The sequence below is a fragment of the Streptomyces sp. NPDC025721 genome (genome assembly GCF_055558595.1).
Genome location: NZ_JBVHMF010000014.1, coordinates 57,672 through 115,342, shown reverse-complemented (window position 1 = coordinate 115,342; position 57,671 = coordinate 57,672). Strand labels below are relative to the sequence as shown.

At 71.0% G+C, this 57,671-nt stretch carries 43 protein-coding genes and 1 pseudogene (1 of these 44 only partly in view); 30 read left to right on the top strand and 14 right to left on the bottom strand.

The window, feature by feature from the left end:
- Positions 1 to 111: 111 nt before the first annotated feature.
- From ACZ4EF_RS20920 to ACZ4EF_RS20900, 5 genes are all read left to right on the top strand, one after another.
- Positions 112 to 1,278: an ROK family transcriptional regulator gene (locus ACZ4EF_RS20920; protein ID WP_355343557.1), complete on the top strand. Its 1,167-nt coding sequence runs from the start codon at positions 112 to 114 to the stop codon at positions 1,276 to 1,278.
- Positions 1,275 to 2,885 carry a sugar ABC transporter ATP-binding protein gene (locus tag ACZ4EF_RS20915; protein WP_467505944.1) on the top strand — a complete coding sequence of 537 codons (1,611 nt, stop codon included), beginning with the start codon at positions 1,275 to 1,277 and terminating at the stop codon, positions 2,883 to 2,885. Before ACZ4EF_RS20920 ends, ACZ4EF_RS20915 begins: the two co-directional genes overlap by 4 nt.
- A complete protein-coding gene (locus ACZ4EF_RS20910) occupies positions 2,882 to 3,901 on the top strand; it encodes an ABC transporter permease (RefSeq protein ID WP_467505942.1) in 1,020 nt (339 codons plus the stop codon). Before ACZ4EF_RS20915 ends, ACZ4EF_RS20910 begins: the two co-directional genes overlap by 4 nt.
- A 96-nt stretch (positions 3,902 to 3,997) precedes the next feature.
- Positions 3,998 to 5,059 carry a substrate-binding domain-containing protein gene (locus ACZ4EF_RS20905; RefSeq protein WP_467505941.1) on the top strand — a complete coding sequence of 354 codons (1,062 nt, stop codon included), beginning with the start codon at positions 3,998 to 4,000 and terminating at the stop codon, positions 5,057 to 5,059.
- Positions 5,060 to 5,127: 68 nt separating this feature from the next.
- Positions 5,128 to 6,336, top strand: a complete 1,209-nt coding sequence (locus ACZ4EF_RS20900; protein ID WP_467505939.1) for a Gfo/Idh/MocA family protein — start codon at positions 5,128 to 5,130, stop codon at positions 6,334 to 6,336.
- A gap of 42 nt (positions 6,337 to 6,378) precedes the next feature.
- Here ACZ4EF_RS20900 and ACZ4EF_RS20895 read toward each other — a convergent pair whose 3' ends face one another.
- A complete protein-coding gene (locus ACZ4EF_RS20895; RefSeq protein WP_467505937.1) occupies positions 6,379 to 8,607 on the bottom strand; it encodes an amylo-alpha-1,6-glucosidase in 2,229 nt (742 codons plus the stop codon).
- 165 nt (positions 8,608 to 8,772) lie between these two features.
- Between ACZ4EF_RS20895 and ACZ4EF_RS20890 the strand changes: the two genes are divergently transcribed.
- The 5 genes from ACZ4EF_RS20890 (at position 8,773) to ACZ4EF_RS20870 (ending at position 14,852) form a co-directional block, all read left to right on the top strand.
- The gene (locus tag ACZ4EF_RS20890) at positions 8,773 to 9,858 is read left to right on the top strand and encodes a LacI family DNA-binding transcriptional regulator (protein ID WP_401720835.1); all 1,086 of its coding nucleotides are present in this window, start codon (positions 8,773 to 8,775) and stop codon (positions 9,856 to 9,858) included.
- 222 nt (positions 9,859 to 10,080) lie between these two features.
- Complete coding sequence (locus ACZ4EF_RS20885; protein WP_355343536.1) at positions 10,081 to 11,322, top strand: sugar ABC transporter substrate-binding protein; 1,242 nt, start codon at positions 10,081 to 10,083, stop codon at positions 11,320 to 11,322.
- 49 nt (positions 11,323 to 11,371) lie between these two features.
- Complete coding sequence (locus tag ACZ4EF_RS20880) at positions 11,372 to 12,589, top strand: carbohydrate ABC transporter permease (RefSeq protein WP_391164310.1); 1,218 nt, start codon at positions 11,372 to 11,374, stop codon at positions 12,587 to 12,589.
- A complete protein-coding gene (locus ACZ4EF_RS20875) occupies positions 12,586 to 13,503 on the top strand; it encodes a carbohydrate ABC transporter permease (protein WP_355343530.1) in 918 nt (305 codons plus the stop codon). Before ACZ4EF_RS20880 ends, ACZ4EF_RS20875 begins: the two co-directional genes overlap by 4 nt.
- 188 nt (positions 13,504 to 13,691) lie before the next feature.
- Entirely contained in the window at positions 13,692 to 14,852 is a 1,161-nt protein-coding gene (locus ACZ4EF_RS20870; protein WP_467505934.1) for an isocitrate lyase/PEP mutase family protein, read from the top strand.
- Here the strand turns inward: ACZ4EF_RS20870 and ACZ4EF_RS20865 are convergent.
- From ACZ4EF_RS20865 to ACZ4EF_RS20855, 3 genes are all read right to left on the bottom strand, one after another.
- A complete protein-coding gene (locus tag ACZ4EF_RS20865) occupies positions 14,832 to 15,632 on the bottom strand; it encodes an SAM-dependent methyltransferase (RefSeq protein WP_401720841.1) in 801 nt (266 codons plus the stop codon). The two genes, ACZ4EF_RS20870 and ACZ4EF_RS20865, sit on opposite strands and share 21 nt — an antisense overlap.
- 23 nt (positions 15,633 to 15,655) lie before the next feature.
- Positions 15,656 to 16,066 carry a pyrophosphohydrolase domain-containing protein gene (locus ACZ4EF_RS20860; RefSeq protein ID WP_402712712.1) on the bottom strand — a complete coding sequence of 137 codons (411 nt, stop codon included), beginning with the start codon at positions 16,064 to 16,066 and terminating at the stop codon, positions 15,656 to 15,658.
- A 118-nt stretch (positions 16,067 to 16,184) separates the two neighbouring features.
- On the bottom strand, positions 16,185 to 16,763 hold the full coding sequence (locus ACZ4EF_RS20855; RefSeq protein ID WP_467505931.1) for a CGNR zinc finger domain-containing protein: 579 nt from the start codon (positions 16,761 to 16,763) through the stop codon (positions 16,185 to 16,187).
- A 56-nt stretch (positions 16,764 to 16,819) separates the two neighbouring features.
- Between ACZ4EF_RS20855 and ACZ4EF_RS20850 the strand changes: the two genes are divergently transcribed.
- From ACZ4EF_RS20850 to ACZ4EF_RS20820, 7 genes are all read left to right on the top strand, one after another.
- The gene (locus ACZ4EF_RS20850) at positions 16,820 to 18,019 is read left to right on the top strand and encodes an MFS transporter (protein ID WP_467505929.1); all 1,200 of its coding nucleotides are present in this window, start codon (positions 16,820 to 16,822) and stop codon (positions 18,017 to 18,019) included.
- Between the two features lie 43 nt (positions 18,020 to 18,062).
- Positions 18,063 to 19,247 (top strand): NAD(P)/FAD-dependent oxidoreductase, encoded by a 1,185-nt coding sequence (locus ACZ4EF_RS20845; RefSeq protein ID WP_467505927.1) that lies wholly within the window; start codon positions 18,063 to 18,065, stop codon positions 19,245 to 19,247.
- Positions 19,244 to 19,504: a (2Fe-2S)-binding protein gene (locus ACZ4EF_RS20840; RefSeq protein WP_391051762.1), complete on the top strand. Its 261-nt coding sequence runs from the start codon at positions 19,244 to 19,246 to the stop codon at positions 19,502 to 19,504. The genes ACZ4EF_RS20845 and ACZ4EF_RS20840 overlap by 4 nt, the downstream gene beginning before the upstream one ends.
- A complete protein-coding gene (locus tag ACZ4EF_RS20835; RefSeq protein WP_467505925.1) occupies positions 19,491 to 21,032 on the top strand; it encodes an FAD-dependent oxidoreductase in 1,542 nt (513 codons plus the stop codon). The genes ACZ4EF_RS20840 and ACZ4EF_RS20835 overlap by 14 nt, the downstream gene beginning before the upstream one ends.
- A 10-nt stretch (positions 21,033 to 21,042) precedes the next feature.
- Positions 21,043 to 21,972: a dihydrodipicolinate synthase family protein gene (locus ACZ4EF_RS20830; RefSeq protein WP_355343503.1), complete on the top strand. Its 930-nt coding sequence runs from the start codon at positions 21,043 to 21,045 to the stop codon at positions 21,970 to 21,972.
- A 75-nt stretch (positions 21,973 to 22,047) separates the two neighbouring features.
- Entirely contained in the window at positions 22,048 to 23,496 is a 1,449-nt protein-coding gene (locus tag ACZ4EF_RS20825; protein ID WP_467505923.1) for an aldehyde dehydrogenase (NADP(+)), read from the top strand.
- Between the two features lie 329 nt (positions 23,497 to 23,825).
- Positions 23,826 to 24,503, top strand: coding sequence for a GntR family transcriptional regulator (locus ACZ4EF_RS20820; protein WP_355343494.1), 678 nt, complete (start codon positions 23,826 to 23,828; stop codon positions 24,501 to 24,503).
- 11 nt (positions 24,504 to 24,514) lie between these two features.
- Here ACZ4EF_RS20820 and ACZ4EF_RS20815 read toward each other — a convergent pair whose 3' ends face one another.
- The 3 genes from ACZ4EF_RS20815 to ACZ4EF_RS20805 form a co-directional block, all read right to left on the bottom strand.
- Positions 24,515 to 25,051 carry a TetR/AcrR family transcriptional regulator gene (locus ACZ4EF_RS20815; RefSeq protein WP_391164301.1) on the bottom strand — a complete coding sequence of 179 codons (537 nt, stop codon included), beginning with the start codon at positions 25,049 to 25,051 and terminating at the stop codon, positions 24,515 to 24,517.
- A complete protein-coding gene (locus ACZ4EF_RS20810) occupies positions 25,048 to 25,371 on the bottom strand; it encodes a DMT family transporter (RefSeq protein ID WP_188282846.1) in 324 nt (107 codons plus the stop codon). Before ACZ4EF_RS20810 ends, ACZ4EF_RS20815 begins: the two co-directional genes overlap by 4 nt.
- 181 nt (positions 25,372 to 25,552) lie before the next feature.
- Entirely contained in the window at positions 25,553 to 25,957 is a 405-nt protein-coding gene (locus ACZ4EF_RS20805; protein ID WP_467505920.1) for a MerR family transcriptional regulator, read from the bottom strand.
- A gap of 431 nt (positions 25,958 to 26,388) precedes the next feature.
- Between ACZ4EF_RS20805 and ACZ4EF_RS20800 the strand changes: the two genes are divergently transcribed.
- Positions 26,389 to 27,891 (top strand): SulP family inorganic anion transporter, encoded by a 1,503-nt coding sequence (locus ACZ4EF_RS20800; RefSeq protein WP_467505918.1) that lies wholly within the window; start codon positions 26,389 to 26,391, stop codon positions 27,889 to 27,891.
- A gap of 48 nt (positions 27,892 to 27,939) precedes the next feature.
- Here the strand turns inward: ACZ4EF_RS20800 and ACZ4EF_RS20795 are convergent, their stop codons facing one another.
- On the bottom strand, positions 27,940 to 28,773 hold the full coding sequence (locus tag ACZ4EF_RS20795) for a tat (twin-arginine translocation) pathway signal sequence (protein WP_391164299.1): 834 nt from the start codon (positions 28,771 to 28,773) through the stop codon (positions 27,940 to 27,942).
- A gap of 487 nt (positions 28,774 to 29,260) precedes the next feature.
- Between ACZ4EF_RS20795 and ACZ4EF_RS20790 the strand changes: the two genes are divergently transcribed.
- From ACZ4EF_RS20790 to ACZ4EF_RS20755, 8 genes are all read left to right on the top strand, one after another.
- Positions 29,261 to 30,493 carry an ROK family protein gene (locus ACZ4EF_RS20790; RefSeq protein WP_355343478.1) on the top strand — a complete coding sequence of 411 codons (1,233 nt, stop codon included), beginning with the start codon at positions 29,261 to 29,263 and terminating at the stop codon, positions 30,491 to 30,493.
- A 5-nt stretch (positions 30,494 to 30,498) separates the two neighbouring features.
- Positions 30,499 to 31,785 carry an extracellular solute-binding protein gene (locus ACZ4EF_RS20785; RefSeq protein WP_401857851.1) on the top strand — a complete coding sequence of 429 codons (1,287 nt, stop codon included), beginning with the start codon at positions 30,499 to 30,501 and terminating at the stop codon, positions 31,783 to 31,785.
- 16 nt (positions 31,786 to 31,801) lie between these two features.
- Positions 31,802 to 32,782 carry a carbohydrate ABC transporter permease gene (locus ACZ4EF_RS20780; RefSeq protein WP_355343472.1) on the top strand — a complete coding sequence of 327 codons (981 nt, stop codon included), beginning with the start codon at positions 31,802 to 31,804 and terminating at the stop codon, positions 32,780 to 32,782.
- Positions 32,779 to 33,621 carry a carbohydrate ABC transporter permease gene (locus ACZ4EF_RS20775; RefSeq protein WP_467505914.1) on the top strand — a complete coding sequence of 281 codons (843 nt, stop codon included), beginning with the start codon at positions 32,779 to 32,781 and terminating at the stop codon, positions 33,619 to 33,621. Before ACZ4EF_RS20780 ends, ACZ4EF_RS20775 begins: the two co-directional genes overlap by 4 nt.
- A 65-nt stretch (positions 33,622 to 33,686) precedes the next feature.
- Complete coding sequence (locus ACZ4EF_RS20770) at positions 33,687 to 35,156, top strand: glycoside hydrolase family 3 protein (protein ID WP_401314174.1); 1,470 nt, start codon at positions 33,687 to 33,689, stop codon at positions 35,154 to 35,156.
- Positions 35,153 to 36,325 (top strand): N-acetylglucosamine-6-phosphate deacetylase, encoded by a 1,173-nt coding sequence (gene nagA, locus ACZ4EF_RS20765; RefSeq protein ID WP_467505912.1) that lies wholly within the window; start codon positions 35,153 to 35,155, stop codon positions 36,323 to 36,325. Before ACZ4EF_RS20770 ends, nagA begins: the two co-directional genes overlap by 4 nt.
- A gap of 116 nt (positions 36,326 to 36,441) precedes the next feature.
- Entirely contained in the window at positions 36,442 to 36,810 is a 369-nt protein-coding gene (locus tag ACZ4EF_RS20760) for a VOC family protein (protein ID WP_467505910.1), read from the top strand.
- 909 nt (positions 36,811 to 37,719) lie between these two features.
- Positions 37,720 to 38,253, top strand: a complete 534-nt coding sequence (locus tag ACZ4EF_RS20755; protein WP_467505908.1) for a P-loop nucleotide/nucleoside kinase family protein — start codon at positions 37,720 to 37,722, stop codon at positions 38,251 to 38,253.
- 148 nt (positions 38,254 to 38,401) lie between these two features.
- Here ACZ4EF_RS20755 and ACZ4EF_RS20750 read toward each other — a convergent pair.
- Positions 38,402 to 39,292, bottom strand: a pseudogene (locus ACZ4EF_RS20750) (transposase); the annotation flags it as partial.
- 98 nt (positions 39,293 to 39,390) lie between these two features.
- Entirely contained in the window at positions 39,391 to 39,891 is a 501-nt protein-coding gene (locus ACZ4EF_RS20745; protein WP_467505906.1) for a hypothetical protein, read from the bottom strand.
- A gap of 240 nt (positions 39,892 to 40,131) precedes the next feature.
- Here ACZ4EF_RS20745 and ACZ4EF_RS20740 point away from each other — a divergent pair, with 240 nt between their 5' ends.
- The gene (locus ACZ4EF_RS20740) at positions 40,132 to 40,713 is read left to right on the top strand and encodes a dihydrofolate reductase family protein (protein ID WP_467350683.1); all 582 of its coding nucleotides are present in this window, start codon (positions 40,132 to 40,134) and stop codon (positions 40,711 to 40,713) included.
- A gap of 1,093 nt (positions 40,714 to 41,806) precedes the next feature.
- Here ACZ4EF_RS20740 and ACZ4EF_RS20735 read toward each other — a convergent pair.
- Positions 41,807 to 42,064, bottom strand: a complete 258-nt coding sequence (locus tag ACZ4EF_RS20735) for a hypothetical protein (protein ID WP_467505904.1) — start codon at positions 42,062 to 42,064, stop codon at positions 41,807 to 41,809.
- A gap of 9 nt (positions 42,065 to 42,073) precedes the next feature.
- On the opposite strand from ACZ4EF_RS20735, the gene ACZ4EF_RS20730 reads away from it, so the two are divergent.
- Both ACZ4EF_RS20730 and ACZ4EF_RS20725 read left to right on the top strand, forming a co-directional pair.
- Positions 42,074 to 42,316, top strand: coding sequence for a hypothetical protein (locus tag ACZ4EF_RS20730; RefSeq protein WP_355343450.1), 243 nt, complete (start codon positions 42,074 to 42,076; stop codon positions 42,314 to 42,316).
- 1,050 nt (positions 42,317 to 43,366) lie between these two features.
- Positions 43,367 to 44,407 carry an SGNH/GDSL hydrolase family protein gene (locus ACZ4EF_RS20725; RefSeq protein WP_467505902.1) on the top strand — a complete coding sequence of 347 codons (1,041 nt, stop codon included), beginning with the start codon at positions 43,367 to 43,369 and terminating at the stop codon, positions 44,405 to 44,407.
- A 920-nt stretch (positions 44,408 to 45,327) separates the two neighbouring features.
- On the opposite strand, the gene ACZ4EF_RS20720 is transcribed toward ACZ4EF_RS20725, so the two are convergent.
- A complete protein-coding gene (locus tag ACZ4EF_RS20720; protein ID WP_467505900.1) occupies positions 45,328 to 47,019 on the bottom strand; it encodes an FG-GAP repeat domain-containing protein in 1,692 nt (563 codons plus the stop codon).
- Positions 47,020 to 47,153: 134 nt separating this feature from the next.
- Complete coding sequence (locus ACZ4EF_RS20715) at positions 47,154 to 50,084, bottom strand: VCBS repeat-containing protein (protein ID WP_467505898.1); 2,931 nt, start codon at positions 50,082 to 50,084, stop codon at positions 47,154 to 47,156.
- Positions 50,085 to 50,681: 597 nt separating this feature from the next.
- Between ACZ4EF_RS20715 and ACZ4EF_RS20710 the strand changes: the two genes are divergently transcribed.
- Positions 50,682 to 56,903 (top strand): RHS repeat-associated core domain-containing protein, encoded by a 6,222-nt coding sequence (locus ACZ4EF_RS20710; RefSeq protein WP_467505896.1) that lies wholly within the window; start codon positions 50,682 to 50,684, stop codon positions 56,901 to 56,903.
- Positions 56,904 to 57,231: 328 nt separating this feature from the next.
- On the opposite strand, the gene ACZ4EF_RS20705 is transcribed toward ACZ4EF_RS20710, so the two are convergent.
- Positions 57,232 to 57,671, bottom strand: partial view of an RHS repeat domain-containing protein gene (locus ACZ4EF_RS20705; RefSeq protein ID WP_467505894.1) — the end only. It continues 1,960 nt past the right edge of the window; only the last 440 of its 2,400 coding nucleotides appear in the window; the start codon falls outside the window, past its right edge; its stop codon occupies positions 57,232 to 57,234.

The window sequence follows — 57,671 nt, the reverse complement described above, 5'->3', positions numbered from 1 at the left end:
GTCATCCCTATAACAACTTTTAGCAATCTCTGTGAAAGCTCTAGACCGACCCTTGGTGCGGTCCTAACGTTCCGTCGCAACTTCTGATGCCGTCAGAGGAAGTGGGGGCCTGTGAGCATCCAGTACCGCGTACTGAGCCGACTGCGTGACCTCGGGCCGCTGTCCCGGGCGCAGCTCTCCGACGAGCTGGAGATGCCGCGCCCACGGCTGGTGGCCGAACTCGACCGGATGATCGCGAGCGGCACGATCCTGGAGGCGGGACCCGCGGCCTCGCGCGGCGGTCGCCGCTCCACCCTCGTCCAACTCGACCCGGAACTGCGCTTCGCCGCGGTCGACCTGGGCGCGAGCTCCATCGACATCGAGATCACCGACGGCCGCCTGGCGGCGGTCGCCTCGTACTCCGAGAGCGCCGACATCCGCCAGGGACCCGGACCCGTGCTCGACCGGGTCAGCGAACTCCTGCGCAAACTGGGCGCGCAGAGCCGCAGCGCCCGGCTCGACACCATCGGCATCGGCCTGCCGGGACCGGTCAGCTTCCGGGACGGCGTCTCCGTCTCCCCGCCGATCATGCCCGGCTGGGACCGCTTCCCGGTGCGTTCCACTCTGACCAGCGAGCACGGCTGCCCGGTCGTCGTCGACAACGACGTGAATCTGATGGCGCTCGGCGAACACCACAGCGGCGTCGCCCGCTCCGTCGACAACCTCCTGTTCGTGAAGATCGGCAGCGGCATCGGCTGCGGTGTCCAGGTGCACGGCCAGATCTACCGGGGCTCGGAAGGCTCGGCGGGCGACATCGGACACATCCAGGTCGAGGCGGCGGGCCTGCCCTGCTCCTGCGGCAACACCGGCTGTCTCGAAGCGCACTTCGGCGGTGTCGCCCTCGCCAGGGACGCCACCGCCGCCGCCCGCGCCGGACGCTCCGAGGCGCTGGCCGAACGGCTCGCCGCCCACGGAGCGGTGACCGCCGCGGACGTCGCCCAGTGCGCGGCGGGCGGCGACCTCGTCTGCCTCAACCTCGTCCGGGACGGCGGCCACCGCGTCGGACAGGTCCTCACCCACCTCGTCAGCCTCATGAACCCGTCGATGATCGTCATCGGCGGCGGCCTGGCCGGACTCGGCCACCTCCTGCTCGCCGAGATCCGCAGCGTGGTCTACAAACGTTCGCCGCCGCTGGCCACCGGCAATCTGGCGATCGTCCTGTCGGAACTCGGCCCGCGGGCCGGGGTCGTCGGCGCCGCGCTGCTGGCCAGCGAACTCCACTACGGGAGACAGCTATGACCGCCAACCCTCCCAGCCCACCCGCCCGTTCCCCCGCGTCCACGGGCCGCCACCTCGTCCGGGAGCCGATCCTCCGCCTGGACCGGGTCGTCAAGACCTTCCCCGGCGTCCGGGCCCTGGACGGCGTCGAGTTGGCGGTCCGGCCGGGGGAGGTGCACTGCCTGCTGGGCCAGAACGGCGCGGGCAAGTCCACCTTGATCAAAGTGCTCTCCGGAGTGCACCGGCCCGACTCCGGCCGTATCGAGTGGCGGTGCAGACCGGTCACCTTCGCCGACCCCCAGGCGGCCATGCGCGCCGGGATCGCCACCATCTACCAGGAACTCGACCTCGTCCCGCACATGACCGTCGCGGAGAACGTGCTGCTCGGCCACGAACCGCGCACCGCGGGATTCGTCCGCAGGCCCGGCATGCGCGAGCAGGCCCGCGCCGTCCTCGGCCGCCTCGGCCACGCCGAGATCCCCGTCAACCGCACCATCGACAAACTGCCCGCCGCCGCACGGCAGATCGTCAGCATGGGCCGCGCCCTGTCCCGCGAGGCCAGGCTGCTGGTCATGGACGAACCGAGCGCGGTCCTCGCCCACGACGAGGTCGCCAACCTCTTCCGGATCATCCGCGAACTGCGCGGCCAGGGCATCGCCGTCATCTACATCTCGCACCGGCTCGACGAGATCCGCGAGATCTGCGACCGCGTCACCGTGCTCAAGGACGGCCGCACCACGGCCGCCGACCTGCCCGCCTCGACCCCCACCAAGGAACTCGTCGGCCTGATGACCGGCCGCTCCCTGGAGTACGTCTTCCCGCGCCGCCCCACTTTCTCCAAGCGGTCGGCCGCCGAGCGCGCCGACCGCCAGGAGCCGGAGACCGAACTGCTGCGGGTGGAACACCTCAGTCGCCAGGGCGAGTTCAGCGACGTCTCGCTCACCGTCGCGCCCGGCGAGATCGTCGGCATCGCGGGACTCGTCGGCTCCGGCCGCTCGGAACTGCTGGAGACGGTCTTCGGCGCGCGCCGCCCGGACCACGGCCATGTCCTCGTACGGGGGCGGCGGTTGCGGCCCGGCAGCGTCCCCGCCGCCGTGCGCGCCGGGCTCGGCCTGGCGCCGGAGGAGCGCAAGAGCCAGGCGCTGCTGCTGGACGAGGCGGTCCAACGCAACATCGGCCTGGCCTCGTTGACCCGGCACACCACCGCGGGGTTCGTACGCGGCGGCGCCGAACGCACCGCCGCGCGCGGCATCGCCGATCGGCTCGACCTGCGCCCGCGCGACGTCGGACGCAAGGCCGGCACCCTGTCCGGCGGCAACCAGCAGAAGGTCGTCGTCGGCCGCTGGCTGCTCGGCGGCACCAGCCTGCTGCTGCTCGACGAACCCACCCGAGGCGTCGACGTCGGAGCCCGCGCCGAGCTGTACCGGGTGATCAGGGACCTGGCCGACGAAGGCGTGGGGGTGCTGCTGGTCTCCAGCGAGGTCCCCGAGGTGCTGGGGCTGGCCGACCGGGTCCTGGTGATGCGCGAGGGCCGGATCGTACGGGAGGCCCCGGCGCGCGAGCTGGACGAACACCTGGTCCTCGACCTGGTCATGGCGGGGGCACTGCTGGAAGGGACGGACCAGTGACGACCGACCTCACCTCGCCGCCGCCGGCGGCGAAGACCGAACCGACGAGTTGGTGGAGACGGGACGCGGCCGAGCCCGTACGGCGCAATCTCGGACTCACCGCGGTCCTGGCCGCGCTCGTGGTGATCGGCCTGATCAGCGCCAACGACCGCTTCCTGACCAGCGGCAACATCCTCAATGTGCTCACCCAGGCGTCGGCGATCGGCGTGATCGCCATCGGGATGACCTTCGTCATCATCGGCGGCGGCATCGACCTGTCCGTCGGGGCGCTCACCGCGCTGGCCGCCGTGTGGTGCACGACGGTCGCCACCCAGGACTTCGGCGTGCCCGGCATGGTCTTCACCGCCGTGATCGTCGGCGCCGTCGCCGGTACGGTCAACGGCCTGCTGATCGCGTACGGCCGCCTCGTCCCCTTCATCGCCACTCTCGCCATGATGGTCAGCGCCCGCGGTCTGGCCGCCAAGATCTCCGACAAGAAGACCCAGGAGGTCGACGTCGGGGCCGTCAACCGCTTCGCGGAGAACAAGTTTCTCGGCATCCCGCTGCTGGTCTGGCTGTTCGCGGCCGTTGCCGCCGTCGGCTGGGTGCTGCTCAACCGCACCGCCTTCGGCCGCCGCACCGTCGCCGTCGGCGGCAACGCGGAGGCGGCCCGCCTGGCGGGCATCAACGTCCGCCGCCAGACGGTCTATCTGTACGCGCTGTCCGGCGTGTGCTGCGGCATCGCCGCGATCATGGTCGTCGCCCAGGCCAACGCGGGCTCCTCGGGCCAGGGCGACCTGTACGAACTCGACGCCATCGCCGCCGTCATCATCGGCGGGACCGTACTGACCGGCGGCCGGGGCACCGTCGTCGGCTCGCTGCTCGGCGTGGTGGTCTTCACCACCATCACCAATCTGTTCATCCTCAACAATCTGCCGGCCGAAGTGCAGAACATCGTCAAGGGCGCCATCATCGCGGGCGCCGTCCTGGTCCAGCAGTTCCAGCCGAGCAAGCTGCTGCTGCGCCGCCGCCCCTGACCGCCACCGGCGCTCTCCTCCTTCCGGTCTCTCCCAGCCGCCCGCCGTACGCCGTACGCCACGCGCACGGCACCACCCACCCTCGCGGAGGACGAAATGTCCGAACAGTCAAGAAGCTCCCGTGTCTCCCGCAGAAACATCCTCTTCAGCGGCGCGGCCGTCGGTGCCACCGCCCTGGTCGCCTCCTGCACCTCCAACAGCGAGGACAAGCCGTCCGCGCAGACCTCCGCCCCGGCCGCGCCCGTGGACAGCGGCGCGCCCGGCAAGGCCATCACCATCGGCTTCTCCGCCCCCGCCGCCGACCACGGCTGGCTCGCGGCCATCACCACCAACGCGCAGCGCCGCGCCAAGCAGTTCTCCGAGGTCACCTTCAAGGCCGTGGAGGCGGGCGAGGACGCCACCGCCCAGCGCGCCGCGATGGAGACGCTGATCCAGTCCAAGCCCGACGTCATCGTGGTGCTGCCCTTCGACGGCGCCCAGCTCACGGCCACCGGACGCAAGGCCATGCAGGCCGGTATCCCGGTGGTCAACCTCGACCGGCAGTTCTCCGACGAACAGGCGTTCCGGGTCCTGATCAAAGGCGACAACTACGGCATGGGCGTGGCCGCGGGTCACTTCATCGGCAGCCGCCTCAAGGCGGACGGGAAGACCAACGCGACGATCGCCGAGATCGCCGGGATCGACAATCTGCCGCTGACCCAGGACCGCAGCCGCGGCTTCAAGGAGGCCCTGGCCACGTACGGCATGAGCGTCAAGCACCGCGTCTCGGCGCAGTTCACCATCGACTCGGGCCACCAGGTCACCTCCGACCTGCTCCAGGCGGCGCCGAAGCTGGACGCGGTGTGGAACCACGACGACGACCAGGGCGTCGGCGTGCTCGCCGCGGTCAAGCAGGCCGGGCGGGACGAGTTCTTCATGGTCGGCGGGGCGGGCTCGCGCAAGGTCATGGAGCAGATCCGCGACGACAACACGGTCCTCAAGGCCACCGTCACCTACAGCCCGACGATGGCGGGCTCAGCCGTCTCGCTCGCCCGGCTGCTGGCCAACAACCGCGGCATGGCCGACCTGACGGAGCTGGGCGTGCCCAAGGAACTGCGGCTCGCCTCGGAGACCATCACCCAGTCCAACGTGGCGGACTACCTGCCGCTGGGCTTCTGACCCCGGCGGCTCCCCTTCCTTTCACCGCGCGCTTGCGCGCGCCGAACCCCGATGAGCAGGGAGACCACATGACCACTCAGCGGCTACGCGTCGGCATGGTCGGGCACGCCTTCATGGGCGCCGCGCACTCACAGGCCTGGCGTACCGTCGACCATGTCTTCGACCTGCCCGCCCGCGTCCATATGGCGGCGCTGTGCGGTCGCGACCCCAAGCGGGCCGCGACCGCCGCCGAGCGGCTCGGCTGGGCCGAAAGCACCGCCGACTGGCGGGAGTTGATCGACCGCGACGACATCGACCTGATCGACATCTGCACACCGGGCGACAGCCACGCCGAGATCGCCTTCGCCGCGCTCGCGGCGGGCAAGCACGTCCTGTGCGAGAAGCCGCTCGCCAACTCGGTGGCCGAGGCCCGCGCGATGTGCCGGGCCGCCGACCGGGCGCGGGAGTCGGGCGTCCGCGCCATGTGCGGCTTCACCTACCGGCGGGTCCCGGCGCTCGCGCTGCTGCGCCGCCTCGTCGCCGACGGACGGCTCGGCCGGATCCGGCACGTACGCGCCGCGTACCTCCAGGACTGGATCGTGGACCCGCGGTTCCCGCTGGTGTGGCGGCTGCGGCGCGAGCACGCCGGATCGGGCGCGCTGGGCGACATCGGCTCGCACATCATCGACCTCGCCCAGCACCTGACGGGCGACCGGCTGTCGGGCGTCGCCGCGCTCAGCGAGACCTTCGTGCCGACACGACCGCTGCCCGGCGCCGTGCCCGCCGCGCGGGGCGAGGTGACCGTGGACGATGCCACGGTGTTCCTCGGCCGCTTCCACGGCGGCGCGCTGGCCACCTTCGAGGCGTCCCGATTCGCCACCGGCCGCAAGAACGCCCTGCGGATCGAGATCAACGGCTCCCTCGGCTCCGCCGCCTTCGACCTGGAACGCCTCAACGAACTGGAGTTCCTCGACGCCGCCCAGCCACCGGCGGAACAGGGCTTCCGCCGCATCCTGGTCACCGAACCCGACCACCCCTACCTGTCGGCCTGGTGGCCGCCGGGCCACGGACTCGGCTACGAGCACGCCTTCACCCACCAGGCCCGCGACCTGGTCACCGCCATCGCGGAGGGGCGCGACCCCGAGCCGTCCTTCGCGGACGCCCTGGAGGTCCAGCTCGTCCTGGACGCGGTCCAGCGCAGCGCCGAGCACGACGCCGCCTGGACCCCGCTCCCTGCCCGTACCGCCGAGAACACCGACCCCGGACCGGGACCGAAGCCCACCGGTCGGGGGCAGTGACCGAAGGAACACCCCCTCACGGCTACGCGGGCGCGGCGGCGCTCAGCCCGCCGCGCCGAAGCGGTCCGCGCCCTCCACCGTCAGGCTGTCGGGAGCATCGGCCCCCGCCCGGCCGTCCGCGTCGAGCCGTACGGCCAGCGGCTGTTCGCCGACCCGCAGACCGCTCATGGTCAGCGGGCCGAGACGGCCCGCCGCCAGCGGGGACATCCGCAGCGACCCGCCGGGCACATCGGCCTCGAGCCCGAGCGCGGCCTGGACCAGCAGGACGGCGGAGGCCGCCGACCACGCCTGCGGACGGCAGGCCGCCGGATACGGGGCGGGCGCGCTGTCCAGCTCGGAGCCGTGCCCGGCGAAGAGCTCCGGCAGCCGTCCGTCGAAACCGGCGGACGCGGCGATCAGGCCCTCGGCCAGCTTGGCGGCCTCGCGGGGGAATCCGGCGCGGACCAGGCCGTGCACCGCGATGGCGGTGTCGTGCGGCCAGACCGAGCCGATGTGGTAGCCGAACGGGTTGAAACCGGTGGAATCCGTGCTCAGCGTGCGCAGCCCGAAACCGCAGTCCAGCTCGGGTCCCGCGATCCGGGCGGCCAGCAGGGCGCTCTCCCGCGGGTCCAGCAGCCCGGTGCCCAGCAGGTGGCCGAAGCCGGAGGTCACGGCGTCCACCGGACGTTTGTCGGCGTCGAGGGCGACGGCCGGGTAGCGGCCCCGCTCGTCCTCGACCCAGAAGCTCTCCCGGAAGCGGCTGCGCAGCCGGTCCGCCCACTGCTCCCAGCGCTCGGCGCCCGGCCGGTCGAAGGCCCGCAGCAGCGCCGCGCCCGCCATCGCCGCCTCGTAGCCGTACGCCTGGACCTCGCACAGCGCGATCGGCGCCTTGGCGAGACGGCCGTCGCGCCAGCGGATCGAGTCGCCGGAGTCCTTCCAGCCCTGGTTGGCGAGCCCGTGGCCGGTGGTGTCGATGTACTCCAGCAGCCCGTCGCCGTCCGCGTCGCCGTACGTGGCCAGCCACTCCAGGGCGGCCTCGGCGTGCGGCAGCAGCTCGCGCACCTGCCGCGGGTCGAGACCCCAGCGCCACGCGTCGTGCAGCAGGATCACCCACAGCGGGGTGGCGTCCACGGTGCCGAAGTACACCGGCGGGAGCTTCGCGCCCTCGGCCAGGTGCAGGGTCTCGCGGCGCACCTCGTGCAGGATCTTGCCGGGCTGCTCCTCGGTACGGGGATCGGTGACGGCGCCCTGGCGGCGGGCCAGCGTGCGCAGCGTCCCCGCGGCCAGGTCCGTGCCCAGCGGCAGCAGCATCCGCGCCGCCCACAGCGAGTCCCGGCCGAACAGCGTCAGGAACCACGGCGACCCGGCGGCCAGGAAACGGTCCTCGGGGTGCAGCGGGTCCGACAGAAGCAGCCGCTCCAGGTCGCCCACCGACCGGGCCAGCAGCCGGTCCAGACGGCCGTCGGCGCTGCGCAGCTCGGTGGGCGACCACGGTACGGCGTCCCGCGCGACGGCCGGGAACTGGTCCGGCTCCGCGTCGCTGACACCGCACTCGACCGTCGCCCGCCAGGTGCCGCCCGACGGCAGCTCCACGGTGTAACGCAGCTCACCGCTGTCGGCGTCGACCAGCGGCTCGCGCGGTCCTGAACCGTCGCCGGAGTCCTGTCCCGGCATTGGCGCGCCACCGGACGCCGGACCCGACACCGTACCGGCACTGGCACCGGGCCCGGTCACGGCCACCGACACCGGCCGCAGCCGTACGGTCAGCTCGTCGTCGCCCCAGGTCAGCCCGGTGTCCTCGGCCCTCGCGGGGAGCGCGGCGACCGTGCGCCCGGACTTGACGTCGGTCATCCGCGCCAGGTCCGTGGCCGCGGCGACCACCACGTCGAGACGGATCCGCCGCAGCCCCGCGTTGACGATCTCCAGCTCCTCGCGGAGCGTGCCCGGCGCCACCGAGCGGACCCGGCGCAGCGTGACCGCGGGGTCGGCGGTGTGTTCCCCGACACCGCGCAGGATCGCGCGGAAGGCGGTCCTGTCGGCGGGGCCGAGGGTGTGGCCGACCGGGATCAGGGGGACGCCCTCGACCCGGACCGCCAGGCTCGACAGCACCCGGCGGTCGCCGTGGAAGAAGCCGTCCGCACCGGCGGAGATGTCCCCGCCTGGTCGGGACAGCACCAGGCTGGGCGCGTAGAGCGTGGTGCAGGCGTCGTGCAGGAAGGGCTGCAAGCCCTCGGTGACGACGTCCGTGGGAGACGGGTTCGCGGTGCTGTGCCCTTGGACGGCCGTGTTCACAGGGTGGTGCCTCTCGTCGGTGGACCGAGATGGTGCCTCAGAATTTGGATCGATCAAAATTCACTCTAACCCTTGCCAACCAGCAGTGAAAGGGAGTTTTATCGATCCATCGAAGATGCAGCGCCGCATTTCGAGTGGTGCGGCGCATGGACAACGGAGGCCGTGGTGCCGCGTACGACCAGCTCAGGCGGGCGCAACAACAAGCCGGTGACACTGGCTCTGGTCGCCCAGCGCGCCGGCGTGTCCGTACAGACGGTGTCCAACGCGCTGAACTCGCCCGACCTGCTGGCACCCCGCACGCTGGAGCGGGTCCGTGAGGCGATCAGCGAACTGGACTACCGGCCGCATCAGGCCGCCCGCTCGCTGCGCACCCGGTCCAGCCGGCTGATCGGCTACGCCATCCAGCCGACGTTCGCGGGGGAGTCCACCCCCGTGCTCGACGACTTCCTGCACGCGCTGTCGGACTCCGCGGACAAGGCGGGGTACCGTGTGCTGCTGTTCGCGGCGCGGTCCGGCGCGGACGACGAGGTCGACCGCTACGACGCGCTGCTGCGCGACCACTCGGTCGACGCGTTCGTGCTGAGCAACACCCACCGCGGCGACCGGCGCCCGGCCTGGCTGCACAAACGTGGCGTACCCTTCGTGGCGTTCGGCCGGTCCTGGTCGGCCCGCGACACCGGCGACTGGGTCGACGTGGACGGCGCGTACGGTACGTCGGCGGCCGTCGACCAGCTCGTGGCCGCCGGACACACCCGGATCGCCTTCCTCGGCTGGCCGCGTGGCTCGGGCGTCGGCGACGACCGGGCCGCGGGCTGGCGTGAGGCGATGCGGCGCCACGACCTGCCGGTGCGTGACCTGCGGGTCTCCTCGGTGGGTGACGTGAACGCGGCGCGGGACGCGGTGGCGCGGGTCCTGCCCCGCGTGACCGCGGTCGTCACGGCCAGCGACACCCTGGCACTGGGCTGCTACCGGGCGCTGCGGGACAGCGGCCGGACCCCCGGCCGGGACGTGGCGGTGGTCGGCTTCGACGACTCCCCGGCGGCCGGTCTGCTCAGTCCTGGCCTCAGCAGCGTCCGTCAGCCGCTGGAGGAGGTCGGCCGGGTCTGCACCCGGCTGCTCATGGCGCGCATCGGCGACCCGCAGGCCGATCCCGAGCATGTGCTGCTGACGCCGGAGCTGATCGTCCGGGAGAGCTCCGCGGCGGGACCGTCCGCCGCGACGTCGCCCGACGACCGGCCGTCGGCCCCCTAGTTCCCGACGGACCGCCTGGTCCGAAGGGTTGAAGGACCGTGGGGTGACATGGACCGCGCCCCACGGTCCTGACCTGGCAGACCGGACACGTCTGTCACGCCATAAAGCTACAAAGCGATAAAGCGGCACGGCCACGCTGGCCCACCGCATCGGGCGCCCTCATCGCCCGGCTCGCGGAGTTCCGTAGGTTCCGGATGATCCGGACAGTCCTGGAGAGAAACGATGACAGTACGCAGAGCCGCGACCGCCACCGCCGTGTGCGGGGTGTTCTTGGTCGCCGGGTGTTCGTCCAACTTCGGCAGCGACAGCAGCGGCAAGCAGGACTCGGGCGGCAAGCAGAGCCTCACGGTGATGATCGGCTCCTCGGGCGACAACGAGACCAACGCCGTGAAGCAGGCCGCGACCGCGTGGGCGAAGAAGACCGGCAACACCGTCTCGGTGATCGCCGCCCAGAACCTCGACCAGCAGCTCGGCCAGGCCCTGGCGGGCGGCAAGCCGCCGGACGTCTTCTACGTCGGCTCCAGCGTCTTCGCCAACTACGCCAAGGGCAACTCGCTGTACGCCTACGGTGACCAGCTCTCCGACAAGGACGACTTCAACAGCGCGCTACGCGCGTCCTTCACCTACGACAACAAGTTCGTCTGCGCGCCCAAGGACAGCTCCACGCTGGCGCTCGCGGTCAACACGGCCATGTGGAAGGAGGCCGGGCTCACCGACGCGGACTACCCCAAGACGTGGGACGACCTGGAGAAGGTCGCCAAGAAGCTCACGACGAAGAAGACCACCGGTCTGGTCGTGAACGCCTCGTACAACCAGCTCGGCCCCTTCATGAAGCAGGCCGGCGGCTGGGTCACCAACGCCGACCAGAGCAAGGTCACCGCGGACAGCCCCGCGAACGTCGAGGCGCTGACGTATGTGAAGAAGCTGCTCAACGAGGGCGTGATGAAGTTCCCCAAGCAGGTCGACACCGGCTGGGGCGGTGAGGCACTGGGCACCCAGAAGGCCGCGATGACCATCGAGGGCAACTGGCTGACCGGCGCGATGACCGCGGACTACCCGAAGGTCGGCTACAAGGTCGTCCCGCTGCCCGAAGGTCCCAAGGGCAAGGGCACGCTGTCCTTCAGCAACTGCTGGGGCGTGGCCAACAAGAGCGCCCACCACGACGCGGCCGTCGATCTGGTGAAGGCGTTCACCACCGTCGACCAGCAGTTGTCCTTCGCCGACGCCATCGGTGTGCTGCCCTCGCGCGACAGCGCGCTGGCGACGTTCAAGGAGAAGCACCCGGCGAGCGTGGCGTTCGCCGACGGCACCGCCTTCGCGCAGGGTCCGGTGACCGTCCCCGGCTTCACCAAGGTCCTGGCCCAGTTCGACACCGACCTGTCCGGGCTGGCCACCGGCGATCCCAAGAAGATCCTGTCCAGCCTCCAGACCAACGGCGACCAGGTACTCAAGAGCGACAACTGACCGTACCGGCCGGGCAGCACCGCGGGGGCAGGAGCAGGAGGAGAAAGAGATGAGCCAGCACGGCAGCGGCGCCGTCGCCGCACCGGCGGGGCCGGGAGCCCCACCGGGAGGCACGGGCACACGGGGCGCCCGCGGCGGCGGGACGGCGGGCGCCGGTACGCGCCGCGGTCCCCGCTTCGGCGGCGGGCGCCGCGACCGGGCGATCAAGGGGCATCAGGGCCTGTGGGGCTGGCTGTTCGTCAGCCCGATGGTGGTCGTGCTCGGCCTCTTCCTGCTCCTGCCCATCGGCATGGCGCTGTGGGTCAGCCTGCTGCACTGGAACGGGCAGTCGAACCCCTTCAGCGGCGCCGCCGACTTCGTCGGGGTGCGCAACTACTCCGATCTGCTGACCCGGCCGGGTCAGGACCGACAGCTCTTCATGACGTCGATCCGCAACAATCTGTACTACGTCCTGCTGGTCGTCCCCGTCCAGACGGCCCTGGCCCTGGCTCTGGCCGTGGCGGTCAACAGCCGCCGAGTCAAAGGCAAGAGCCTGTTCCGCACGGTCTTCTACTTCCCGTCCGTGACCAGCTCGATCGCCATATCCACGGTGTTCCTGTTCCTCTTCCAGGGCAGCGGCGCGGTCAACGCGCTGCTGAAGTGGGTGGGCATCACCGGACCGAAGTGGTTCACCGACGCGCACGGCCTGGTGTGGACCGTGCTCGGCGGCCTCGGCATCGTCGACCCGGACAAGCCCGTGCCCGCGCTCGCCGCGCACGGCTTCCTCGGACTGTCCTGGTGGGACTGGCTGGCCGGGCCCTCCATCGCGATGTGCACCATCATCATCCTCGCGATCTGGACCAGCTCGGGCACGTACATGCTGATCTTCCTCGCCGCGCTCCAGGACGTACCCGCGGAGCTGGAGGAGGCCGCGCTGCTCGACGGCGCCAACCGCTGGCAGTCGTTCCGCAACGTGACGCTGCCCGCGCTGCGCCCGGTGCTCTTCCTGGTCGTCACCCTCGGACTGATCGGCACCTGGCAGGTCTTCGACGCGGTGTACGTCATGAGCCAGGGCGCACCCGCCAACACGACCCTCACCCCCGCCTACCTGTCGTACACCGCGGGATTCCAGGACGCCGACTACGGGCGCGCGGCGGCCATCGCCTTCCTGCTGCTGGCGATCATCCTGGTGATGACGCTGGTGCAGCGCGTCCTGCTGCGCGACCGCGACGCGGTCACACGATTCAGCCGTCTGCGGGCGCGGCTGGTGCGAGGGAGGACGTCATGAGCGCCGGGACGATGGAACGACGCTCCTCCGGCCGGTCGGCGAAAGGCCGTCCCGGCGGCCGGTCGTCCGGCAGCCGGGTGCTGCGGATCGTGGTGTACGGGCTGCTGATCGGCATGGGACTGCTGTACGCCCTGCCGTTCTTCGTCCAGATCGCGACCTCGCTCAAGACGGACCCGGACGCGGCGGCCCATCCCCTGTCGCTGCTGCCGAACCCGTTCTCGCTGGACTCCTACCGGCGCCTGTTCGGCCTCGGCGGCACCGGCGACGCGGTGCCGTTCACCCGCTGGCTGGCCAATTCGATCGTGGTCACGGTCTTCATCACCGCCGGACGCGTCTTCTTCGACTCGCTCGCCGGATACGCCCTGGCCCGGCTGGACTTCCGGGGCCGCAACCTGCTGTTCAACGGGCTGCTGACGATCATGTCCGTGCCCGGCGTGGTCCTGCTCATCCCGAAGTTCCTGGTGCTCAACCAGCTCGGGATGTTCGACAGCTACGCCGGAATGATCGTGCCGCTGCTGGTCGACGCGGCCGGGGTGTTCATCATGCGGCAGTTCTTCGTGTCGGTGCCCAAGGAAGTGGAGGAAGCGGCGCGGATCGACGGCGCGGGCGTCTTCCGCACCTTCTGGTCGGTCGTCCTGCCGATGGCCAAGCCCGCGCTGATCACGCTGACCATCCTGTCGTTCCAGGGCTCCTGGAACGAGTTCACCCACTTCCTCGTGGCCACCCAGTCCCCGCAGTACGAGACCCTCACCACGGGCCTGGCCCACCTGGTCTCCGGCGGCCTCAGCGCGGGCACGCAGTATCCGCTGAAGCTCACCGCGGCCCTGCTGTCGACGATCCCGGTCGCGCTGCTGTTCTTCGTCTTCCAACGGCACTTCGTCCGCAGCGCGAACTCGGGCGCGGTCAAGGAGTAGCTTCCCGACCCGCACTCCGCACCCCGCCCACGGCCTCCGGGCCCCTCAGTCCCCCCGGCGGGCGCCCACCTGACAGGGCGCCCGCCGGGTGTGGTGTGCCGGCGTCCGCGTCGGGCCGCCGAGGGTGCGGCGGCGCGGCGGGGACGCTTCGGCCGGCGCCGAAACGATCCGGTCGTAGCGTCGGGGCCATGAGGCATCAGACGCATGAGTTCGACCGCTGGGCGGACGTGCGGGCGGCGCTCGCCGATCCGGCGCTCGTACCGGAACCGCCGGCCGGGGACGTCGGGTCCGCCGGGGCGAGCGTGGCGTGGCTGCGGTCCGCCGTCGCCCGCTTCAGCTCCGGGCGGACGCACCGCCGACGGCGCGCTCTGGTCGAGGCAGAACTCGCGCGGCTGGAACCCGTGACGCTACGGGATGCGGCAGCCGCCGACGGCTCGGAAGGTTCGGACAGCGAGACCCGAGTGCGGGTGCTGCGTGTCCTGGCCGAAGCCCTCGGGATGCCGGAGCCCGGCGCGGTGGCGGAGGAGTCATCGCGACACGCGCTCGCCCTGGCAGAAGGGCTGCTCCGGCGCCCGCTCACCCCCTTCGCCCGCCTGCACCACCAGGCCGCCCCGCTGCTGCTGCCCAACGCCTGGGACTACGCCAGCGCGGCCGCCCTGGCGGCGGGCGGCTTTCCCGCTATCGGCACCACCAGCCTGGGCGTGGCCGCGGCCCTCGGCCTGCCGGACGGCGCCGCCGCCACCGCGGACGCGACCGTGGCCCTGGCCCGCCGACTCGGCCGCGGCTCCTTCCTGTTCACCGTCGACGCCGAGGGCGGCTTCAGCGACGACGTGGTCGAAGTCGTCGCACTGGCCGAGCGGTTGTACGCGGCGGGCGCGGCCGGGATCAATCTCGAGGACGGCCGCGCCGACGGCACGCTCACCCCCGTCGCCCTGCACGCCGCGAAGATCGCCGCCGTCAAATCCGCCGTACCGCCGCTGTTCGTGAACGCACGCACCGACACCCACTGGCTCGGCCGCGAGCAGGACACGACCCCGTCCCGCCTCGCGGTCTACGAACAGGCGGGTGCGGACGGGGTGTTCGTCCCCGGACTGTCGGACCCGGACGAGATCACCGCCCTGACGTCGTCCCTCGTCGTACCGCTGAACATCCTGTACGCGCCGAGCGGACCGCCCCTCGCCGAACTGGCCGCGATGGGCGTACGCAGGGTCAGCCTCGGCTCCCTCCTCTACCGAGGAGCCCTGGCCTCGGCGGTCTCCACCGCGACGGCCGTCCGGGACGGGCGGCCGACGGATCTCACCGCCCCCTCGTACGCCGAGGTCCAGGGGCTAGGGGACCCGGGCGAGTAGCGCGTAGAGGTTGACCTGCTCGGCCGGTACGGGGGCGTCGCCGGGGCCGGGGCGCCAGTCGGCAGGATTGACGACACCGGGGGAGACGACGTCGAGTCCGCCGACGAGCGCTTCGATCTCGGCGCGCGAGCGGGCGCCGCCGTCCGTGACGTCCTCGCGGTACAGCCGGACGAGGGCGTCCATGACCTCCGGCGCCCAGTCGCGCGTGATGTGCGTGAGGGTGAGATGCGAGCCCGCCGCCAACGGCCCGGTGAAGGCTTCGACCAGCCCGCGCGCCTGGGCGTCGTCCGCGAAGAAGTGCAGCAGCGCGTTCATGCCGAGCGCCACGGGCCGAGTGAGATCGAGGACGCCGGCGATCTCCGGACGCTCGTACAGCGCCGCGCCGTCGGTGACATCGGCCTCCACGTACACGGCCCGGCCCTGCGGTGTGCTGGTCAGCAGTTCGGCCGCGTACGCGCGGACGGCCGGGTCGTTGTCGACGTACACGACACGGCAGGCGGGGTCGACGGCCTGCGCGCTCTCGTGCAGATTCGGGTATTCGGGCGTACGGGTCGGGATGCCCGACCCCAGGTCGAGGAACTGCGTGATCCCGCGGGAGCCGACCAGATACCGCACCGACCGGTCGATGAACCGCCGGTTCACGCGCGCGCTGGTGATCAGATGCGGATTGACCTCCAGCATCCGCCGCGCGGCGGCGCGGTCGGCGGCGGTGTGCAGGGTGCCGCCGAGATAGAAGTCGAGCATGCGTCCCGCGTGCGGCCTCGCGCTGTCGGCGTCCATGGACGCCGATTCTCCCGGAGTCCTCAACTCGCGCCGCCGGGCGCCCAGCCCTGGCGGCGCAGCACCGCTGACACGTCCGGGGCTTCGTAGTGCTCCCCCTTGAGCACCTTGCCGTCGGCCCTGCGCGAGACCTGCCCGTCGGGGCCCAGCTTGGTCATGTTGGACCGGTGGATCTCGGCGATGACCGCGTCGAGGTCGATCCCGTGCACCAGGGCCGTGCCGTACGCGATGTAGACGACGTCGGCCAGTTCGTGCGCCAGATGGTCCAGCGGACCGGTCACCGAGACCTCGGCGACCTCCGTCGCCTCCTCGGCGAGCAACTCCCCGCGATGCGCGGCAAGAGCGGGCGACACCTCCGTCGGCGTATCGCGGACGTCGAGTCCGAAGGCGCGGTGGAACGCGCGGACCAGGTCGGCGGGTGAGGAAGCGCTCATGCGCCGACTCTAGCCAACCGCGTTGCCGCCACGGGCTGTTGGTGTTCGCCGCCCGCCCGGTCCCGGTCCTCGCGCCCCGGAGCGCGCGGACGGTCCGCCGGTCGGCGCCCGCGACGCGCTACGTGACCTCGCCCGACTGTCCGGTGGCGTGCGCGCGTCGATGGGCCGCGACGCGTTCGCGGGTCGCGCATCGGCGGGAGCAGTAGCGGCGTTCGGGACCGCTGCCCGGCGCGAGGAAGACGTTCCGGCAACTGGGGGAGGAGCAGATCCCGCCGGGCGGGCGCTGGCGGTCCCAGACGAGAACGGTCAGGGCCATGCACGACGACGCGAGGAGCCATTCGTCCCAGGGGGCTTCGTCGTCGTGGTCGAGGTGCGGATGCCACGGCGTGCCGCCGCCGTGCGAGGACAGGCGCAGCGGTCCCGTGTGGTCCTTGAGCAGGCGGTTGAGGACGGCCGCGGCGGCGTCGGCGTCCTCGGCGGCGAAGGCGGGTCGCAGCAGGGCGGCGGCCGCGCGCATGGCCGCGACGTCGCCGGTGGTCAAGTCGATCGGCTCCGCCTCGCCGTACGCGCGGAGCGTGTCGGCGACCCCGGCCGGGTCGGGGCGCTCGTCGGCGAGGACGTTGAGCAGGGCGGCCGTCCGCCGCGCGGTGGCCAGCACCGAGTGCCGGGTGGACCAGTCGTCGCTGTGGGAGGACATCCGTCGAATGTAACGCATCTTGCCGACATTTGAGTTACGTGCGTAACGTCCTGGAGATGAGTCACCGTTACACGCTCCGCCGTTATCTCACCGGAGCGGTCGCCGCCCGTACCGGCGACGAGATGTCGGGACCGGCCCTGATGCTGGCGGGCTTCGCCCTCGCTGGTTCGACCACCGCCGCGTCCTCGCTGCTCGCGGGCGTCACGGTCTCCGCCGCGGTCGGCGGGCCGCTGCTCGGCGCGCTCCTCGACCGAGCCGTACGACCGGGGCGCCTGCTCGCCTGGGCCCTCGCCCTCTACGCGACCGGGCTCGGCGTGATCCTCGCGGGGCTCGCCCGCCTGCCGTTCCCCGTCACCATCGTGATCGCCGTGGCGACCGGACTGCTGGGACCTGCCCTGTCCGGCGGATGGACGGCCCAACTCCCGCGCGTGGCAACGGGCGACCGCCTGCCCCGCGCGAACGCCCTCGACGCCATGACCTTCAGCGCCGCGAGCCTCGCCGGTCCGGCTCTCGCGGGCGGTGTGGCGGTGGCGCTCGGCGCCTCGACAGCCGTGGTCGTCTCCCTCACGCTCATCGCCCTGGCGCTGCCCGCCGCGTGGACGCTCCCCGGCCGCCCGGGTCCGGCGCGTGGTGTCCGGGCCACGTCGGTGCTCCACGACCTCGCCGCCGGAACCCGGGTCATCCTCGGCCGACCCGCGCTGGCCCGGGCGACCCTCACCTCGGTGATCTCCTGCGTCGCCCAAGGCATGGTGACCGCGTGCCTCCCGCTCCTGGGCGAGCGGGGCCTGGGCGGCGCCGGCCGCGGCGCCCTCCTACTGTCCTGCGCGGCGGTCTCCGCCCTGCTGGCCACCACCGTGCTCGCGCGCTTTCCGCGTGCGGCGGCCCCCGACGCGATCATCTGGGCCGGGGCCCTCGTCCAGTCCGCCGCCTGGGCCCTGGCCGTAGGGGGCCACCCGGCCGCGCTCGTCGCGGCCTTCCTCCTGGCGGGAATCGGCGAAGGCCCCCAACTCGCCGCCCTGTTCGCCGTCCGCCACCGCGAGGCCCCCGCGCACCTGCGAGGCCAGATCTTCACCACGGGCGCCAGTCTGAAGATCACCGCCTTCGCCCTGGGGGCGGCCACCGCCGGACCCCTGGCGAGCCGGTCCCTCTCCTGCTCGCTGACCCTCGCCGCGGTCACGGCGCTGCTGGCCGCCCTGGCGTTCTCCGTCATCCCCGCGTCGGGCCGCGCGTCCGGTGGCCTGCGCGTATCGCCCTGAGCCACGCCTATCCATGACGCGTGACATGTGACATGCTACTGAAATGCGGAGTGCGGACGTCGTCATCGTGGGGGCCGGGATCATCGGGGCCTCCGTGGCCAGGAAGTTGGCCATGGGCGGATTCCGGGTGACCGTCCTGGACCGCGGCGCGTCCGCCGGAGGGACGTCGTCCAGCGGGGAGGGCAACATCCTGGTCTCCGACAAGGGCCCCGGCGCCGAACTCGACCTCGCGGTGCTGTCCGGCCGCCTGTGGACCGAATTCGCCGCCGAACTGGGGGAGGAGCTGGGGCCCGGCTTCCCCGACCTCGAGTTCGAGGCGAAGGGCGGCCTGGTGGTCGCGACGACGGGGGCGGGGGCGGACGCGCTCCTGGCATTCGCGTCCACCCAGCGGAAGGCGGGCGTGGACGCCCGTGCGGTGACGGCGGCGGAGGCCGCCGAGTTGGAACCCGACCTGACGCCGCGCGTCGAAGCGGCCGTCTTCTATCCCGGCGACGCCCAGGTCCAACCGGCCGTCGCGACGGAGGCGCTGCTCGCCTCTGCCCGTCGGCACGGCGCGCGGGTACGACAGGGCGTCATCGTTCTCGGCGGCGTCGTGGACCGCGGACGGCTCGTCGGTGTGGAGACCACGGCCGGGCGCTTCGCCGCCGGGCACACGGTCGTGGCCGCCGGACCCTGGTCCGCCGAGGTCGCGGCCGGCCTCGGCGTCCGCCTCCCGGTGCTGCCCCGACGCGGGACCGTCCTGGTCACCGCGCGCATGCCGCACCGCGTCCGGCACAAGGTGTACGACGCGGATTATGTCGGAGCCGTCGAGTCGGGGGACGCGGCCCTCCAGACGTCCAGCGTCGTCGAGTCGACGGCGGCCGGGACCGTACTCATCGGCTCCTCGCGCGAGCGCCGGGGATTCGACGAGCGGATCGAGGCCGCGGTGGTCGGCGAACTCGCCGCCAAAGCCATGCTGCTCTTCCCCTTTCTGGCCGACGTTCCGGTCATGCGCGCGTACGGCGGCTTCCGGCCGTTCGTACCCGACCACCTCCCGGTCATCGGGCCCGACCCCCGGCTGCCCGGCCTGTGGCACGCGACCGGACACGAGGGCGCGGGCATCGGGCTCGCGCCCGGCACCGCGGAACTGATCGGCGCGCTGATGACCGGCGCGGAGCCCGAGATCCCGGCCGCCCCGTACGCCGTGACCCGACCGTCGCTGGGACTGAAGGAGGAGACCACCGGATGAAGATCTCCGTGACGCTGGACGGCGAACGGCTGTCCGCCCCGCAGGGACAGACCGTCGCGGGACTGCTGATGACGCGGGGCCGGGTCTCCTGGCGCACCACCGCCGGCACCGGTCGGCCCCGCGGCCTGTTCTGCGGCATCGGCGTCTGCTTCGACTGCCTGGTGACGGTGAACGGCCTCGGTGACGTGCGGGCCTGCCAACGGCTGGTGGCCGACGGCGACATCGTCGAGACGGGGGCGAGCGATGTCGAGCGTTGACGTGCTGGTGATCGGAGCGGGACCGGCCGGGCTCGCCGCGGCTCGGGCGGCCCGGCTCAGCGGGGCGCGGGTCGTCCTGCTCGACGCGTCGGCCGTCCTGGGCGGCCAGTTCTGGCGACACGCGGCGACCGGGATTTCCGCGCCGGAAGGCCATGCGCCGACCGGGAATTCCGACGAAGACAGCCACGCGGCGGCCGGGACTTCCGCCCCGGACAGCCACGCGCCGCAGCACAAGTGGTCCCGCTTCACCGCGCTGCGCGCCGCGCTGACGCGAGACCCCGACTGCGAGATCGTCACCGGCGCCCAGGTCTGGGCGGTGGACCGCCGCGACGCGGGGCCGCCGGTCGTCCACACGCTGGTCGGCCCGGCCGACGGCGCTGACCGGCGCCGCCGGCTCTTCGAACCCCGCGCCCTGGTGATCGCCACCGGCGCGCACGAGCGCACGCTGCCGTTCCCGGGCTGGGACCTGCCGGGCGTCTACACGGCGGGCGCCGCGCAGGCGATGGCCAAGGGCGACGGCGTCGCCGTGGGCAGGCGAGTCCTGGTCGCGGGCACCGGCCCGTTCCTGCTTCCCGTGGCCACCGGCCTCCTCCACGTGGGCGCGAGCGTGGTCGGCGTCGTCGAGGCGAGCAGCTGGCGGCGGATCGCCCGCGGCTGGCTGCCCCGCCCGTACGAGATGCGGCCGAAGGACGTGCTGTCCAAGTCCGCCGAACTCGGCGGATACGTCGGCGCGTTGGCCGTACGGCGCGTCCCCTACCGCACCGGCGCGGCCGTCGTGGCCGCGCACGGCGATGACCGGGTGACAGCCGTCACCGTCGCCCGGATCACCGACGACTGGACACCGCGCGAGGGCACCGGGCGGCGTATCGAGGTCGACGCGGTGTGCGTCGGCCACGGGTTCGTCCCGCGCACCGAGATCGCCATCTCGGCGGGCTGCGCGCTCACCGCCGACGGAAGCGTGTGCGTGGACGACGAACAGCGCACCTCCGTACCCGGTGTCTACGCGGCCGGTGAGATCACCGGTATCGGCGGCGCGGACCTGGCCCTCGCCGAGGGCGAGGCGGCGGGACGAGCCGCGGCCGGTCGGGCTGCGGCCGGTCGGCCCGCTGCGGGCCGGGCCGGTGGCACCGCTGAGGTGACCCGCCACCGCGCCTTCGCCGACCGCATGCACCGCGCACACGGCATCCGGCCCGGCTGGCGGTCATGGGTCGACGACAGCACCGTCGTGTGCCGCTGCGAGGACGTGACCGCGGAGCGGTTGCGCGCCGCGGCCACCGCCACCGGGAGCTGCGGGCTGCGTTCCCTCAAGCTCAGCTCCCGCGCGGGTCTTGGCATGTGCCAGGGCCGCACCTGCGGCCGGAACGTCGAGGACCTCCTGCCGACCGCGCCGCTGGACCAGGGACGTATGGCCCAGCGCCCGATCGTCGTACCGGTCCGGCTCGGCGACATCGCCACGGTCCAGCCGGCGGCGGCCCCATCGACCACCACCCCCCTTCCCGCCGACCCCCTCAGAACACCCCACCGATGAAAGGCAGACCATGACCAGTGAGCACTTCGACCTCGGCGGCGTCATCGTCGCGACGGCGCTGCCCTACAAGCCGGACAGCTCCGCCCCCGCAGGGCTCGCCGTCGACTACGAGCGATACGCGGAGCACTGCGACTGGCTGATCAGCAACGGCTGCCGCGGCGTCGGGCCGAACGGCTCGCTCGGCGAGTACTCGTCGCTCACCGACGAGGAGCGCCGCCGCGTGGTGCAGGTGGCCGTCGAGGCCGTCGGCGGGCGCGGACTGGTACTGGCCGGTGTGCACGGCGCGGGCTGGCACCAGGCCGAGCACTGGGCCGAACTGGCCAAGGCAGACGGCGCGGACGCCGTACTCGCCCTGCCGCCCACCCTCTACCGGGCCAGCGACGAGCAGGTGGTCGAGCACTACCGGCACATCGCCGGGGTCGGCCTGCCGACGATGATCTACAACAACCCGGTCGACACCAAGGTCGACCTCCTGCCGCCCCTGATCGCGGAACTCGCCGAGATCGACGGGGTGGTCGCGGTCAAGGAGTTCAGCGGCGACGTCCGGCGGGCCTTCGAGATCAGCGAACTCTGCGACATCGACATCATCGCGGGCGCCGACGACGTCCTCCTGGAGCTGATGCTCGACGGCGCCGTCGGCTGGTTCGCGGGCTTCCCCAACACCTTCCCCGCCGAGTCCGTCGCGATCTACGAGCACATGGTCGCCGGGCGGTACGACCAGGCCCGGGAGCTCTACAAGCAACTGGTCACCGTCTTCCGCTGGGATTCGCGGACGGAATTCGTGCAGGCCATCAAGGTGGGAATGGACATGGTCGGCCGATACGGCGGCCCGTGCCGCCCGCCGCGCGGACCGCTCACCCCTGACCACGAGAAGCAGGTGCGCGCCGCGATGGACCGCGCGATCTCCGGCATCGAAGCGCTGTCCGCGGAAGCGGCCTGACATGCGGGCGCGACGACGACTGCGCCCGGCAGCCGGCCCGTGTCCAGCAGCTCTCGCGCCGTCCGAGGAGGCGGCATGGATCTGACCGAGACCTCCCCGGCCGAGCGCGCGGCGCTGCTCAACGCGATCGCGGACGCGCTGTCGTCCGCGGCCGACGAGCTGATCCCGCTCGCCATGGCGGAGACCGGACTGGCCGAGGCACGCCTGACCGGAGAGCTGAAGCGCACGGTCGTACAACTGCGGATGTTCGCCGACGTGTGCGCCGAGGGGGAGTTCCTCGACGTGCGGCTCGACGCGGCCGACCCGGACTTCGTCCTGGGCCCCCGTCCCGACCTGCGGCGGTTCAATCTGCCGGTGGGTCCGGTGCTGGTGTTCGCCGCGAGCAACTTCCCCTTCGCGTTCTCCGTCGCCGGAGGCGACACGGCTTCCGCGCTGGCGGCCGGCTGTCCGGTGATCCTGAAGGCGCACCCCGGCCACCCGCGGCTGTCGGCGCTGACCGCCGAGAAGGTGCGGGCCGCGGTGGCCACGGCCGGCCTGCCCGCGGAGACCTTCGACGTGGTCCACGACCAGGACGCCGCCGTGCGGCTGCTACGCGACGACGACCGGATCGCCGCGGCGGCGTTCACCGGCTCCTACAAGGTCGGCCGACTGCTCGCCGCGATCGCCGCCGGACGTGAGCGCCCGATCCCCTTCTACGGCGAACTGGGCAGCGTGAACCCGGTCGTCGTGACACCGGGCGCGCTGGCCGAGCGGGCCGACACCCTCGCGACCGGCTTCGTGGCCAGCGTGTCCGGCTCGGCGGGACAGCTCTGCACCAAACCCGGCTTCCTCTTCCTTCCGGACGGCCACGGCCTCGCCGACACGCTCGGCTCGGCGGCGGGCGCGGTGCCCGGCCACCCGCTGCTGCACGAGGGCATAGCCGCCGCCTACACCCCGCGCCGCGCCGCCGTGCTCGCGACCCCAGGCGTGTCCGTACTGGCCGAGGGATCGGTGGAGGTCGAGGTATCCGGCCGGAGCCTGGCCGCACCGACCCTGGTCGAGGTCGGACTCGGCGATCTGCTGAAGCACCGCGCCACACTGCTCGACGAGGCGTTCGGTCCCCTGTCGGTCGTCGTGCGCTACGACCCCGACCGCCTCGACCTCCTGGTGGCGGCGGTCGGGGAGCTGTTCCCCGGCGCGCTCACCGCCACGGTGCATCGCGCCGCGGGGGAGAGCGACGCGTGGCTGCGCGGCCTTGTCGCGGTGCTGAGGGAACGGGTGGGCCGCCTGCTGTTCGACGGCTGGCCGACCGGCGTCGCGGTGACCCCCGCGATGCAGCACGGGGGGCCATTTCCCGCCACCACCGCCCCGGCGACGACGTCCGTCGGCACGGCCGCGATCCAGCGCTTCCTGCGCCCAGTGGTCTTCCAGGACTGCCCGCCGGAGCTGCTGCCCGCGCCGTTGCGCGACGACAACCCCTGGCGGGTTCCCCAGCGGCGCGCGGCGGCGGGTGCGTCGCAGAACTGGGGACACCGCTCCGCCTGACAGCGGCTGGCGGCGGTCACCGGGCGGAACCGGAATCCGGACACGTCGATCGCCGCCATGGTGCCGGGCAAGCAGATCCGGCGCACCGCCCAGGTGGCACTCGACGCGACCCGTCCGTTCCACGACCGGGACACCTACCGCCGAGGACGCGGCAGCGGCCGGATTGGACGGACTCACCGTGCGCGGGCCACGCCCCGACGGCCGGGGCGTTCCGGCCGCCGCATTCGACACGGTCGTCCCGACACACGCCGCGTGCGGGACCTGACCGATCGGTAAGATGTGCCATTGCACTGACAGGGAATGGCTGTCGACTGGTGATGGGGACGATCATGGCGATTGAGGACAGCACATCTCTGGGGCTGCTCACCCCCTCGACCAGCCTGCGCGAGCGGGTCGAGGAGGCGATCGCCGCGGCCATCGTCTCCGGTCAGATGCCCGCGGGCGAGGTGTTCTCCGCGCCGACCCTCGCCGCCCGCTTCGGCGTCTCGGCCACCCCGGTCCGCGAGGCCATGCTCAACCTCGCCAAGCGCGGCATGGTCGAGATCCTGCGCAACAAGGGCTTCCGCGTCACCGCCGTGAGCGAGGACGATCTGCGCGCGATCGTCGACGTCCGCCAACTGCTCGAAGCCCCGGCGGTCCGCCGCCTGTCGGGCCGGCTCACCCCCACCGACCTGGCCCATCTGCGCGGCCTCGCCGAGGAGATCGTGCGCGGCGCCCGTGACGGCGACCTCGCCCGCTACCTCCAGGCCGACACGACCTTCCACCTCACCCTGCTCAAGCTCGTCGGCAACACGCGCCTGCACGACATCGTCGCCGACCTCCGCGCCCAGACCCGCCTCACCGGCCTCGCCGACCTGGTCGCCACCGAAGAACTCCAGGCATCCGCCCGCGAGCACCTGGAGATGCTCGACCTCCTCGAAGCGGGCTCCGCCGACGCGTGCGAAGACCTCATGGTCCGCCACATCGGCCACGTCCTCGGCTGGTGGTCCGGCCACACCGAAGCCTGACTTCTTCCCCCTTAGCCGAGCAGGGCGGCGAGGGTCGCCGACAGCGAAGCCGCGCTCAGGGGCTCGTCGCGGGTGAGGGCGTGGAGGAGAGCGCCGTCGAGGTACGTGACGGCCGCTCGCGCGGCTCGCGGGCTGGCGTACGCGGTGAGGATGTCGGTGAGGCCGTCGGCCCAGACACGTGCGGCGGGGCGGAGTTCGGGGCGGTAGGCGGCGGCGAGGTAGAGCTGCATCTCGGTCAGGGCGCGGGGACGGTCGGCGAGATAGGCGGCGGTCAGCTCGGCCAGCGCGGCCGGAACGTCGGCGCTGTCGTGGAGAGCCGTCTCCCAGGCGCGCAGCTCCTGCGCCGAGAGGTCGGCGGCGTAGCGGAGCGCGGCGGCGGTGAGGTCGTCCAGGCTCGCGAAGTAGTACGTGGTCGCGCCGAGCGGCACCCCGGCGCGCGCGGCGACGAGGCGGTGCGTGACGGCGTCCACCCCGGACTCGGCGATGACCTGGCACGCGGCCTCGGTGATCCGCCGCCGACGCCCCTCGGGATCGCGCCGCCCGGTCAATGCGCACCGCTGAGGTTCAGCACCGCCACCCCGGCGACCACCAGGGCCACCCCGAGGACCTTCACCGCCGTGACCGGCTCGCCCAGGAAGAGCGCCCCGATGATGACGATCAGCGTCGTCCCCAGCCCCGACCACACGGCGTACCCCACACTGACCTGCAACCCCTTCTGCACGGCCACCGCCAGGGCGACGAACGCGCCCGCGTACGCGACCAGGCACACCACCGTCGGCCACAGCCTGGTGAACCCCTCGGTGCTCTTGAGCAGGCTGGTGCCCAGCACCTCCGCCACGATGGCCAGACCGAGCAATACGTACGGCACGCCGGACGCCTCCCGAGTAGTACGGATGTACAAGTACAAACGTACTACTCGGTGGTCTCACGTCGTGGCCCGGGCGCCGGCGAGAAGACGCGCGAACGGCGGGACAGAGGTCGGCGAGCGCCGCCCTGAGGGCCGCTCACGGCGGGCACCGCTCCGGGTCCGGACGGGCGGTGACGGGAGGTCAGGGCCGGGGGGTGCGGTCCAGGCGTACGCGGAGGGTCGCGGCGAAGTCCTCGGCGCGCGCCAACTGGACGCGCAGATCGTGGATCTTCTGGACGGCGGCCTGCTCGTAGGCCCTGACGCGCTCCAGGAGCGCGTCGCGCTCGGCGCCCGGAGCGAGGTCCGCCGCGTCGAGCCGGTCGGTGGCGTCGAGGAGGTCGCGCATCTCCTCCAGGGTGAAGCCGAGCGGCTTCATCCGGCGGATGACCACGAGGCGGGCGACGTCGGTCTCGGTGTAGAGCCGGAAACCGCCCTGGGACCGGGCGGAGGGGGTGACCAGTCCGGCCTCCTCGTAGTGCCGGATCGTCCGCAGGGACAGCTCGGTTCGTTCGGCGACCTCGCCGATCTGCATGTGTGTGCTGCCCACGACCGTCTTCTCGGCCCCTTCTCGTCGCGGGACGCCGCCCCGGTGGTGAACCGCCCCGTCCCGTGCGGGCCTGAACCCATCTCTACCCTAACGTTAGGGTAGAGTCGCTGCTGTTGAGGACGACGTGCGTCGTTCCCCAACGGTGCGCGGCTCCGTCGTGTCCGCCCACCGCCGTGTCGGGGCCGACGACGCCCCCGCTCATTTCGCGAGCAGGAGAGACGAAGCGTGCGCATGCCACAGCCGTACGCCGCCTGCTGCCCGCCGTGACATCACCAGCGTACTGAGTCGCCTCCGCCAACTGCCGTGCGGCTCGGCCGCGCTCCCGGACGTCCGCCCGCGCCGACGGGCGATCCGCGCACCGCCGTCCCGGCCCTGCGCCCCACGACCGCGCTGCCCCGACCGGCCGCGCCCGAGCACGACAGGTCACCCCGGTGTTGCCGACCTCCTTCCCGTTCCCGTCCGCGCGCCTGCGCGCTCTGCCCCCGCCCCCGTGGCTGTCCCCGAAGGTCTTCCGCGTCGAGGTCCTGGCCGGTCTGGTCGTCGGACTCGCGCTGATCCCGGAGGCGATCTCGTTCTCCGTCATCGCGGGCGTCGACCCCAAGGTCGGCCTGTTCGCCGCCTGCACCATGGCGATGGTCATCGCGTTCGTCGGCGGCCGGCCCGCGATGATCTCCGCCTCCACCGGCGCGGTCGCGCTCGTCGTCGCTCCCGTGGCCCGCCAGCACGGTCTCGGCTACCTCATCGCCACGGTGATCCTCGCCGGGATCATCCAGATCGCGCTGGGCGCGCTCGGCGTGGCCACGCTCATGCGGTTCGTACCGCGCGCGGTGATGGTCGGCTTCGTCAACGCGCTCGGCATCCTGCTGTTCGCCGCGCAGATCCCCAACCTCCACGACGTGCCGTGGCAGGTCTATCCGCTGGTCGCGGCCGGTCTGGCGATGATGGTGTTCTTCCCCCGGCTGACCAGGGCGGTGCCCGCGCCGCTGGTCTCGATCGTGATCCTCACCGTGGTCACCGTCGCCGCCGGTATCGCGGTGCCCACCGTCGGGGACAAGGGCAAACTGCCCTCCTCGCTGCCGGTGCCAGGACTGCCGGACGTGCCCTTCACCGTCCACACCCTGACCGTCATCGCCCCCTACGCGCTGGCGATGGCGCTGGTGGGGCTGATGGAGTCGCTGATGACCGCCAAGCTCGTGGACGAGATGACCGACACCCACTCCAACAAGACCCGTGAGTCCATCGGGCAGGGCGTCGCCAACATCGTCACCGGCTTCTTCGGCGGCATGGGCGGCTGCGCGATGATCGGCCAGACGATGATCAACGTCAAGAACGGCGCGCGGACCCGCCTGTCCACCTTCCTGGCCGGGTTCTTCCTGCTCATCTTGTGCATCGTGCTCGGCCCGGTCGTCTCCCACATCCCCATGGCCGCCCTCGTGGCTGTCATGGTCCTGGTCTCGGTCGGCACGTTCGACTGGCACTCGATCAAGCCCGCCACCCTCAAACGGATGCCGGCCGGGGAGACCGTGGTGATGGCCGTGACCGTCGCGGTCGTCGTCGCGACCAGCAATCTGTCCATCGGCGTCGTCGTCGGCACGATCACCGCCATGGTGATCTTCGCCCGCCGCGTCGCCCGCTTCACCGAGGTCACCGCCGTCACCGACCCGGACGGCGACAGCGTCGTCTACGCCGTGACCGGCGAGCTCTTCTTCGCCTCCTCCAATGACCTGGTGACCCGCTTCGACTACGCCGCCGACCCCCGCACCGTCGTCATCGACCTGACCGACGCGCACATCTGGGACGCCTCCTCCGTCGCGGCCCTGGACACGGTCACCGCCAAGTACGCCGCCCGCGGCAAGAGCGTGGAGATCGTCGGCCTCAACCGGGCCAGCGCCCAGATGCACGGCAAGCTCACCGGTGAACTCACCAGCACGTGACACGCGTGTCCGGGGCGGCCGACCTCAGCGGCGGTCGCCCCGGACGGGTCACCACCCGCCGGCGAAGAAGTCGGCCAGCGCCTGCGGCGAGTGCGCGGCGCTGCTGGCGTTCGCGAAGGCGATGACGAGCACGATGAGCGTCATCGCCGCGCCGGCGGCGACGCCGAACGTCATCGTGCGCTTCGACCGGGCGTCGGCCGCCGCCCTGGACCGCCTCCACAACAGGACGCATCCGACCGCCGCCGCGAGCGCGACGAGCGCGGCCATGGCGGCCAGGACGGCGTGGTAGACGGCGAAGTCGTTGACCATGACGGTGAGCGCGGGGGAGTGCTGACCGGCGGGATAGTCGGCGAGCTGCCTGCGTACGTCGGTCAGGGTTCCGTCGAGTGCGCGGTCCGTGCCGCCCCCGGTCAGCATGGGAAGCAGCGAGGCGAACGGCGCCGCCGCGCCCTGCACGTTGGCCACCAGCGCCACCAGGGCGAAGAGCCCGAGGAGCGTGACGACGGCCCCGGGCGCCACGACGGACAAGCGTCCCACGCGCCCGCCGGTCCGCTGCCTGGCCTGGCGCCACAGGACGACGCCCAGCGCCACGACGGTGGCGAGGAGCAGCGCCGAGACACCGGCTTTCACCACGTGAAAGCGGAACCAGAAGCTCACCGTCGCGTCCAGTTGGCCCGGAAAGCCCTCCCTGCCCGAGCCCCAGTAGGCGACCATCCCGCGACGGAACGTGTCGCTGACGTTCCCCGTGTTGACCGAACTGCGGGCGAGCGCGTTCGGCGCGATGAAGAAGGCGACCAGAAGCACCCCGGTCAAGGCGGTCAGCGCCCCGGCCTGCCGTCGCGGCGTGGCGGTCAAGCGGGGCAGAAGTCCCAAGCTGTTCATGTAGATCTTCCCGAGTAGGAGCGAGCGCCGTTCCGCGCGAGGTCCGGGAGCCGCGTCTCCTCCGCGATCCCCGCAACCGGAAGCTATCGAGACCGCGCCCCGCCGGTCTGTGGGGCCAGCCTCCAACTCGGGGTGGGGTTAACCCCCTTCCCCGGGCGGCGCGGACGTCTCCCCGGTGCGCGTGCGTACATGGCGACGCCGAACTGCGGTGCGCCAGGCCCGCGTTGGCTCCACGCGTCAGACGCCCCGCGCCCCCCGACCCGCTCCCGCCCGGCCGCGGACTCCCCCCGCACAGCGGCGCGCCCCGGCCCCGGGCCCATCACACACCCCGCACGCCTCCGCGGCACCGGCGGCTCCGCCGCATCTCGGAGCCGTCACCATCCGTGACCACTCGTGCTTTACCGGAATGTGATCCGCATGTCTGGATCTGTTCGCCGATTGGTCGCTACAGTAAGCGCATCGAATTAATCTCAGCCTGAGAGGAATTGTGGCAACTACCTCGCTACCCCGAGCGTCCAACCGCAGCGCGGTCCTGGCGGCGCTGCTCTCGGGTGCCCAGATGGACCGTCAGCAGTTGATCGCGACCACCGGCCTGAGCCGGGCGACCGTGTTCCGGATCGTCGACGACCTGATGGAGGACCGGCTCGTCCACGAGGGCGAAAGACTGGTGCGCGAAGGCCCCGGCAGACAGTCCACCGCGGTCGGTTTCAACGCCGACTCGGCTCTGGTCTGCGGAATCGACCTCGGCGGCACCAACTGCCGGGTCGTGGTCGCCGACGCGCTGGGCCGCGCGGTGATCAGGAGCCGGGACGCGACTCCGCGCGGCGCGACCGACGAGGAGCTGGCCCGGTGGGTGGCCGACCGGGTCACCGGCCTGGTCACCCGGTACCGGGAGGACGCGCCTTTGCGGGCGGTCACGATCGGCCTGCCCGGTGTGGTCAGCGGCGACGGCACGACCGTCCTCGCGTCGCACAATCTCGGCCAGATCAAGGGCACCGCTTTCATCGACGCGGTCTCCGACTTCGTCGGAGTTCCGCTTACTGTCGGTAACGACTCCAACGTCGCCATGCTCGGTGAGCTCCAGTACGGATCGCTCCCCGACCGGGAGACCGCGGTCCTGCTGGCGATGGGCACCGGCCTCGGCTCCGCGGTCTCGATCGACGGGCGCGTCCTGCTCGGCGAGCAGGGGCTGCTGGGCGAGTTCGGACGGCTCCCGCTGCCCGGCCGCGCCGAGCGGCTGCGCGATCTGCTGTCCGGCGCGGACCTGGTCGCGTACGCCGCCACCCGCGGCGTACAGGTCCGCGGCGCCCAGGAACTGTTCGCGGACCCGGTGACGTACGCCGATCTCCTCGCCGAGGTGCACGCCTCGCTCGCCCACCTCGTGTCGATCGTCGCGCTCGCCTACGAGCCGAAGACCGTGGTGCTGACCGGCGGATTCTCCGAGTCGTTCGGCGCCGACGCGCTCACGGCCATCAGCGACCAGGTCGCGGAGACCGTCGGGGTGCGCAGCGCGGTCAGGCACTCCGACCTGGGGGACTCCGCGGGGCTCCTCGGCGCCATGGCGTCCTCCCTCGACCGGCACTACACGTCGCTCGGCATCAGCGCCGAGCACATCGCGGGCATCGACGTCGACCGGCACCTGGTGCTCGAACGGCTCGGCGCATGCCCCACAACCAGCACCACGCAGGGCGACCAGCCCACCCCAGCAGCAGAAAGGTGAGAAGGATGAACCGTGCACGGTGGCGGTACGCGGTCACGTCGGTCCCGGTCATGGCGCTCGCGCTGACGGCCTGTGGCGGCAGCGGCGGCGCGGACGCCGCTTCCGACGGCAAGCTGACGGTCTGGATGATGACCGGCGGCCCCGGTGACAACGCGCTCATCAAGGACGTCAACGCCGCGTTCGCCAAGCAGCACCCCGACATGAAGGTCGATGTCCAGATCCAGCAGTGGGACGGCATCGCCACGAAGATCACCACGGCGCTGGCCAGCGGGAATCCGCCGGACATCGTGGAGATGGGCAATACGCAGACCCCGCTTCAGACGTACTCCGGGGGCCTCGCCGACCTCACCGCCGAGAAGGCCGGCTTCGAGAACTCGGCGAAGTGGCTGGCGGGGCTGTCCGGCCCGTCGCAGTACGACGGCAAGCTCTACGCCACACCGCTCTACGGCGGCACGAAGGTCGTCATGTACAACAAGAAGCTCTTCGCCGACGCGGGCATCCAGCAGCCGCCGACGACGGTCGCCGAGCTCCAGGAGAACTGCGGGAAGCTGGCGGCGGCCAACAAGAAGACGGCGAATTTCTCCGGCTTCTACCTGCCGGGCCAGTACTGGTTCAACGGCATGCCGTTCCTGTTCGGCAAGGGCGGCACCATCGCCACGCAGAAGGACGGCACCTGGAAGGCCGAGATGTCCTCACCGGCCAACCAGGCGGGCCTCGCCGCGTGGCGCACCTTCCAGAACACCTGCTCCACCAAGTCCTCGGTCGGCGTCAACACCGACAGCCCCGACCAGGACCAGCTCTTCGCCGACGGCAAGGCCGCGATGGTCTACGTCAAGGCGTGGGAGCCCGCGGCGGTCCTGGAGAAGAACCCCGCGCTCAAGGACGACATCGGCTTCTTCGCGATGCCGGGCTACACCGCGGAAAAGACCATGCCGGTGATCGTGTCCGGCTCGACCATCGGCATCGCGGCCAACAGCCCCGACAAGAAGGCCGCGCAGGACTGGCTGCGGATCATCACCGGCAAGCAGTTCCAGCAGAAGATGGCGCTCACCCTCAATCTGCTGCCGATCTCGCCGGACTTCACCCCGACCGGTGTTCCCGAGCAGTTGACCGTCGCGTCGAAGGCGGCGGAGATCAGCCAGCCGCTGCCGGGCAGTCCGGGCGAGGCGACGCTGGAGACCGAGCGGTACAACGAGCAGTTCTTCTCGAAGATCGCGGGCGGCGCCGATATCGCCAAGGCGTCCGCCGACTACGACAAGCACGCCACCGACGCATTCAACTCGCTCCACTAGGACCTCGGGGAACCCGATGGCAATGACCGAAAAGCGGAGCGCCCGGCGCGCTCCGACCGGTGTCCGCCCCCGGCCGCAGGCCCGGGGCGGCGCCGCCCGGCGGCGTCTGCTGCCGTGGGCGATGATCGCCCCCGCGGCTGTCGCGCTGCTGTTGATCCAGGGGTATCCCCTGCTCCGCCTGCTGGTGCTGTCCACGCAGGATTTCGGCCCCCGGTCGCTGTTCACCGGGCACGCCGATTTCGTGGGCGTCGACAATTTCACCCACCTGTTCTCCGACGCGGACTTCCGCTCGGTCCTGCTGCGCACGGTGGTCTTCACCGTGGTGTGCGTGGCACTGCTGATGGTGCTCGGATTCCTGATCGCGCATCTGCTGACCGGCGTCTCGGCGTGGGCCCGCGTGGTCACGACCGTGTCGCTGGTCCTGGTGTGGGCGATGCCGATGGTCGCGGCGACGCTGGTGTGGCAGTGGATGTACCAGCCGCAGTACGGGGTCGCGAACTGGCTGCTCACCAAGGTGCGGGTCTTCGGAGACCTCACCGCGTACGACTGGTTCTCCCACCCCCACCAGGCGCTCGGGCTCGTCATCCTGCTCACGGTCTGGAAGGGCCTGCCGTTCGTCGCGCTGACGCTCTTCGCGGCGCGCGGCCAGATATCCGAGTCGCTGTACGAGGCGGCGCGCCTGGACGGTGCGGGGACGCTACAGACATTCCGGCACATCACGATTCCGGTGCTGCGGCCGGTGCTGGCGATCCTGACCCTGCTGGAGGTCATCTGGTCGGTGAATTCGTTCACCCCGATCTGGGTGCTGACGCAGGGCGGGCCCGACGGGCAGACCACGACGCTCGGGGTGTACGCGTACATCACCGCCTTCAGCCGCAACGACTACGGCAGCGGCGCGACGATCGCGGTGGTGACCGTACTGATCCTCGCCGTGTTCTCCGTCGCCTACGTCCGCAGGACGGCGAAGCAGGGAGACGACCAGGGAGAGACGGCATGAGTATGCGCATGACCCCCGCGCGGCGCCGCCGCGGCGTCAACAACACGATCGCCGTGGTGATCTCCGCGGTGATGCTCTTCCCCGTCTACTGGATGGTGGCCACCGCGCTGAAGCCGCGCGGGAAGATCCTCAGCGCGGTGCCGCAGTTCATTCCCTGGCCGATCAGCCTGGGCAACTTCCAACGCGCCCTGGCCAAACCGCACTTCTGGGTGTTCGTGCGCAATTCGCTGACGGTGACCCTGTCGTCGGTGGTGCTGTCGCTGGTCATCGCGCTGTTCGCGGCGATCGCCATCGCCCGTTTCCGGTTCGCGGGGCGGAAGGTGCTGCTGGCGATCCTCGTTCTGGTGCAGATGATTCCGGCGGCGGCCATGGTCATCCCGGTGTATCTGATGCTGCGCTCGATCAACGCGCTGGATTACGTACCCGGCCTGGTGCTGACGTACATGACGTTCGTGCTGCCGTTCACGATCTGGACGCTGCGCGGCTTCGTGGACGGGGTCCCGGTGGAACTGGAGGAGGCGGCGCTGGTCGACGGGTGCGGCCGGTTCCAGATGTACGTACGGGTGCTGCTGCCGCTGCTGATGCCGGGCATCGTCGCCACTTCCATCTTCGCGTTCGTCAACGCGTGGGACGACTATCTGTTCGCCTACGTGATCATGAAATCGCAGGGCAATTACACGCTCCCGGTGTGGCTGGTGTCGTTCAAGACGTCGGAGAGCGTCGATTACGGCGCGATGATCGCCGCCTCCACCATTTTCTCGCTGCCGGTCCTGGTCTTCTTCCTGCTGGTGCAGCGCCGTCTTGTCGGCGGTATGACCAGCGGCGCGGTCAAGGGATGACCCGCGTGCCGCGTACCGGACCGGCTTTCGCTGTAGGGCTTACCGATCGAAGGAGTGAGGATTCCATGACCGAGCTGTCACGCCTTGCCCATGGCGTGCTGTTCCCCGCGCTGGGGCGCAAGACCGTGCCCCGGTGGGCCCGCGCCCGTGTCGAGGAGGGACTCGGCGGCTTCGTCCTGTTCGGCAAGGACATCGCCTCCGCCGAGCAGATCCGGCAGTTGACGTCCGACCTGCACGGCCTGCGTGAGCATGTGCTGCTGTCCGTCGACGAGGAGGGCGGTGACGTCAACCGGCTGGAGTCGTACGGGGGTACGTCGGTGCCCGGCAATCACGCGCTGGGGCGGCTGGACGATCCGGAGTCGACGCGTGAGGCGGCGTACCAGATCGGGCTGTCGCTGGTGGCGGCCGGCATCGACTGGGACCTGGCGCCCGCCGTCGACACCGCGGTCAATCCCCTGAGCCCGAACGGCATCCGCTGTTTCGGCGCGGACCGGACCCTGGTGGCCCGGCACGCCGCCGCGTGGGTGGAGGGTCTCCAGGCGGCGGGGGTGAGCGCGTGCGCCAAGCACTTCCCCGGCCACGGGCTGAGCTCCACCGACGCCCACCTGGGCACGCCCACCGTCGACCTCTCCCGCCAGGAGCTGGTCGACCACTATCTGGACCCGTTCCGAGCGGCGATCGCGGCGGGCGTCGACAGCATCATGGTCTCCCACGTGCTGCTGACGCAGCTCGACACGGTGCCCGCCACGATCAGCCCGGCGGTTCTGACGGGTCTGCTGCGCGGTGAGCTCGGGTACGACGGGGTCGTGATCACCGACGCGCTGGAGATGCGCGGCATCAGCGATGTGGCGGGGCTGCCGGAGGCGTCGGTCCGGGCGATCGCGGCGGGCGCGGACGCGCTGTGCCTGGGCGCGTGGGCGTTCGGCGACGACGTGGACGCGGCAGCCGCGGCCCTGGTCGCGGCGGTCGAGGACGGCAGGCTCCCGGAGGAGCGGCTGCGCGAGGCCAACGCCCGTATCGCCAAGCTCGGCACGCGCCCCAGGGCGACCGGCGCCGTGCACGACGACGCGGTGGGCGCGCGGCTGGCGCGCGAGGTGGTCGAGGTCCACGGCGACCCGGCGCTGCGCGGCCGGAAGGTGATGGTGGTCCGGCTGGACCCGACGCATTCGCCCGCTCAGGGCGGTGCGTCGTGGGGGATCGCGGAGCCGTTGCGGGCGGCGGGTCTTGAGGTGGAGTCGGTGGCGGTGGCCGGTGACACGTACAACGCGGAGGGAGTGATCAGGGCCGAGATCGGCCTGTACCTGGACGAGTTCGGGCCGGACGCCGACGTCGTGCTGCTGGTCCGCAGCCCGCACCGCTTCCCCTGGCAGCGGCCGGTCCTGGACGAGGTCCTGGCCCGGTGGCCGGAGTGCGTCGTGGTCGACATGGGCGTGCCGGGCGACGACTTCGGCGGATTCCGCGGCTGGGTGCGGACGTTCGGCGCCTCCGGGGTGTGTGCGCGGGCAGCGGTGGACGTGCTGCTGGCGGCCGGGTGACCGGCGGCGGGCAGGTGCTGACCGGCGGGCGCTTCGTGCGGGCCGACGGCGCTGTGACACCGGGGTGGCTGCTGGTCCGCGGCGGTCTGATCCATGCCATGGGCGAGGGCGGTCCGCCCCCGGTGCCGGAGCCGGTGGTGGATCTGCGGGGGCGGCTGGTCGTGCCGGGGTTCGTCGATCCGCACTGTCACGGCGGGGCGGGCCGTTCGGTCTACACCGGCAACGCCGACGACGTGCGGATCGCCGCGGCCGGGCACCTCGCCCGCGGCACCACGTCGATGCTCGCGTCGGTGGCCAGCCTCGCCCTGCCCGCGATGGAGGCGGCGGCGCGCGCGGTCGCCTCGGTCATCGACGACGGATCCGCGCCCAACGTGGTGGGCATCCATTTCGAGGGCCCGTTCCTGTCGCCGGGCCGCCGCGGCGCGCAGAGCCCGGACGCGCTGCGGGCGCCGGACCGTGCGGTGGTCGAGCGGCTGCTGACGGCGGCCGGGGGCCATGCGGTGTCGATGACGGTGGCTCCGGAACTGCCCGGTGCGCTAGAGCTGATCAGGGAGTACGCCGATCGTCTCGTGATCAGCCTCGGCCACACCGAAGCGTCCGCGGCAGTCTTCGCGCGGGCGGCCGGTGCGGGCACCCGCTCGGTGACCCATTTGTTCAACGCGATGCCCCCGCTGGACCACCGGCAACCGGGCCCCGTCGCGGCGGCGCTCCTGGACCCCCGGCTGTCCTGCGAGCTGATCGTCGACGGCCACCACCTGGCCGACGACACGGTGCGCCTGGCCCACCGCACGGCAGGCGCCGACCGCCTGCTCCTGGTCAGCGACGCGATGCCGGCGGCGGGCATGGGCGACGGCACGTACCGTTTCGCGGACCGTGAGGTGACGGTGTCGGGAGGCGCGGCCCGGCTGTGCGGCACGGACACTCTCGCGGGTTCGACGCTCTTCGTGTCCCGCGCGTTCGGTCGCTCGGTCACTACGGTGGGTCTGCCGCTCGCGGACGCCGTCCGCATGTCGTCCACCACCCCGGCCCGGCTGCTGGGCCTGTCCGACCGCGGTGCCCTGCGCCCGGGCCTGCGGGCGGACTTGGTCGAGCTGGACGCGTCCCTGTCCCCGTCCCGTGTCTGGCTGGGGGGCCGCCCGGTCCTGCCCGGCGGCAGCGCGGGCCGGTAGGGGAGTCCGGTGGGCGGGCGCCCGGTGCCGGTCCGGGTGCCCGCGTGCTGGGTCCGATGAGTTCGCCGTCGTCGAACGGTCTACCCAGCGACACGACCGTTCTCGACAGGAGTGCCATGTCCACCATCCAGCCCGTGATCGTGACAGCGAACCAGGACGTTCTGCTCGGCTTCTATACGCAGTTGTTCGGCGCTGAGGAGATCTTCCGGGAGCCGGCGGAAGGCCCGGCCTTCTACCTCGGCTTGCGCATCGGCGACACCGACCTCGGGCTGGTGGCCAAGGCGGACCCGGGTACGCCTGCGGCGCCGCGGATCCTGCTCAGCATCGGTGTCGCCGACGTCGATGAGACGCTCGGGCGGGTGGAGGCGCTGGGCGGCTCGGTCCGCGGCGGCCCCACCGACATGCCGTGGGGACAACGTGTGGCCCACATCTCGGATCCTGACGGCAATCCGGTGAATCTCACCCAGCCGGTCCCGGCGTGCTGAGGCTGCTGTGGGGTGTGTTGTTGTTGTGGTGGTGGTTGTCGTATTTGATTCGCGGTGGGTGGTGCTGTGTGCGGCGTCCCGTGGCTTCGTGATGTGGGGCGGTATCTGTGCGGGTCAGGGGGTGGGGCGGCCGGTGAGTGTGTCAGAAAGCCGGGCGGTGCGGTCCGCCCTGCGCCGCCACGGCCCCGGGGCAGCATTCTCCTGAAGGAGAAAAGGGGCATGACAGCACTGATGTTCAAGGCCGCGTCGGCGGCGATCGGCGCTCGCTCTGGTGTGCGGGGCGTTCATCGTGGGTCCCGCACAGAGCGCTTCCGCCGGGGGCTGCGGGAGTTGGGGCACCGGCGGCACGGCCGGGGATATTGCGGGGGCCTGCACGCACGGGGAGGGATGCGCCGCGGGGCAGCGGCAGGGTCCAGATCGGCGTCACCGTCGCGGACACCGAGGGCGAGGGCAAGGGGGCCTGCGCGCAGTTCCGCGCCACGTACGCCGACGGTGGGACCGGGATGAGCGGGTGTACGTCGCGGGGGCCGGCCACACCCTGGACAAGTCCTTCAGCTATGCCTCCAGCGTCCGCGACATCTGGGTCCGGGAGGGCCTGGGCAACAACGGTAGGTGCACCCGGATGGCCGGGGGAGTACACACGGTCCGGCCCAAGTAACAGGGGCCCGTTTCCCCGGTGGGCGCGGCAGCGTCGCCCGCCCGGATCTCACCGAGTGCCAGGGGCCGGACTCCGGGGCCTGGCACTCGCCGCCGTCACCCCGTACGCCGACCGTGACCTCGTCGCCCGGCAGGTCGCCCGCGAGGAGGAGAGGCTCGGCAGCGACGGGTCGGGCCAGCGTCCCGGACCGGCACCAGCGCTCCCACGGCACCGCCTGCTTCGTGGCTTTCCGGCTCCGGCAGGATGGGGGCATGCTCATTGTGATCGGCGGACTCCCCGGCACCGGCAAGACCACCCTGGCCCGGCTGGCTGCGGCGCGCATCGGCGCGGTCCACCTGCGTATCGACACCATCGAACAGGCCATCGTCCGCTCGGGGCTGGCACAGCACCCCGTCGGACCGGCGGGCTACGTCATCGGATACGCCCTGGCCGAGGAGCATCTCCGGCAAGGACTGACCGTGATCGCGGAATCCGTGAACCCCATGGCGGTCACCCGCGACAGCTGGCAGAGCGCGGGGACCCGGGCGGCCGTCCCCGTCGTCGAAGTGGAAGTCGTCTGCTCGGACCCTGCCGAGCACCGCGAGCGCGTGACCACACGATCGATCGACATCCCCGACCTGCCCCTGCCCGACTGGCAGCAGGTCCTCAACCGCGACTACGAGCCGTGGAACCGCGAACACCTCGTCATCGACACCGCCGGACAGGACCCGCAGCAGTCACTCGCCCTGCTCCTTCACCATCTTGATCGCTCCGGCGGGATGCCAACCGAGGCCACCGAAGGCTGACGCACCGCGCTATGTCATGATCGGCTCAGCAACGGGCTCCTACCTTGTTTTTTAACCAGTTCGCCGGGGTTTGGTGCCGACCTTGTGAGGGGCCGGTCGTTGGTATGCCTCGCTGCCGGTGAGGACTCGTCCCACGTCGTGGCGCGGTGAGCCATGCGGCCCACTGGGTCAGCCTGGGGTGCAGCCGGTCCCACGCCTGGGCGGCTGCCGTGCCGTGGAGCCGGGTGTCGGTGAGGGCCTACTTCTGGCCCCAGGTGGCGGGGTCGCCGAAGATGAACTCCCCGCCGTGCTTGGGCAGCCGATCGCCCTTCGGGTGTGCCCAGTGGAACTCCTCCCACGAGGATGCCGGCCGACGCATCACCCGGTCCGAACGGGGTCGGCCCAGGATCTCGACCGGCAGGCCGGACAGCAGGTAGGCGATACGCGGCGCGTCTAGCCGGCGTCCGTAACGATCAGGATGTCCGGATCCCCTTCACCCCACTGACCTGCGGCGATGAGACGCTCGATGACCTCACGGACCTGGGCGGTGGTAGTGGCGGCAAGGTCGACGCCGGGGGGTGGGACGGACCGCGTCCAGGGGGGCGGACCAGGAGGTGCGGCCGGTCTCCAGTGCGACGATGACCGAGTACGGCCAACCGGGCATCATCTGATGCTTCGCGCCGCCGCGGCCGTAGGTGTGGCAGAACGAGCGGTCCGGCACGGTGCCGGCGTCCGGCCGCAGCCACGGTCAAACGTCGACGGCCAGGACCAGCCGCCCGCCGGCCGCTCGCGGCAACGGCACCCCGGCCAGAGCCCGCAGCCGGGCGACATCGAGCCCGCCGCGGTTCAGTCCGGCGTAGAGGGAAGCATGATCCCGGCGATGCTCCGGCGCCAGGGCGAGATCGATCAGCGACCGCACCGGCCCGTCGGTGCACAGCACCGCGTCGGCCAGCTCGAACAGCGCGTCGGCACGGGCGGTCAGGCAGTCCTGGAAGTCCGGCCGGAACCGGGACAACCCAGCCAGGCACTCGACGCGGACAGCGTCGTGCAGCAGCCTCACCTCGCGGCCTTGGCATGATCGACAACGCACATGATCACACCAAGGCCGCGCCGCTTTCCGGAAAAGGTGGAAACGCTCCTGGCGCTGGCAGGAGACCGTCAGGCACAGACCAGTGATGCGCGGATTCGAGCGATGCCGCGCAGGATCTCGTCCCGATTCTTCGCGCGCTTGATCCACAGTGGCAGACGGGCGACCAACGTCATCTTCTTCCCGGTGTCGTACCAGGGCGCTCGTTCGCGCAGCGACGCTTGGACGAAGCGCCGCAGCAAGTCGAGGTGTTCCAGGTCGTAGGCCCACAACCACCCGTGTCGAGTCTCAATTTGGAGCCACAACGGCACGCCGAAGTATGGATCCGTCGCTGGCGCGGCGGTGCCCCGGGAGAGGGCGACAGCACGGCCGCTCCACAGCCGTGACAAGCCGCAGCTACGGCAGACCAGACGCCTCGGCCTGAACAGGGTCCGACCTCCGCAGCCAGAGCTGTCGGCCGCTGGAATGACAAGGGCGGCTTTCGCGCAGGCAGGGCATCGCACCATGATCGAGCTAAGGAAGTCGTACTTGGTGCTGCGCGGATCTCGGAACCGACCGGAGGACGAGGCCATGCAGTGAGTATGCAACTGCCCACGGAGCTAGCGCACCCCGATTCGACGCCTCGTGTGCGACCCCCTGCCATCCCCGCCGAGAGCCACGCGAAGGTTGAACAACAAGCGTACGGCGAGTGTGGGCCGCCGCAGGTCGGGCTTCCTGGCTGTGGATTGACCGGGATCAAGCCACGGCGAGCCCGGAAGCGACAGTTCACGACACGCTAATTTTGCGGCACCCCAACAGCAGAGGAGAGCCCCGTGGGCAAGGTGGTCATGTACAGCTCGGTGTCGGTGGACGGCTTCGTCGCCGACGACAAAGACCAGCCCGGACCGCTGTTCGACTGGCTGTCCAGCGGTGACGTCCCGCTGGACGAGAGCGGCGTGCTGACGGTGTCGCAGGCGTCCTACGACTACATCCGGCCGTACTGGGACCAGATCGGAGTCACCGTCGTCGGCCGCCACGTCTTCGACCTGACGGACGGCTGGGACGGGAAGCCGCCGAGCGGGATCGACCACGTGGTCGTCGTGACCCACCGGCCGACGCCCGAGGGCTGGGACCCCAAGGCGCCCTTCCACTTCGTCGGCGGCGTCGAGGCAGCCGTGGCCAAGGCACAGGAGCTCGCGGGTGACCGCCTGGTCGAGGTCGCCGCCGGCGACGTCGGTGGCCAGGTGCTCGCCGCCGGCCTGGTCGACGAGGTCCGCATGGACGTCGTACCCGTCGTGTTCGGCTCCGGCAAGCGCTACTTCGGTTCGGCCCCCGCGCAGCACCTGTTGGAAGACCCTGACGTGGTGATCCAGGGCAACCGCGTCCTTCACCTGCGCTATCAGGTGCGCCGCTGACCGACCTAACCGGACTCCGCGAAGAAGTCCACCGCGATCGAACACACACAGGGCGCCCCCTCGTGGCCAGACACAATGCGGTCCCCAATGCCGGGAGTTGACCTGCGGCGGTTCGAACCCCGCTGACGCGAAGGACTCCCGGTCCGACTGTGTTGGCACGCGCCCGAGCTTCGGTGTCACAGGACAGCGGGGGCTACCAGCCTGGCCCGGCCCGCTCGGCGCCTCCAGGCACGGGCTCGTCTGGCCGGTCGCGGAGCTGGGCTTCCCTGGCGCCGGATTTGGGCTTCCCGGGCCCGAGCTCGGGCCCGGCTCGGTGTCGGGCCGGGGTGGTGGGGACTGGAAGCCTCTCGGCGGTAGCGTGCGGTCTGGTGTCCTTGGGTGTCCTTGTGTGTCCTTGGGCGCGTTGGGGGAGGGCCAGGCCGTTCAGAGCAACCGAGAACTTTATGCCGGGCTCAGTGCGGCTGTCCGGGCGTGTCGCGCTGGGGGCAGGGACGTGGTGGTTGCTGTCAGGGGTGAGGAGTCCGTGGTCGCGGACGCCGTCGGTGCCGCGCGGCAGGTGTGTTACGACCGGTACGTCCGGGCCCGGATGGTCCTCGGTGCGGCGGTTCTTGAGATGGGCTATGAGGTCAGCCGGTGCGTGGGTGCCGGCTGTGGCCTCGTCCGGCGCCTGCGGCTGATTCTCGGGAGGGGGGCCTTTCCGCCGTGCGGAGGCGCGGTTTGTGCGGGGGAAGGGGTGGTTCGCGGGGTCCTCGTCCGGTGCGGTGTATCTGCTCCGGGATGCGTTGCGTGCCGAACTGGGTGTGCATGGGGCACTGTCCGTCGAACGACTTGGGGCCAAGGCGGCGGTGCTGTCCGGTGCCCGCGTGGCCCTTCAGCAGGAACGACGGCGCCTGCAGGTACGACAGTCCGAACTGGCGGGCCGGGGCTGGTATGCGCGCCCGGCCGCTGTCCGCTGTGTGGCCGTTGTGCGTTCCTTGTCGGGTTCCGCAGTACGGGGCGGGTGCCCTTTGTCGGCGGATCGTCTGGGGCTGTGCGCGGAGTTGTTGGCCGGCGGGCTTGGGGTGCCAGGGCGTGCTGGGCGTGGGTGCCGGTGTCAGACCGGCCCGAGGGCCTCGTCGCGGGTCCTGAGGGTGTGGACGTCCTGCCCGGCGGCGTCGGCCACGCTGGCGATCTCCCCGCGGGGCGCGGCGGGCAGCGTGGTGGGGTAAACCGTTTCGATGGTGCCGGAGCGGATCTTGTCGTCCCCCGGGTTGACGCCGCCGCCGTGCAGGCGGACGGAGTCCTGCAGCGCGTCCTTCCCGGTGGTTTCCCGAGGGTTCGCCAGCGGTTTGGGGGTCAGGCGCGGGGGCACGCGGCCGCTATGGCCGATGAGACGACTGGAACACCCGCCGAAGACCACCTCCTCCTCAGCGTCGACACCAACGGTGACGGAAAACCCGACGTATGGATGACCGACACCACCGGTGACGGCAAGCCCGACCTCTACCAGTTCGACACGACCGGTGACGGCGCGGTGGACGTGACCATCGTTGAAGAGCCCGGTGCGGGGGAAGCGGGACGCACCGTCATCGAGGGCGACGGAGGCCACCCCGTCTCTTCCTGACTGTCGTGCCTGCCCCGCCCCCGGTGTTACCGGGGGCGGGGCAGGCGGGTGTGATGCGGGTACGGGGCTGTTTCGTGCTGCCGGTCGCCGCCCCCCGTGTTCGTGGGGGCGGGGCAGGCGGGTGTGATGCGGGGTGCGGGGTCAGCCTCGTGCTGCGCGTGGTCGCTCTGGCCGCCCGGAGGCGGCAGGCCGGTCACCCGTGCAGCCGGCCTGATGGGCCGCGACCCCAGCGGTCTGCGCCGCTCCCTTGCCGACCTTCATCGAGTTCTGCTGCCGCGCCGCCGTTACCGCCGCGCGGGGTGCGGGCGCGGACGGCCTGCCGTGCCCTGCTTGTTCGGGCCGTGTCCGGTACGCGGCTCGCGGTGGGCTGCTGTCCTGCTCCGGGCTGTGTCCGGTATGCGGCTGCCCCGGTGTCGTGGGCGCCCCCGGCAAGGATGTCGCCGTGCGCCAGGGGTGCGAGGTGTGCCGGGACGGGGGCGGCGGCGCGTCCGGCAGCGCGCGGCGAAGAAGGCCGCGCCTTCGGGCGGCGTCGTGACCGAGGTCCGCCCCCGCCGCCCGCACGGACGGGCGGGCGCGCGGGCGGCGGGTGGATCCGCCGGATCGCCCGGCGCCTCCTCTCCCCGGGCCTGGGCCGCCCGACGACGCGCGGGCCGGTGACGTGCGGGCCGCGCGCGGGCCCGCGGGGTGCCGCGGGGCGGCGGCTCCGGCGCATCGCCTCCGGGTCCCTCCGGGGGATCTGCTTCAGGGGCCCGCGGTCCGCCGCGCGGCGGACCCTGAGGCGCAGTCCACAGGCATCGGTTCCGTCGGGCTCGGCTTCCAGCAGCCGGCCCGTGTGGGCCATCGGCTGCCGGGCCCGCACGGGCGCGGCGTGTTGTCTCCGGGGCGGGCGGGGCGGGACGTACCTGTCGGGGTATGACACGACGCACACGAACAGTCACAACGGTGGGCCTGGCCGCGGCCGTCTGCGCGATGACGGCCGCGGCTGGCCTCGCACCGGCGCACGCCGGGACAGCGCCGGGGACGGCCGGGGACCGGGGTCTCGTGGTCTCGATGGGTGACAGCTTCATCTCGGGTGAGGCGGGGCGCTGGCAGGGCAACAGCACCGCGGTGACCGGCAGCCGGAACGGCACCGACCGGGCCTACCGGAACGGGGCCTACCTGCCCGCGCTGGTGTACGGGGCAAGCTACGCCGACCACTGCAACCGTTCCGACTCGGCGGAGATCGACAATGCGCCGTTCACCGACGGCGCCCCCGAACGCGTCAACCTCGCCTGCTCCGGCGCCCTGGCCAGGGCCGTGTACGCGAAGGCGGACGGCGGAGAGCGGTTCAAGGGCGAGGAGCCGCAGGCGGACCAGTTGCGCGCGGTGGCCGCCGGGCACCGGGTGAGGCTGATCGCGTTGTCCGTCGGCGGCAACGACATCGGCTTCTCGGACGTCATCCTCGCGTGCGCCAAGGAGTTCCTGAAGCCGGGCAGCAGCCACACCTGCGCCGCCGCCCAGCAGAAGGCGGTGGAAGGCCGCTTCGCCCGGATGCGCGAGGAGGCCGGCAGAGCCGTGGACAGCATCCGTGCGGTGATGCGCCAGGCGGGACAGCAGGACGGCTCCTACCGGCTCGTCCTGCAGTCCTACCCCTCCCCGCTGCCCGACGCCGCCCGGAACCGGTACCCGGCCAGGGGCTACAAGCGCTTCACCACGGGCGGCTGCCCGTTCTCCGACACCGACCTCGACTGGGCGCACGACACCCTGGTGCCCGAGATGACCGCGGAACTCGCACAGGTGGCCACCGCGCGGCACACCGAATTCCTCGACCTGTCAGCGGCCTTCCAGGGCAGGGAGGTCTGTGCCGACCAGGCCCGCCGGGCGACCGCGGGCGAACCGCCCGCCCCCGCCGCCAGTGAGTGGGTCCGCTTCCTGGTCACCGGGCTCGCACAGGGCGAGCGCCAGGAGAGCCTGCACCCGGACTTCTACGGCCAGCTCGCCCTGGGCCGCTGCCTGGCCCTGGCCGCCGGCGAACAGCAGAGCGAAGGACACTTCCGCTGCGCCAACACCGCCGGCAAGGGCCCCGAAGCGATGACGCTCGCACACGAGTAGCACACCGCCCGGGCGGCAGCTGCCAGTCGGCGGGTGACGAGCGGGGGCCGCACAGCCGGCAGGACCCCGCCGCCGCCGACGCCGCCGGCCAGGTCCGCCCCGCGGCCGGCGGCCCCTGGAGTTCCTGCGGCTGGCCTCCGCACCGGGTGGCCGCGGCGGCCCGGCCCTTCCCCAGGGCCGGCGTCAGCGCCGACGCCGGCCTCCTTGACGCCTGCCGGACGTCAAGAGCGCTGCGGCACCGCACCCGACGGCAGACTCTTCCGCGCAGTACGCGGCGGACGCGTCCGCTCCACCGAATACTGCGGCATCTGGCAAGACGCCTGACAGGACACACTGCACGCACAGGATGTAGAAAGCCTTTTTGCCGAGGTCCACTACTGCCTACGCCACGCGGGCATCTCTTCGTGGATCACCGCCGGGATCCCACCCGCCGAAGCCGCCCGGCGTGCTGGGCACAGCTTCACCGTTCTCTACCGCGTCTACGCCAAACCGCTCCAGGGCTACCAGCAAGAGGCCAGCCAGCTCATCGCAGCCGCTATGCATGAGATTCAACGGTGAATCGTGGATACGCGGATGTACTAGCGCCCGCGCACACGGCCGCAATCATGATGACGATCCGCGAGCACATCCGCCCGTTGCTCATCTGCCTGGTCGGGTGTGGCGACGGCAATGGTGAGCGCTATGGGCAGTGAAGATCTCCAGTACGTAGCTGAGGGACTGCGCAGCGCTGCCGACGGTCTCGGCATGAGGCCATCGGCGTGAGGCGCGATGAATGAACGTGGCGCGTGCCATGCTGACTGACGAGGGCCTTCTTGCGGGGCGGGAGCCCAAGCAAGGATCCGGTCGGCGGGTTCCTCTTGGCGTCCTTGTCAGGACGCCAAGAGGAACCCGCGGGTACGAGGTCCGGTTGGACGACGCGGTCAGAGCAGGACGGAGTACATGTTCCAGCCGGTGCCGACCTGGACGCGGCGCGCGTAGGGCGCCTTGGGGTCGCCGGTGCCGCGGTAGTACCAGAGTTTCCCTGCGGAGTCGGCGGCCAGCAGATCGGGGTGTCCGTCGCCGGTCATGTCGCCGACGCCGACGATGCGGCTGTAGGTGTTCCAGCCGGGACCGACCTGCGTGCGGCGCGTGTACGGGTCCGTGGTCCTGCCGGTGCCGCCGTAGTACCAGAGGGTTCCGTTGTGGTCGCGGGCGATGAGGTCGGGGTGTCCGTCGCCGTTGACGTCACCTGCGCCGACGATGGTGGTGTAGGTGTTCCAGCCGGGTCCGACCAGGGTCCGCCGTGCGAAGGGCGCCTTGGCATCGCCCGTGCTGCGGTAGTACCAGAGGGTTCCGTTGTGGTCGCGGGCGATGAGGTCGGGGTGTCCGTCGCCGTTGACGTCTCCCGCGCCGACGATGGTGGTGTAGGTGTTCCAGCCGGGGCCGACGCGCGTCCGTGCCGAGAACGGGCCGCCGGACTTGCCGGTGCCCCGGTAGTACCAGAGCACGCCGTCGTGGTCGCGTCCCACCAGGTCTCCGGTACCGGCCGCGGTCAGCGAGCCAAGCGGGGCGATCGTGGTGTACGTGTTCCAGCCGGGGCCGACCCGCGTCCTGGGCCCGAGCTTGCCGGGAGCGGCCGGGTCGGGAGTGGCCTGGTACTGCCACAGGGTCCCGACGCTGTCACGGCCGTAGAAGGCGGCGCGGTGGCCGGCGGGGACGGTGTCGGCCGTCAGCGTCAGGCGGGTGGCCGCACTGTCGTAGGGGCGGCCGTCGGCGCCGACGGTCTCAAGACGGCCGTCGAGCGTACCGGCGGGCAGCCCCCAGTCGCTGGTGACTTCCAGGCGCTCCAGAAGCTCGCCGTCCGCCGTGGCGTCCCACTGACGGGCCGGCAGTTGCAGCGTGAGGGATCCGTCGTCGGTGATGCTCCAGGAGGCGGTGCGGAAGGCTGTGCCGTCGGTGGCGTAGGCGACGTGCAGTCCGGCCGCGAGTTGCCGGGCGGTGTATTTGGCGGCGGTGATCGCGTCGGCAGGCAGTGTCCATCGCGTCGAGGAGGCGGCCGGAGCCGTACCAACCCGTCGTGTCCGTACGGTTGCCGTCGTCGCCCGGGTGTCGCCGGTCGCGATCGGGACGGCGGCTCCCCACGGCACCTGCGTGCCGCTCGCGGACGTCCAGGAGGCCGAGAGGTGGGGTTGGGCGATGAAGATGCCGCCGTTGGTGGCGATCGTGCTGTGTGCGACGACCTTGCCGTCGGAGCCGGCGATGATGGAGCCGGTCACCGGGATCGCCTCCGCGATCGGGTATCCGGCCGACACGTGGAGATGCACCGTACCCGCTTGGAGCGGTGCGCCGGGAATGCCGTTGTGATCGCTGTCGGTGTCGCCGATCGTGACGGTCGCCGCGAGGCCGGGCCGCCGCACCACGGGTACGGCGTTGCCCGTGTCGTCGGTGACGCGGAGCTGATCGAGCCCGGAGTCCTGCAGGTCCAGGCGTATGTAGGCATCCGCGGCCGGAGGTGCGGTCACGGTGACGTCCAGATCGCCCGGCTCTCCGTACATGGCGATGTGCGCGTCACCGACGGCGATCGCAGGTCCGGAAGGCGGTGCGTCCGCCGCGGCGACGGGCGGAAGGCTCACGGCGGTGCCCGCAGCCAGAGCCACGGCGGCCGCAGCCGCTACGCGTCGGTGAGAGACGTGCTTCACGTGCGATTCCTTGAGGTGGAGGGGCGGGCCGCGGTGCGGCCCGCCGCGAAAGGAGTGCGGACTTCGGGTCAGGCGATTTGCTGGAAGCCGTTCCAGCCGGCGGTGCCGACCGCGGTGCCGGAGCCCTGGATGCCGGAGTAGAAGTAGAGCTTGCCGTCTCCTCCGGAGGACCAGACGTCGGGCTTGCCGTCCCCGTCGGCGTCCGGGGCCGCGGTGAGCAGCGGGCGGTTGGCCGGCGTCCAGTTGGTGCCGATCACGGTCGGAGCCGAACCGAGCCCGTCGCCGTTCGTTCCGGTGCCGTTGTAGAACCGCAGGTCACCGTTGGCCTTGCTGCGGGCGACGAGGTCGACGTGGCCGTCGCCGGCACGGTCGCCGGGCGCGGTCAGGTCGAAGCCGGACCAGCTGCCGTTGCCGACCAGGACGGGCGGAGTGGTCTCGTCGAGGTAGAAGGAGTCGGACCCGAAGTAGAGCCAGAGCAGGTCGCCTTCCTTCACGAGCAGGTCGGGGTGCGGAGGCACGTCGATGGTGCCGTCGCCGTCGGTGTCCAGCCCGCCGTCGACGTCGCCGATCGCGAGGATCTGGTCGGCGTCGGAGAAGTGGTCGTTGGTCGGGTCGTAGACGCTGAGCTGCTGTTCGTCGTAGAGGCAGGACTGGGACTGTCCGTCGGCCTGTTCGTCCCTGGCGGTGCAGGCGTAGCCGAATCCGTTGTTGGGGAAGACCTCCAGCGACTTTCCGTCGGTGCCGGGAAGGAGAGCGACGAGGTCCTCGTAGCCGTCGGCGGTCCAGTCACCGCGGTGGGTGATGGAGGCGCCGTTGAAGTCGGTGGCGCCGCCGGCGGTGTACGGGGCGAGGAAGCCGCTGCCCTGGCCCGCGTAGAAGCGCAGATCGCCGTCGGTGGTGACGCCGTACATGTCGGAGGTGCCGTCGCCGTTGAGGTCGCCTGCCTTGTCCGGGGTGGCCGGGCCGTTGGCGTAGAAGCGGTAGGAGAAGGTGTCCGACCTGTTGCCGCCCTTGTCCAGGCTGCGCACGGCCAGCGTGTGGGCGCCGGCGGCGGGCGGTGTCAGCTTGATGTCGACCGAGCCGCCCGCGGTCTTGGGCGCGGCGTTGCGGACCGTCGGGTCCCAGTCGGTCCAGTACTCGTAACTGGCGACGTCCGCGATCCCACCGCTGCTGAGGGTAAAGGTGCCTTCGGTGCGGGACCGGCCGGTGGTGGCAGGCCAGCCGTCCACGGCTTCGGGAAATTGCTGGGAGTCCGCACTGGGCGGGTTGCTGGGCCGGGCGGCGTCGAACGTGAAGTGGCAGTTGGTGCTCCACGGTCCGCTCAGCGAACTGTCCTCGGCGCTGGCGCGCCAGCTGAAGTTGCCCGCCCCGGTGATGCCGTCGTCCTTGAGCAGCTTGGTCAGGGTGGCCTTGGGGATGAGGAGCCTGGCGCTCTTGCCCGAGGTCACGCTGACCGTCGTGTTGACCTCGTTGGTGGCGCCGCCGTGACCGGTGGGCCACAGGTTGAAGTGCGCCTTGATGGTGCCTCCGTCAGGGTCGGAGAAGGTGCCGCCGAGCGTCACATCGGTGTTGCCGATGGTCGTGTACGTGCTGTTGGCCCCGCAGTCGTTGCCGGAGGACGGGTTGGTGTAGAGGCCGGACGGCTTGCCGGGGTAGGTGTTGTAGTCGGTGGAGAGCACCGCGGTGCTCGCCGTGAACTTCTTCCACGCGTACACGTCGGTCTCACTCGTGCTCCGCATGCCGAGCGTGATGTTCGGCCAGTGCTTGGTGGCGGCTTCCTTGGCCGCGGCGGTGACGTCGTAGGCGAGATTGCCAGCGGGGCAGGAGGAGTTGTAGCCGTGGGAGTCCGTGCTGGTGGACAGCTTGGTGGCCCACGACGGCTGGTTGTTCCAGCTGGTCGACGAGGAGATCGATCCCGTCAGCCACGTCTCCGCCTTCGCGTCGTTGCACGACCATGACCACGAGTTCTTGATCCGGAAGGTGGACTTGGTGACCGCCTTGTTGGTGTTCCAGAGATTGTTGGAGTCCATCCGGAAGAACGAGCGGGCCAGGCCGTTGGTCTCGTTCTCGTAGCCGACCCGGGCGTCGCCGGTGGAGGAACCGCTGCCGCCCCAGCCGGCACCGTTGTAGAACGTGCCCGTCGGGTACTTCTTGTACGCGATCGTCCACGCCTCTTTGGAGCCGCCGATCGTGGGGTCGATGTAGACGGGGTACGTGACGTCGTCGCCGGTCAGCAGGGACTGGTCGGGCGTCAACGTCACCGTGGAGGACGTGACGTCGATCGGGACGGCCGCCTGCTGCGAGCCGTGGCCGGGCTCGAACTCGTCGGTGGGGACGGCGGGTCCGGGCGTGTCCTGCGCAGACGCGGCGAGCCGGGACCGCTGGCCGGCCGAGGATGCGGCCGCCGGTGCGGTGGAGCTGTCCCACATGCGCGGGACGGGCGCGGTGAAGACCTCCTGCCCTGCAGGGTTGACCGCCCGCAGATTGCCGGTGGCGTCGGTGCTGACGTCGACGCCGTCGGAGGCCAGCTTGAGTCTGAGCGTCTTCAGCGCCGGATCGGCCGCCGCTTCCGCCGACTTGACCACGAGCAGCTCGCCGAAGCCCGATGTCCAGGCACGCACCTTCAGGTCCACGCCCGGCAGCACCTCCGGGTACGTGGCGCTGTCGCCGTCGACCGTTGGCGCGGGCAGGGCCGTGGGCCAGGACAGCGACATGCTGCGGCCGTCCCGGGTGATGGTGGCCAGCGGAGCGGTGCCGCCGCCGGAGAACTCCAGACCGACTGCGGTCGCCGCGGGCGCGATCTGGCCGTCCGTACCGCGGTGCAGCGTCGTGTCGATGTCGACCAGCTTGTTGCCCTGACGGACACGCTGCTCGGTCGCGTACTGGTCGCGCGTGAACGTCCCGTCCGGATTGGCGAACAGCTGTGCCGTCTCGGTGCGTTCCGAGAGCACCTCGGCCCGCTGCCCGGTCTCGGCGGCACGGGCGACGGCCTCGGACACCTCATCGGTCGTCCCGGTCCCCCCGGTGGCCGTGGATGACGTGCTGTCAATTGCCTGAGCGGGTAGGGCAGTTGCCGCCGGAGACAGCACGGCGGCCACCACGAGAGCGGCGAGTGGAATTCGCCACCTTCCTGTGCGCATCGCTCCCCTTCGATACTTCAAACCAGGATCCTTTCAGTTGCCACGTGAAGCACGGATCGTCGTGTGGCATCGGAGAAAACCGCGCGGTCACCCGCGTTCGGAGGCGGGTCTGCGCGTGCATTGAGTATGCACATGGATCAAGCCAGTCCGGACCTCCCGTGGAGTCCTTCTGGTCATCTGTGCAGCTCACGATGGCGGAGCAAGTTGGGCATAGGCGTCCATTAGCGCTGGTAAGCGGTGAAGCCTGTCAAATATTCAAATTCTTGTGCTATGGGAATCGAAGCGAAGAATTCGCGGTCGGCCTGATTCTTTGACGGCTCTTTTCGGGTGCTAATGTCAGCCGAATCGTCAACACTGCGTGAGCCCTTGGGGGGGGGTAAAGTGTCCGTTTTGCGGACCCATTTTCAGCGGAGTCCCGCACGGGCCAGGACACGTCGGCAAAGAGCGGCCTATGCCGTGAGTCTTTCGCTCGTCGTGTATCTGCTGCTCGGATTGCTGGCCGGTCCTGTGGCGGCCGCGGCCGAACTGAGCCTGCTCAAGTTGTCCAAGCCGCACCCGGTTCCGGCCACACCGGTCGGGGCGAAGCCGAAGGCGCGTACGGACGAGGCCGCGCAGCACGCCTGGAAGGGTGCGCCGAAGGTGACCTGGCCCGCGGCCGGGACCGCGACGGCGGCGATACCCGCTGCGGGCACGGCCCGTAAGGCGGCCGGTTCGCTCCCGGTACGCCTCCGGCAGAGCGCGGCCCGAACACACACGGCCGAGGGAGCCACCGACCCCGGCCCACAGCAGGCACAGGTGCAGGTGCTCGGCCAGGACACCGCTAAGCAGCTCGGCATCGACGGCGTCGTGATCGCGGTCAAGCCCGCTCAGGGCGCCAAGGGCGCAGTCGACGTCCAGGTCGACTACTCCGGCTTCCGCAGTGCCTACGGCGGTGACTGGGCGTCCCGGCTGCAGCTGCGCAAGCTGCCCTCCTGCGCGCTGACCTCCCCGACGGCCCCTGCGTGCACCGCCGGCGAGGCTCTGACGACGGACAACGACACCAAGGCCGGAACGCTGACGGCGGCCGTGGACCTGACGGCCGCGACGGCCTCCACCGCCGGTACGCAGACCGCACCCGTCGGCAAGGCGCAGCCAGCCGCGCGTTCCGTGACCGGCCTGAGCGCGAGCGACGGCACCGTGCTGCTGGCCGTGACGGCTTCGGCGGCCGGTGCCGCCGGTGACTTCAAGGCGACGTCGCTGGCCCCGTCCGCCTCCTGGTCGGCGGGCGGCAGCAACGGCGGCTTCGCCTGGACGTATGGCATCGACACCCCCGAGGCGGCCGGCGGTGTGCAGCCGGACCTTTCGCTCGGTTACGCCTCCCAGTCGGTCGACGGCCGGACCGCGGCCACCAATAACCAGGCGAACTGGATCGGCGACGGCTGGTCGATGGACCCCGGCTACATCGAGCGGCAGTACGTGTCCTGCACTGACGACACGTCGGGCAGCAACACCACCGCCCAGGTCGGTGACCAGTGCTGGAAGAAGGACAACGCCGTTTTGAACCTGAACGGCCACAGCAACACACTGGTCAAGGACGACACCACTGGCGAGTGGCACCTGGAGAGCGACGACGGCACCAAGGCCGAAAAGCTCACCAGCTCCACGAACAACAACGGTGACAACGACGGTGAGTACTGGAAGGTGACCACACCGGACGGGACCGTCTACTACTTCGGCCTCAACCGCCCGGCGGGCTGGACCACCGGCAAGGACGAGACCAACTCCACCTGGACCGTGCCGGTGTACGGCAACCAGGCCGACGAGCCCTGCCACGCCACCGCCTTCGCGGACTCCTGGTGCCAACAGGCGTGGCGATGGAATCTGGACGCGGTGGTCGACCCGCACGGCGACGCGATGACGTACTACTGGGCCAAGGAGTCCAACTCCTACGGCCGCAACGTCAATCCGGACACCGGCGCCGCCACGTCCACCCCCTACACCCGCGGCGGCTACCTCAAGCGCATCGAGTACGGCCTGCGCTCCAGCAACTTCTACGCGACGCCCGCGGCGAAGGTCGACTTCACCGTCGCTGAGCGCTGCCTGACCGACTGCGGTACGTTCGACAAGGCCCACGCGGCGAACTGGCCCGACGTGCCCTTCGACCAGTACTGCGCGACCGGCGCGACCTGCACCGGGAACTACTCGCCGTCGTTCTGGACCCGCAAGCGGTTGACGAAGATCGACACCTCGGTGCTGGTCGGCACCGCCTTCAAACCTGTGGACACCTGGGACCTGACCCAGCAGTTCCCGGCCACCGGCGACGGCACCTCGCCCGCTCTGTGGCTGGCCTCGATCGCCCGCACAGGCCACACCGGTACCGGCGATGCCGCGCTGCCCCGGGTGACCTTCCTCGGCCAGCAACTCCACAACCGGGTCGAGGGCGCCACGACCGGAGGCTCACCCGACCCGGTACCACCGATGATCCGCTACCGGGTCTACGGCATCGACAGCGAGACCGGCTCGAGTCTGGGTATCACCTACACGGCCAGGGACTGCAAGGCGGGCGACGTACCGTCCCCGTCGTCCAACACGCGCCGCTGCTACCCGGTTATCTGGTCCCCGCCCCAGGCCCCCGGCGCCGAGTACGAGCCGTACCTGGACTGGTTTCACACCTATGCCGTCACGCAGGTGATTGAGCAGGACAACACCGGCGGCGCACCCGCTAAGGAGACCGATTACAGCTATGTGGGCGGCATGGCCTGGGGCAAGGACGAGGACGAGTTCACCAAGGCCAAGTACCTCACCTACGGCGAACGGAAAGGCTACGGCCTGGTCCAGGTCCGCACTGGCGCCGGCTCGGACCCGAAGACGCTCAAGGAATACCGCTACTTCCGGGGCGTCGACGGCGCCCAGGTCACGACCCACGACGGCGCCGCCTACACCGACCACAGCTCCTACGCCGGCATGACCCGCGAGGAGATGACGTACAACGGTGACGGCGGCAAACTGCTAACCGCCACCAGCTACGAGCCCTGGCACGGCCCGGCGACCGCCAAGATGAGCCGCACCGGCCTGTCCGCGCTGTCGTCGTACGCCACCGGCAACGGCTCGGAATCCACCGCGACCGCGGTCGGCACCGGCTGGCGCACGACCAGGACCGAGCGCACCTATGACGCGGACGGAAAGGTCCTCACCGAATCCCGGCTCGGCGACACCGCCAAGTCCGGTGACGAGGAATGCGCGGCGACGACGTACGCGCCCAACGCCGCGGCGAATCTTCTGACGCTGATCGCCGAGGTCCGGACCGTCGCCAAACCCTGTGGCACGACTCCGTCGTTGCCCGCGGACCTGGTCTCCGTGGAGCGCCACTATTACGACGGCGCCACCAGCCTGACCGCCGCGCCCACCAAGGGCGACATCACCCGCGTCGACGAGCAGGACGCGGCCGGCACCGGTTATCTGACCACCGCCACCCACACCTACGACCAGCACGGCCGTGAGCTGACCGAGACCGACGCGCTCGGCCACAGCACGACCACCGCCTACACCCCTGCCACCATCGCGGCGCCGACGTCCTCGACCGAGACCAACGCGCTCGGCCAGACCGTCACCAGCGAGTACGACCCGACACGCGGTGTCGTGACCGGCTCGACCGACGCCAACGGCAAGCGCACCGACGCCGTCTACGACGGACTCGGCCGACTGACGAGTGTCTGGAAGCCCGGCTGGGCCAAGGCCGCCCACGCCACTCAGCCATCGGTCCAGTACGCCTACTCCATCTCCCGTACCGCCGCGAATGTAATCACAACCAAGGCGATCAAGAGGGACGGCACCTACAGCACCATCTACAGCTTCTACGACGGTCTGCTGCGCCCCCGCGAGACACAGACGCCGGCCACCGGCACGCAGGACCGGCTGGTGAGCGAAACGCTCTACGACACTCGCGGCTTCACCCGCAAGACGTACGGCACCTACTACGCCTCCGGCTCCCCCTCTGCCACGTTGGTCAGCGGCGACGACACCAAGGTGCCCGACGCCACCTCGAACGTCTACGACGGCAGCGGGCGGATCACCGACGCGATCACCGTCAAGTACGGTGACGAGCAGTGGCGTACGACCACGGCCTACGACGGCGACCGCACCACGGTGATCCCGCCGAAGGGCGGCACGGCCACCACCACCGTCACCGACGCGCTCGGCCGCAAGACAGCCCTCATGCAGTACACCGACACGGCTCGGACGGCATCGCAGACCACCACGTACGCCTACGGCAAGTACGACGAGCCGGTGAAGGTCACCGACCCCGCCGGCAACGTGTGGTCCTACACCTTCGACAACCGCGGCCAGCAGACGAAGGCGGACGACCCCGACAAGGGAGTGTCCACCACCGGCTACGACAACGACGGCCGTCCCGTCACCAGCACCGACGCCCGCGGCGTCACGCTGACGACGGAGTACGACAAGCTCGGCAGGAAGACCGCGCTGAAGCAGGGCGGCACCACGCTCGCTTCCTGGACGTACGACACGCTTGCCAAGGGGCAGTTGACCAGCAGCAGCCGTTTCGTCGGCGGCGCCGAGTACACCACCGGGATCGGCGGCTACAACGACCGCTACCAGCCGACCTCCACCTCGGTGACCATTCCGGCCGCGGCCGGCGGACTGGCGGGCACCTACTCCTGGACCTACGGCTACAACGACCAGACCGGTCTCCAGGACTGGACGTTGACACCTGCCGTGGGCAATGTCCCGTCCGAGCGGATCACGACCAACTACAACAGCGACGACATGCCGATCCGCACCAGCCGGGCCGGCGTGGTCCTGGTCGCGAACACGACGTACGACGCCTTCTCCAGGCCGGTGCGCACCGAATTCGGGGGCACGGTAGGCAAGAAGGTGTACCAGTCGCAGCAGTACGACGAGTCCACCGGCCGCCTCATCCAGCAGACCACCGACCGTGACCTGGCACCGCAGCGGATCGACGACACCTCCTACGTCTACGACCCGGCCGGCAACATCACCTCGATCAGCACCGCCAGCGGCCAGGACGCGGCCAAGTCCACCGACACGCAGTGCTTCACCGACAACGCGCTCGGACAGCTCACCGAGGCGTGGACGGCGGCGACCGACTGCTCCAAGGCGCCCGCCACGAGCACCGTCGGTGGCCCGGACGCGTACTGGCAGACCTTCCGTTACGACCTGGCCGGAAACCGCAGCGAGCAGACCGACCACGGCACCGGGGCCTCCGCGGGGACCGATGCCGTCACCACCTACACCCAGCCCGAACCGAACACCGGGCTGCCGCACGCGGTGCAGCAGACGTCGGTCGCGGGCGGTGCCGACAACGGTGCGACCAGCACCTTCGGCTACGACAAGGCGGGCAACACCACCAAGCGCACCACCGGCGGCCAGGTCCAGGACCTGACCTGGGACGCGGAGGGCCACCTGGCCACCCTCACCCAGGCCGGCAAGACCACCAGCTACCTTTACGACGCCGACGGCAACCGGCTCATCGCCAAGGACGTCGACGGCACTGGCACCCTGACCCTGCCCGACGGCAGCGAACTCAAGCTCGGAGCCGACGGCACCACCAAGACCGGCACCCGCTACTACACGCACAACGGCGACACCGTCGCCGTCCGCAGCGGCGCCACCATCTCCTACCTCTTCACCGACCAGCAGGACACCGCGACCACCGCGGTCGACTCGACCACCTTCGCGGTCACCCGCCGCAAGGAACTCCCCTTCGGCCAGATCCGGGCGACCTCAGGGACCTTCCCCGGCACCCAGGGCTTCGTCGGCGGCACCACCGACCCGACCGGCCTGACCCACCTCGGCGCCCGCGAATACGACCCCGTTCTCGGTCGCTTCATCTCCGTCGACCCCGTCATCGACACCGGCGACCCGGCCCAGATGAACGCCTACTCCTACGCTCACAACAACCCGGTCACCCTCTCCGACCCCGACGGCACCCGCCCCCTCGGCCCCACCGACGGCGGCACCACCACCGACAACCAGTGGGCCAACGACCGCGGCATGAACGCCGGCTACACCTACAAGAACGGCAAATGGGTCTGGCAGCAGTCCCCGAAGAAGGACACGACCTCCCGCCAGAAATACGCCGCCTACCAGGCCAACCCCACCCACTACATGATCGACGACGGCTACGCCTACGCCCGCGCCCAGCAGCAGGCCGCCGCAGCCGCCCGGATCAAGGCCCAGGCCGCGGCACGCGCGAAGAAGCTCGCCGAGGAGAAGCGGCGGAAGAAGAACAGCATCTTCGGCAAGATCAAGTCCGGAATCAACAGCGGCTGGGACGCGGCTTCTTCAGGCGTGAAGACGGCTGGTCAGTGGGCCTACGACAATCGGTCCAACATAGTGAAGGTCGCCGCTATCGGCGCCTTCGGAGTCTGCACTGTGGGCACGGCAGGTGCCTGCGCCGCAGTCGGGACCGCGGCATTCACGCTTTCGGTGGCCAATCGCGGAATCGCCTTCGGGCAGAGCAAGAAGACCAACGCCGACTGGGCGGCACTCGGTAGCGGTGTGGCCTTCGACACTGTTGCGTGGCGGGTGAACGTGGTCAGGGAGGGAGGTACGTTTGTCAAGAACCTGCCGCTGCTGTACTCAGTCGGCACCAGAGCAGGCCAGGCTCGCCTGTACCAGCAGGCGGCGGCAGCGGTGTGGGGGACGCTGGGCTGGTAGCCATGGCATGTGAAGTGGCGTGGCGCCCGGCGGTGGGTTTCCGCCGGGCGCCACGGTCTCGCGCGGTTGTACAGGATTGGACAGAAAATCCATGGGTCATGATTTGATCGCCAAGTATTCGTCCACTGGAGGCATTGCGCCGGTGGGCATACTCGTCATGGTGGCTCTTTTGGCTGGATTTGTTTGGGATGCTCGTAGGTTCCCGGACGGGCCGTTGCTGCGATGGCTTCTTCCCGTCGGTCTTATCCCATTTATGGTCGGGGCGCTCCTCAATATTCTTGCTCTCATTATCGGTGGGGCCGTGGTCATGGGCGTCGGCTTCTGGGCCTCACGAATTTCGCGCTCCAAGAAGAGGGACGGGCAGCTCTGGAAGTGAACGGAGCTCCCGCCGACGACATGCCAAGCGCGAGTGCCACCGCTCTGACCGAGTGACATCGGAAGAGCGGCAGACCCGGGTGCAAGCGGACGCCTGGCTCCCACACTCGGTACGTCGCCCTATCAGCTTCAGCATGCCGGGAACCCGGTCGAACTGGCGGGTGGGTGAGGTGGCGGGGCCCTGGTCGGCCCAGACTCGGGAGGGGCGGCCGGAGGCGTCGTAGTCCTGGTGGACGTGGGCTTTGTAGAGGGTGTGGTTGGTGTCGGTGCCGTACCAGGTGTCGGTGCGGCGGCCGTGGTCGTCGTAGGCGAAGCGGATCTTGGTGGAGGCCGGCGCTGCGGTGACGAGCTGGGTGAGGAGGTTCGCGTCGTCGTAGGTGTAGGTGGCGGTGC

What these genes read in the sequence shown, in the direction of transcription:
- ACZ4EF_RS20825 (WP_467505923.1), top strand. Translation starts at nt 22,048, where the DNA reads ATGGATCTGACCGAGACCTCCCCGGCCGAGCGCGCGGCGCTGCTCAAC.
- ACZ4EF_RS20905 (WP_467505941.1), top strand. Translation starts at nt 3,998, where the DNA reads ATGTCCGAACAGTCAAGAAGCTCCCGTGTCTCCCGCAGAAACATCCTC.
- ACZ4EF_RS20885 (WP_355343536.1), top strand. Translation starts at nt 10,081, where the DNA reads ATGACAGTACGCAGAGCCGCGACCGCCACCGCCGTGTGCGGGGTGTTC.
- ACZ4EF_RS20865 (WP_401720841.1), bottom strand. Translation starts at nt 15,632, where the DNA reads ATGGACGCCGACAGCGCGAGGCCGCACGCGGGACGCATGCTCGACTTC.
- ACZ4EF_RS20850 (WP_467505929.1), top strand. Translation starts at nt 16,820, where the DNA reads ATGAGTCACCGTTACACGCTCCGCCGTTATCTCACCGGAGCGGTCGCC.
- ACZ4EF_RS20915 (WP_467505944.1), top strand. Translation starts at nt 1,275, where the DNA reads ATGACCGCCAACCCTCCCAGCCCACCCGCCCGTTCCCCCGCGTCCACG.
- ACZ4EF_RS20845 (WP_467505927.1), top strand. Translation starts at nt 18,063, where the DNA reads ATGCGGAGTGCGGACGTCGTCATCGTGGGGGCCGGGATCATCGGGGCC.
- ACZ4EF_RS20795 (WP_391164299.1), bottom strand. Translation starts at nt 28,773, where the DNA reads ATGAACAGCTTGGGACTTCTGCCCCGCTTGACCGCCACGCCGCGACGG.
- ACZ4EF_RS20870 (WP_467505934.1), top strand. Translation starts at nt 13,692, where the DNA reads ATGAGGCATCAGACGCATGAGTTCGACCGCTGGGCGGACGTGCGGGCG.
- ACZ4EF_RS20780 (WP_355343472.1), top strand. Translation starts at nt 31,802, where the DNA reads ATGGCAATGACCGAAAAGCGGAGCGCCCGGCGCGCTCCGACCGGTGTC.
- ACZ4EF_RS20785 (WP_401857851.1), top strand. Translation starts at nt 30,499, where the DNA reads ATGAACCGTGCACGGTGGCGGTACGCGGTCACGTCGGTCCCGGTCATG.
- ACZ4EF_RS20835 (WP_467505925.1), top strand. Translation starts at nt 19,491, where the DNA reads ATGTCGAGCGTTGACGTGCTGGTGATCGGAGCGGGACCGGCCGGGCTC.
- ACZ4EF_RS20855 (WP_467505931.1), bottom strand. Translation starts at nt 16,763, where the DNA reads ATGTCCTCCCACAGCGACGACTGGTCCACCCGGCACTCGGTGCTGGCC.
- ACZ4EF_RS20775 (WP_467505914.1), top strand. Translation starts at nt 32,779, where the DNA reads ATGAGTATGCGCATGACCCCCGCGCGGCGCCGCCGCGGCGTCAACAAC.
- ACZ4EF_RS20755 (WP_467505908.1), top strand. Translation starts at nt 37,720, where the DNA reads ATGCTCATTGTGATCGGCGGACTCCCCGGCACCGGCAAGACCACCCTG.
- ACZ4EF_RS20900 (WP_467505939.1), top strand. Translation starts at nt 5,128, where the DNA reads ATGACCACTCAGCGGCTACGCGTCGGCATGGTCGGGCACGCCTTCATG.
- ACZ4EF_RS20820 (WP_355343494.1), top strand. Translation starts at nt 23,826, where the DNA reads ATGGCGATTGAGGACAGCACATCTCTGGGGCTGCTCACCCCCTCGACC.
- ACZ4EF_RS20745 (WP_467505906.1), bottom strand. Translation starts at nt 39,891, where the DNA reads ATGGCCTCGTCCTCCGGTCGGTTCCGAGATCCGCGCAGCACCAAGTAC.
- ACZ4EF_RS20830 (WP_355343503.1), top strand. Translation starts at nt 21,043, where the DNA reads ATGACCAGTGAGCACTTCGACCTCGGCGGCGTCATCGTCGCGACGGCG.
- ACZ4EF_RS20770 (WP_401314174.1), top strand. Translation starts at nt 33,687, where the DNA reads ATGACCGAGCTGTCACGCCTTGCCCATGGCGTGCTGTTCCCCGCGCTG.
- ACZ4EF_RS20725 (WP_467505902.1), top strand. Translation starts at nt 43,367, where the DNA reads ATGGGTGACAGCTTCATCTCGGGTGAGGCGGGGCGCTGGCAGGGCAAC.
- ACZ4EF_RS20730 (WP_355343450.1), top strand. Translation starts at nt 42,074, where the DNA reads ATGGCCGATGAGACGACTGGAACACCCGCCGAAGACCACCTCCTCCTC.
- ACZ4EF_RS20875 (WP_355343530.1), top strand. Translation starts at nt 12,586, where the DNA reads ATGAGCGCCGGGACGATGGAACGACGCTCCTCCGGCCGGTCGGCGAAA.
- ACZ4EF_RS20840 (WP_391051762.1), top strand. Translation starts at nt 19,244, where the DNA reads ATGAAGATCTCCGTGACGCTGGACGGCGAACGGCTGTCCGCCCCGCAG.
- ACZ4EF_RS20860 (WP_402712712.1), bottom strand. Translation starts at nt 16,066, where the DNA reads ATGAGCGCTTCCTCACCCGCCGACCTGGTCCGCGCGTTCCACCGCGCC.
- ACZ4EF_RS20760 (WP_467505910.1), top strand. Translation starts at nt 36,442, where the DNA reads ATGTCCACCATCCAGCCCGTGATCGTGACAGCGAACCAGGACGTTCTG.
- ACZ4EF_RS20880 (WP_391164310.1), top strand. Translation starts at nt 11,372, where the DNA reads ATGAGCCAGCACGGCAGCGGCGCCGTCGCCGCACCGGCGGGGCCGGGA.